Origin of the sequence: Natronospira elongata, assembly GCF_034931365.1 — a bacterium.
GTDB classification, from domain to species: Bacteria; Pseudomonadota; Gammaproteobacteria; order Natronospirales; family Natronospiraceae; genus Natronospira; species Natronospira elongata.
The window spans coordinates 1-57,671 of the sequence record NZ_JAYGII010000016.1 but is presented as its reverse complement, the minus strand read 5'-3'; the positions used below and the strand labels follow the sequence as shown (position 1 = coordinate 57,671).

The 57,671-nt window shown below is 62.8% G+C and carries 51 protein-coding genes and 1 tRNA gene (1 of these 52 running past the window's edge); 24 read left to right on the top strand and 28 right to left on the bottom strand.

Going from position 1 to position 57,671, the window contains the following annotated elements; translation table 11 throughout:
- The 3 genes in view from VCB98_RS08665 to VCB98_RS08655 are tightly spaced (at most 33 nt apart) and all read right to left on the bottom strand, a layout consistent with a single transcriptional unit that may run on beyond the window.
- Positions 1-168 carry the 5' portion of an HD-GYP domain-containing protein gene (locus tag VCB98_RS08665; RefSeq protein ID WP_346051759.1) on the bottom strand. The gene continues 1,065 nt to the left of window position 1, outside the view, so the window shows 168 of its 1,233 coding nt (coding positions 1-168); its start codon is at positions 166-168; its stop codon lies off the left edge, out of view.
- A gap of 10 nt (positions 169-178) precedes the next feature.
- Complete coding sequence (locus tag VCB98_RS08660; protein WP_346051757.1) at positions 179-556, bottom strand: PilZ domain-containing protein; 378 nt, start codon at positions 554-556, stop codon at positions 179-181.
- Positions 557-589: 33 nt separating this feature from the next.
- A complete protein-coding gene (locus VCB98_RS08655) occupies positions 590-925 on the bottom strand; it encodes a DUF4168 domain-containing protein (RefSeq protein WP_346051755.1) in 336 nt (111 codons plus the stop codon).
- Positions 926-1,259: 334 nt separating this feature from the next.
- Here VCB98_RS08655 and VCB98_RS08650 point away from each other — a divergent pair, with 334 nt between their 5' ends.
- The gene (locus VCB98_RS08650; RefSeq protein ID WP_346051753.1) at positions 1,260-1,955 is read left to right on the top strand and encodes a hypothetical protein; all 696 of its coding nucleotides are present in this window, start codon (positions 1,260-1,262) and stop codon (positions 1,953-1,955) included.
- 52 nt (positions 1,956-2,007) lie between these two features.
- Here the strand turns inward: VCB98_RS08650 and VCB98_RS08645 are convergent, their stop codons facing one another.
- The 6 genes from VCB98_RS08645 to VCB98_RS08620 form a co-directional block, all read right to left on the bottom strand.
- Positions 2,008-3,213, bottom strand: a complete 1,206-nt coding sequence (locus VCB98_RS08645) for a DUF4785 domain-containing protein (RefSeq protein ID WP_346051751.1) — start codon at positions 3,211-3,213, stop codon at positions 2,008-2,010.
- A 47-nt stretch (positions 3,214-3,260) separates the two neighbouring features.
- The gene (locus tag VCB98_RS08640) at positions 3,261-4,115 is read right to left on the bottom strand and encodes a hypothetical protein (protein ID WP_346051749.1); all 855 of its coding nucleotides are present in this window, start codon (positions 4,113-4,115) and stop codon (positions 3,261-3,263) included.
- 209 nt (positions 4,116-4,324) lie between these two features.
- Positions 4,325-5,299, bottom strand: coding sequence for a YbgA family protein (locus VCB98_RS08635; RefSeq protein ID WP_346051748.1), 975 nt, complete (start codon positions 5,297-5,299; stop codon positions 4,325-4,327).
- Between the two features lie 3 nt (positions 5,300-5,302).
- The gene (locus tag VCB98_RS08630; RefSeq protein WP_346051746.1) at positions 5,303-6,514 is read right to left on the bottom strand and encodes an NHL repeat-containing protein; all 1,212 of its coding nucleotides are present in this window, start codon (positions 6,512-6,514) and stop codon (positions 5,303-5,305) included.
- A gap of 101 nt (positions 6,515-6,615) precedes the next feature.
- Positions 6,616-7,902: an amidohydrolase family protein gene (locus tag VCB98_RS08625; protein WP_346051744.1), complete on the bottom strand. Its 1,287-nt coding sequence runs from the start codon at positions 7,900-7,902 to the stop codon at positions 6,616-6,618.
- Positions 7,902-9,326 (bottom strand): amidohydrolase, encoded by a 1,425-nt coding sequence (locus tag VCB98_RS08620; RefSeq protein ID WP_346051742.1) that lies wholly within the window; start codon positions 9,324-9,326, stop codon positions 7,902-7,904. Before VCB98_RS08620 ends, VCB98_RS08625 begins: the two co-directional genes overlap by 1 nt.
- Positions 9,327-9,686: 360 nt before the next feature.
- Here VCB98_RS08620 and VCB98_RS08615 point away from each other — a divergent pair, with 360 nt between their 5' ends.
- Positions 9,687-11,327, top strand: coding sequence for a cation:proton antiporter (locus tag VCB98_RS08615; RefSeq protein ID WP_346051740.1), 1,641 nt, complete (start codon positions 9,687-9,689; stop codon positions 11,325-11,327).
- On the opposite strand, the gene VCB98_RS08610 is transcribed toward VCB98_RS08615, so the two are convergent.
- Positions 11,324-12,958, bottom strand: a complete 1,635-nt coding sequence (locus VCB98_RS08610; RefSeq protein WP_346051738.1) for a Na/Pi cotransporter family protein — start codon at positions 12,956-12,958, stop codon at positions 11,324-11,326. The two genes, VCB98_RS08615 and VCB98_RS08610, sit on opposite strands and share 4 nt — an antisense overlap.
- Before the next feature lie 4 nt (positions 12,959-12,962).
- Here VCB98_RS08610 and VCB98_RS08605 point away from each other — a divergent pair, with 4 nt between their 5' ends.
- Positions 12,963-13,403: a hypothetical protein gene (locus tag VCB98_RS08605; RefSeq protein ID WP_346051736.1), complete on the top strand. Its 441-nt coding sequence runs from the start codon at positions 12,963-12,965 to the stop codon at positions 13,401-13,403.
- 79 nt (positions 13,404-13,482) lie between these two features.
- Here the strand turns inward: VCB98_RS08605 and VCB98_RS08600 are convergent, their stop codons facing one another.
- Genes VCB98_RS08600 through VCB98_RS08585 form a run of 4 tightly spaced genes read right to left on the bottom strand, consistent with a single transcriptional unit; the run spans position 13,483 to position 16,008 of the window.
- A complete protein-coding gene (locus VCB98_RS08600) occupies positions 13,483-14,391 on the bottom strand; it encodes a hypothetical protein (protein WP_346051734.1) in 909 nt (302 codons plus the stop codon).
- Positions 14,388-15,266 (bottom strand): ABC transporter ATP-binding protein, encoded by an 879-nt coding sequence (locus VCB98_RS08595; protein ID WP_346051732.1) that lies wholly within the window; start codon positions 15,264-15,266, stop codon positions 14,388-14,390. Before VCB98_RS08595 ends, VCB98_RS08600 begins: the two co-directional genes overlap by 4 nt.
- The gene (locus tag VCB98_RS08590) at positions 15,263-15,631 is read right to left on the bottom strand and encodes a GntR family transcriptional regulator (RefSeq protein WP_346051730.1); all 369 of its coding nucleotides are present in this window, start codon (positions 15,629-15,631) and stop codon (positions 15,263-15,265) included. Before VCB98_RS08590 ends, VCB98_RS08595 begins: the two co-directional genes overlap by 4 nt.
- Before the next feature lie 47 nt (positions 15,632-15,678).
- Positions 15,679-16,008: a hypothetical protein gene (locus VCB98_RS08585; RefSeq protein ID WP_346051728.1), complete on the bottom strand. Its 330-nt coding sequence runs from the start codon at positions 16,006-16,008 to the stop codon at positions 15,679-15,681.
- 275 nt (positions 16,009-16,283) lie between these two features.
- On the opposite strand from VCB98_RS08585, the gene VCB98_RS08580 reads away from it, so the two are divergent.
- The gene (locus VCB98_RS08580; RefSeq protein WP_346051726.1) at positions 16,284-17,258 is read left to right on the top strand and encodes a malate dehydrogenase; all 975 of its coding nucleotides are present in this window, start codon (positions 16,284-16,286) and stop codon (positions 17,256-17,258) included.
- A 71-nt stretch (positions 17,259-17,329) separates the two neighbouring features.
- Here the strand turns inward: VCB98_RS08580 and VCB98_RS08575 are convergent, their stop codons facing one another.
- Positions 17,330-18,406, bottom strand: a complete 1,077-nt coding sequence (locus tag VCB98_RS08575) for a GGDEF domain-containing protein (RefSeq protein ID WP_346051724.1) — start codon at positions 18,404-18,406, stop codon at positions 17,330-17,332.
- Between the two features lie 244 nt (positions 18,407-18,650).
- Here VCB98_RS08575 and VCB98_RS08570 point away from each other — a divergent pair, with 244 nt between their 5' ends.
- A complete protein-coding gene (locus VCB98_RS08570) occupies positions 18,651-21,128 on the top strand; it encodes an acyl-CoA dehydrogenase (protein WP_346051723.1) in 2,478 nt (825 codons plus the stop codon).
- An 8-nt stretch (positions 21,129-21,136) separates the two neighbouring features.
- Entirely contained in the window at positions 21,137-21,583 is a 447-nt protein-coding gene (locus VCB98_RS08565) for a DUF4286 family protein (RefSeq protein ID WP_346051720.1), read from the top strand.
- A 74-nt stretch (positions 21,584-21,657) separates the two neighbouring features.
- Here the strand turns inward: VCB98_RS08565 and VCB98_RS08560 are convergent, their stop codons facing one another.
- The 5 genes from VCB98_RS08560 to tsaD all read right to left on the bottom strand — a co-directional run bounded on the left by VCB98_RS08560 (position 21,658) and on the right by tsaD (position 26,350).
- Positions 21,658-22,908 carry an MFS transporter gene (locus VCB98_RS08560; RefSeq protein ID WP_346051718.1) on the bottom strand — a complete coding sequence of 417 codons (1,251 nt, stop codon included), beginning with the start codon at positions 22,906-22,908 and terminating at the stop codon, positions 21,658-21,660.
- Positions 22,909-23,023: 115 nt separating this feature from the next.
- Positions 23,024-24,385 (bottom strand): S41 family peptidase, encoded by a 1,362-nt coding sequence (locus tag VCB98_RS08555; protein ID WP_346051716.1) that lies wholly within the window; start codon positions 24,383-24,385, stop codon positions 23,024-23,026.
- 7 nt (positions 24,386-24,392) lie between these two features.
- The gene (gene folK, locus VCB98_RS08550; protein ID WP_346051714.1) at positions 24,393-24,914 is read right to left on the bottom strand and encodes a 2-amino-4-hydroxy-6-hydroxymethyldihydropteridine diphosphokinase; all 522 of its coding nucleotides are present in this window, start codon (positions 24,912-24,914) and stop codon (positions 24,393-24,395) included.
- Positions 24,911-25,294 carry a dihydroneopterin aldolase gene (folB, locus tag VCB98_RS08545; protein WP_346051712.1) on the bottom strand — a complete coding sequence of 128 codons (384 nt, stop codon included), beginning with the start codon at positions 25,292-25,294 and terminating at the stop codon, positions 24,911-24,913. Before folB ends, folK begins: the two co-directional genes overlap by 4 nt.
- 12 nt (positions 25,295-25,306) lie before the next feature.
- Positions 25,307-26,350, bottom strand: coding sequence for a tRNA (adenosine(37)-N6)-threonylcarbamoyltransferase complex transferase subunit TsaD (gene tsaD / locus VCB98_RS08540; RefSeq protein ID WP_346051710.1), 1,044 nt, complete (start codon positions 26,348-26,350; stop codon positions 25,307-25,309).
- A 95-nt stretch (positions 26,351-26,445) separates the two neighbouring features.
- Here tsaD and rpsU point away from each other — a divergent pair, with 95 nt between their 5' ends.
- The 4 genes from rpsU (at position 26,446) to rpoD (ending at position 30,997) form a co-directional block, all read left to right on the top strand.
- Positions 26,446-26,661: a 30S ribosomal protein S21 gene (rpsU, locus tag VCB98_RS08535; protein WP_306729353.1), complete on the top strand. Its 216-nt coding sequence runs from the start codon at positions 26,446-26,448 to the stop codon at positions 26,659-26,661.
- A 27-nt stretch (positions 26,662-26,688) separates the two neighbouring features.
- Positions 26,689-27,132, top strand: a complete 444-nt coding sequence (locus VCB98_RS08530) for a GatB/YqeY domain-containing protein (protein WP_346051707.1) — start codon at positions 26,689-26,691, stop codon at positions 27,130-27,132.
- A gap of 122 nt (positions 27,133-27,254) precedes the next feature.
- A complete protein-coding gene (gene dnaG, locus VCB98_RS08525; protein ID WP_346051705.1) occupies positions 27,255-29,042 on the top strand; it encodes a DNA primase in 1,788 nt (595 codons plus the stop codon).
- 77 nt (positions 29,043-29,119) lie between these two features.
- Complete coding sequence (rpoD, locus tag VCB98_RS08520) at positions 29,120-30,997, top strand: RNA polymerase sigma factor RpoD (protein WP_346051703.1); 1,878 nt, start codon at positions 29,120-29,122, stop codon at positions 30,995-30,997.
- Between the two features lie 82 nt (positions 30,998-31,079).
- Here rpoD and VCB98_RS08515 read toward each other — a convergent pair whose 3' ends face one another.
- Both VCB98_RS08515 and VCB98_RS08510 read right to left on the bottom strand, forming a co-directional pair.
- Positions 31,080-32,669, bottom strand: a complete 1,590-nt coding sequence (locus VCB98_RS08515; RefSeq protein WP_346051701.1) for an FMN-binding glutamate synthase family protein — start codon at positions 32,667-32,669, stop codon at positions 31,080-31,082.
- Between the two features lie 180 nt (positions 32,670-32,849).
- Positions 32,850-33,536 carry an energy transducer TonB gene (locus tag VCB98_RS08510; protein WP_346051698.1) on the bottom strand — a complete coding sequence of 229 codons (687 nt, stop codon included), beginning with the start codon at positions 33,534-33,536 and terminating at the stop codon, positions 32,850-32,852.
- A gap of 205 nt (positions 33,537-33,741) precedes the next feature.
- On the opposite strand from VCB98_RS08510, the gene VCB98_RS08505 reads away from it, so the two are divergent.
- From VCB98_RS08505 to VCB98_RS08480, 6 genes are all read left to right on the top strand, one after another.
- A complete protein-coding gene (locus VCB98_RS08505) occupies positions 33,742-35,403 on the top strand; it encodes a M28 family metallopeptidase (protein ID WP_346051696.1) in 1,662 nt (553 codons plus the stop codon).
- 193 nt (positions 35,404-35,596) lie between these two features.
- Positions 35,597-36,904 carry a diguanylate cyclase gene (locus tag VCB98_RS08500; protein WP_346051693.1) on the top strand — a complete coding sequence of 436 codons (1,308 nt, stop codon included), beginning with the start codon at positions 35,597-35,599 and terminating at the stop codon, positions 36,902-36,904.
- 90 nt (positions 36,905-36,994) lie between these two features.
- Complete coding sequence (locus VCB98_RS08495) at positions 36,995-38,143, top strand: trans-sulfuration enzyme family protein (protein ID WP_346051691.1); 1,149 nt, start codon at positions 36,995-36,997, stop codon at positions 38,141-38,143.
- Positions 38,144-38,172: 29 nt separating this feature from the next.
- A complete protein-coding gene (locus tag VCB98_RS08490; RefSeq protein ID WP_346051690.1) occupies positions 38,173-40,605 on the top strand; it encodes a S9 family peptidase in 2,433 nt (810 codons plus the stop codon).
- Between the two features lie 211 nt (positions 40,606-40,816).
- The gene (locus VCB98_RS08485; protein ID WP_346051688.1) at positions 40,817-42,043 is read left to right on the top strand and encodes a multifunctional CCA addition/repair protein; all 1,227 of its coding nucleotides are present in this window, start codon (positions 40,817-40,819) and stop codon (positions 42,041-42,043) included.
- Entirely contained in the window at positions 42,043-43,230 is a 1,188-nt protein-coding gene (locus tag VCB98_RS08480) for a hypothetical protein (protein WP_346051686.1), read from the top strand. The genes VCB98_RS08485 and VCB98_RS08480 overlap by 1 nt, the downstream gene beginning before the upstream one ends.
- Positions 43,231-43,256: 26 nt before the next feature.
- Here VCB98_RS08480 and VCB98_RS08475 read toward each other — a convergent pair whose 3' ends face one another.
- Together VCB98_RS08475 and VCB98_RS08470 are read right to left on the bottom strand one after the other, a co-directional pair.
- A complete protein-coding gene (locus VCB98_RS08475; RefSeq protein WP_346051684.1) occupies positions 43,257-44,171 on the bottom strand; it encodes a hypothetical protein in 915 nt (304 codons plus the stop codon).
- Positions 44,168-45,367: a class I SAM-dependent methyltransferase gene (locus VCB98_RS08470; protein WP_346051682.1), complete on the bottom strand. Its 1,200-nt coding sequence runs from the start codon at positions 45,365-45,367 to the stop codon at positions 44,168-44,170. Before VCB98_RS08470 ends, VCB98_RS08475 begins: the two co-directional genes overlap by 4 nt.
- 45 nt (positions 45,368-45,412) lie before the next feature.
- Here VCB98_RS08470 and VCB98_RS08465 point away from each other — a divergent pair, with 45 nt between their 5' ends.
- From VCB98_RS08465 to VCB98_RS08430, 8 genes are all read left to right on the top strand, one after another.
- Positions 45,413-46,165 (top strand): pteridine reductase, encoded by a 753-nt coding sequence (locus VCB98_RS08465; RefSeq protein ID WP_346051680.1) that lies wholly within the window; start codon positions 45,413-45,415, stop codon positions 46,163-46,165.
- Positions 46,166-46,240: 75 nt separating this feature from the next.
- A complete protein-coding gene (locus VCB98_RS08460; RefSeq protein ID WP_346051678.1) occupies positions 46,241-46,846 on the top strand; it encodes a DUF4136 domain-containing protein in 606 nt (201 codons plus the stop codon).
- A gap of 13 nt (positions 46,847-46,859) precedes the next feature.
- Positions 46,860-47,435 carry a DUF4136 domain-containing protein gene (locus VCB98_RS08455; protein ID WP_346051676.1) on the top strand — a complete coding sequence of 192 codons (576 nt, stop codon included), beginning with the start codon at positions 46,860-46,862 and terminating at the stop codon, positions 47,433-47,435.
- Positions 47,435-47,701, top strand: coding sequence for a hypothetical protein (locus tag VCB98_RS08450; RefSeq protein ID WP_346051675.1), 267 nt, complete (start codon positions 47,435-47,437; stop codon positions 47,699-47,701). The genes VCB98_RS08455 and VCB98_RS08450 overlap by 1 nt, the downstream gene beginning before the upstream one ends.
- Positions 47,673-48,857, top strand: coding sequence for a DNA polymerase IV (gene dinB, locus VCB98_RS08445; RefSeq protein WP_346051674.1), 1,185 nt, complete (start codon positions 47,673-47,675; stop codon positions 48,855-48,857). The genes VCB98_RS08450 and dinB overlap by 29 nt, the downstream gene beginning before the upstream one ends.
- A gap of 67 nt (positions 48,858-48,924) precedes the next feature.
- Complete coding sequence (locus VCB98_RS08440; RefSeq protein ID WP_346051673.1) at positions 48,925-50,745, top strand: DAK2 domain-containing protein; 1,821 nt, start codon at positions 48,925-48,927, stop codon at positions 50,743-50,745.
- Positions 50,742-52,205: a hypothetical protein gene (locus VCB98_RS08435; RefSeq protein WP_346051672.1), complete on the top strand. Its 1,464-nt coding sequence runs from the start codon at positions 50,742-50,744 to the stop codon at positions 52,203-52,205. The genes VCB98_RS08440 and VCB98_RS08435 overlap by 4 nt, the downstream gene beginning before the upstream one ends.
- Positions 52,206-52,477: 272 nt before the next feature.
- A tRNA-Ile gene (locus VCB98_RS08430) sits at positions 52,478-52,554 on the top strand.
- Positions 52,555-52,614: 60 nt separating this feature from the next.
- On the opposite strand, the gene VCB98_RS08425 is transcribed toward VCB98_RS08430, so the two are convergent.
- The 4 genes from VCB98_RS08425 to VCB98_RS08410 all read right to left on the bottom strand — a co-directional run.
- Entirely contained in the window at positions 52,615-53,100 is a 486-nt protein-coding gene (locus VCB98_RS08425; RefSeq protein ID WP_346051671.1) for a PPC domain-containing protein, read from the bottom strand.
- A 161-nt stretch (positions 53,101-53,261) separates the two neighbouring features.
- On the bottom strand, positions 53,262-54,698 hold the full coding sequence (locus VCB98_RS08420) for an FGGY family carbohydrate kinase (RefSeq protein ID WP_346051670.1): 1,437 nt from the start codon (positions 54,696-54,698) through the stop codon (positions 53,262-53,264).
- The gene (locus VCB98_RS08415; RefSeq protein ID WP_346051668.1) at positions 54,695-55,471 is read right to left on the bottom strand and encodes a glycerophosphodiester phosphodiesterase family protein; all 777 of its coding nucleotides are present in this window, start codon (positions 55,469-55,471) and stop codon (positions 54,695-54,697) included. The genes VCB98_RS08420 and VCB98_RS08415 overlap by 4 nt, the downstream gene beginning before the upstream one ends.
- Positions 55,446-57,671: TonB-dependent receptor domain-containing protein (locus VCB98_RS08410; RefSeq protein WP_346051666.1), on the bottom strand; the 2,226-nt coding region annotated here is incomplete at its 5' end. The genes VCB98_RS08415 and VCB98_RS08410, both read right to left, overlap by 26 nt.

Here is a 57,671-nt window from a genome sequence, read left to right as displayed (position 1 = left end):
CCCGTCCACCCAGACGTACTCACAATGCTCCCGGAGTGCTCGGATATCGGCTTCGGTCTCAACCATGAAGCCCTGAAACAGGAAAGGTGTCTCCGTCCAGGGACGGTCAAGCTCACTGACGTAGAGCCCCGGAACCAGTTCGTCAACGGAGACGCGGAGTTGCTTCACCTGGAGACCTCTAGTCCTGTGAGTAAAGCTGGGTCAGCTCACGGGCGACCAATTCGGGATCGCCCAGCTGTTGCTCCAGCATGCGCCGCAGTTGGACGAATCCGGCCACGTCGAACATGTCCCAGTCACAGGCCACTTTCTCAGCCTCCACGCGGACCACATTGACTTCCATTTCCACGGGTGCCCCGCCCTCAAGCGCAATGCTCAACAGGCTGCGATCACCCTCATTCCCAGGCCATCCCTCGGGCCGGGTAAGAAGCGCCCCCTTAACGGAAACATTCAATAACTCGCAAGGCCATTGGCTGCCGTCAGTATTGAGACGAGCATCCGCCCGGAAGTCCACCCGCGTATGCCTGCGCCTCTCTTGCTTATCCGACTCTGTCGCCATCACGCCTCCCCGGCAGCCGCCCATTGTCAGCTGTTAGTCGTTATCAGCCCGGTGTTCCAGCTCCTGCTCTTCGATGTAATCCCTCAGGGCCTCATTGCGGGCCATGGCGGATCTAACGCGCTGGTAGCTCTCCGAATCAAGGCCGGCCTCACGGATCATTTCCAGTCGCTCACGGGTCATTTCCCGCTGCATCTCACCCGCGTCCTGCCCTTCGTCCCGATTACGCAGGCGCTGGACAAAATCCCGCTCCAGCTCAACCACCCGGTAATGAACGCTGGCAAAGGCATCCACTTCCTCCCGGTCCAGCTCACCGAAAATGGCGTCCTCTTCGGCTTCCTGCTCCTGCTGCTCCATTTGCTGCTCAGGCATGGGCTGGGCGATTGCCGCGCTCGCCAAAAAAGCGAAAATCAACACGCTGAGAGGCATTCTCCACATTGCTCTTCTCTCCAGACTCGATCAGGGCGGGCCTTGGGCCCGATGGAAACAAGCGCCTGCACCCGCGCCGGGCGGCAACGGTGCGGCAACCTGTATAGGCTACCACAGGCCGAGCAAAGCGCCCCCAGGGACGCGACCTGCGGCATCGGCCCGCCGGTCAGACGGGGATGCTGCATTTGACGGCGGCGCACGTATAATGGCGGCCGTTTACCCCGCCCCACGCCCGGGGCCGGTCATTATCAGCCGCTGCAAAGGATCGGGCACGCCAATGAGAAAACACAGTGTCTTTCTCGTCATTGCCATGGGCCTGCTGCCCTGGTCGCCAACCCCCGTGTCTGCCGAAGGCCTCGGCGGCGCCCAGGACTTCGCCGCCCGCGACTGGCAGGGGGACCGACAACGCCCCAATGAACGACAGCCCAGTCCTCGCCGCGGTGGACTGGACTTTGACTATTCCCACATCAGCGTCTGGGCCGGTACCGAGGAACTGGACGAGAGTGGCCTTGAGGGCGATAGCTGGCGAGTCGAAGGGGCCTACGAAACCGGCGAGAGCAGCTATGTCTTCCTCAACTGGCAGGAGGGGGATTACGAGGAACTTGGCAGCCGGGTCAGCCGCGAACTTGGCCTGGGCCTGCATGAACACTATGCCGACCGCAGTTCCTTCTTCGTCACCCTGAGCTATTTGCAGGATCGCTGGAGTGACGATGAGCTGTCCCGTTCGGACTGGAATCTCCTGCGGGGTCGCTACGGTGTCCGGGCCCGGCCCACCGACCGCCTGGAATTAGACGCGGCCGTGGTCTACAGCCGGGCAACGGGGTCCACCGATCTGGACAGCCGCTGGAGTTTCGACCTGGGCCTGTCGGTCTACCTGGGCGACAATATCGCCTTGCGCGCGGCGGGTATTGACCTGGATGGCCTGCAGCCGAGCACCCAGCTGGGGCTGAGAGTGGAGTTTGCGGGCTTCTAGTCCGAATGCCGCGGGGGCCAGCCAAAGCGGCCCCCGCGGATGGACGCAGGTATCAGCGCAGAGGCATGCCCGGCAGGATCGGTGTCCAGCCGCCGATCTGAATGCCCTGGTCCTGAACATGGAGCATGGCCATCCGGCTTTGATCCACCAGACGCAGATCCCGCAGCACCGCATCCCGCGGTGGCTCGCCCGGGAAGCTCAGCACCAGCTCGTGGGCGCCGGGCTCAAGCCAGCGGGCGGCATGGGCCGTGCCCGCACCGGGCAGGCTGGCCCGCAATTCATAGCGACCGGCCGTGCCCACTTCCACGCCAAGACGCAGACGCCACTCGCCACGCTCGCGTTCAAGGGCGATCCGACCATCCAGGCGAGCGGTGGGCGGTACCCCCTCAAAGGCGACGCGCACATCCCGTCGCACGGGACCGTCGGGACCGCGGGCCTGGATTCTGCCTTCCAGCTCCCAGAGACCGGGCTCAACCGCACTCAGCCGGGGCAGAGTGACCGTGGACAGATCATCCACCCGCATGCGCTCACCGGAGGGGCTGTGCAGCCAGGCTTCCACCGATTCCACTTTCAGATTCCGCAGGCCAGCCACGCCGGCTTCCGCCGACAGGCTCTCGCCCAGACTCACCAATGGCTGGGAAGCGGAGATCACGCCCACGGCCGGGCTCTCCGGTTCGAACACATGGACCTGATAGCGACCGCCGCGCATCAAGGCTTCCCGCCGAACCTGCAAGGTCGCCTCCCCGGCCGCAATGCGCCGGTCCAGGCGGAAAGCGAGGGTATCGGGACCAAACACCTCCCTTGCCGCCTGCTGATGTTCCGCCCCCGCCAATTCCCGGGCCGCCGCACGGCCCTGCAGGGCCCAGGGCCCCTGACGGATCTCCACATCACGGCCCTGGAGCTGACGCGCACCTGAGGATCCCACCGGCGACAGCCTGACGACGGCGCCCGCTGCGCTCAAGGGCAGAGACACCCCATCGGCCAGTCTGGCCGCACTCACCTCGAGTCGGTAGCTGCGGCTCTCACCCTCGGGGGCCTGCAGCCCGCCGCTGTGAATCTTTCCATCCGAGGCGGGCATGAAAATGCTCGCCGCCTCACCACGAGGACCCTCCGGCCTTTCAGAAACCTGGGCCATCTGGGTGGTCCGGACGCTGCCCTGAAAATCGTCACTTGCCGGCGGCAGCAGACGGACTTGCTCGGCCGCTGCCGCCACGGGCAGGCTGGCCACCACCATCACGGTCAGAATTCGCTGAAACATGATTTCCCCTTGAATAAAGCAGTTTCTCACTGAAACCAATCTCGGACTCAGAGATCGTCTCGCAGAATATTGTCCAGCCCGAAGCAGGGCCGGCGGCTCTGGTTGTGGCTGAGGACATAACCGTTATCCATCATCCAGGTGTCCTCAAACCAGACATGACCGGCACCGGACTGGCTGTCACATTCGAGGAAGCCGTCGGCGCAACTGTCGAGCCAGGCCTGGGTGACGGCCAGTCCCACGTTGTAGTGGTAGCCACCGCAGTAGCTATTGCCGCTCCAGACGGCGACCCGAACGTTACTGCCCACCACGGACCAGAAGCCGCGGGGCAGAGAGGGGCGGCCGTCGGTGCCCAGCAACCAATTCTGGTTGTAGTGCGCCATCCAGTGAGTCTGCTGCATGCGAACGGCATCATTCTGGTAGCCCAGCAGCCAGCCCAGAGAGGACTCGAAGACATTACCTTCCATGACCGCGTTGGCCAGCGGTGTGCCCAGGCTGGAGGGGGCCAGGGCATTGACCCAGCGGGTGGCTTCAATGATGTCCGGGTAGCGACCATCCCAGGTGGGGTTGGAGAGGATCCAGCGCATGACGTTGCCGCCATTGGAATGGGTAATCACCACCAGATCATCGATGTCGTGGGCATGGATGAAATCATACAGTTGCCCGGCCAGGCAGCCGGCGGCCGCCTCATCCCACATGTACTGCTCGAAATCGCAATTCACCACCACATGCCTGGCGGTGTCGTCCAGGCCGGATGCGACCGAGTCGACCATCGCGGCTGTCCAGTAGTCATTGCGGGCATCGGTCTGACTGCCTGTGCCATGCACGAAGGCAACGCCGGTATTGGCGAACAAGGCCGGCGCCAGTAACAGACAGGCAATCCCCATACAGAGTCGTGCCACCATAAAGGCCCTCCCGTTTCGTTGATTCTGGAAAACAGGAGCGACCCGCGGGCCGCTCCTTGTGTAGCCGAAACGCAACAGACTGCCGACAGGCTAAGCAGGCCGGACGGCAATCCGTTGCGCAGAGGCATATAAAAAACATAGCTGGGGAGGGCTCGTTGTCAAACAAACGTTTGATTTTGGCGGCAGATCAAGGACTTGGCGAGGCGCCCTCAGCGTTCGCCGCTGCCGAGCTCACGGGGGAAGGGGTCGAGATAGTGCTGGCCGGCCACGTAGGCCTCGGGGTGACGGCGCAAATGATGGCGAAGCAGGGTCAGCGGCACCAGCAGGGGTTGCTCACCCCGGCGATAAGCCTGGATGCTGTCCTCCAGTTCCTGACGGTCACCGCCATCCAGTTGCTTTTTGAAAAAGCCTGCCAGGTGCATCAGCACATTGGCGTGATCCCGTCTTGAGGCATGCTTCGAAAGCGCCTGCATCAATTGACTCAGGTACTGTTCGGCCAGCGCCTGGATATCGCCCTTGCCGGCGCCGGCCACCAGCCGTCCAAGCTCGCGATAGGCCTGCTGGTCGTGGGCCAGAATCAGAAATTTATGCTGGGTATGGAACTGGACCAGGCTGCCGGCATCCAGGCCTTCGGCCTGCAGGCGGCGCCAGCGGTCATAAACGAAAACCCGCTCGATGAAATTGTCACGCAGATTGGGATCGTTGAGCCGCCCTTCCTCCTCCACCGGCAGGCAGGGATGGCGTGCCATCAGCGCTTCAGCGTAGAGCCCCCGGCCCTGACCGGTGGGCATGCCCTTGACGTCATAGACCTTGACCCGCTCCATGCCGCAGCTCGGCGACTTGGCCTTGAGGATGTAGCCGCTGATCTGCCCGTCCAGGTTCGCCGCCTGCTCACGCCCGTAAGCTCTCAGGGCATCGCTGAAATCCCTGGACGGATCATTCACCTGGCGGGCCTGCGGTGCGTCCGGGTCCCCCACCAGGCGGATCGGTGGGCGCGGCACCCCCATGCCGATGGCTACCTCCGGGCAGAAAGGCAGATAGCGAAAGTAACGGCCGAGAACCTGCTCAACGTAACGATGACGCTTGTGGCCACCGTTGTAGCGGACTTCCTCTCCCAGCAGGCAGGAACTGATGCCTACCGGAATACGACCGTCCTGCTCGGCACTGGCATCCAGGGTCTGCATGGCCTAGTCGGAGATGTCGAAGGACAGTACGCGGTCATTATCACTATCCACCACCAGCAGCTCTTCTCCATCGGAATAAACCGCTTCCGGTCGGGATAGACTGCGGGCATTCACCGGGCTGTTGTCGCCGGTGTTGTTGCGCTGATTGGAGCGCCGATCAGGCTGACCGAGCACCGCATCGGCCTGGACATGGTTGCGGCTGGGCCAGCGGTCGTAGATCAGGACCCGGTGATTGCCCCGGTCGGCCACGAAAAGACGGCTGCCATCCCACCAGACAGCGGTGGGAGCATTGAGACCGCGTTCCAGACCACCGGCGTTGGTGGTATTGCTATCCATGTCTTCCTGGCCAATGACACGATCGGCCGGCTCACCCTCCTCCGGGAAACTGTCCCAGAGCAATACCCGGTTGTTGAAACGATCGGCCACGGCCAGTCGATCCCCGTCGGTCCAGATACCGGCCGGTCCGGAAAGGCTGTCCGCCGAGGCTTGACCCTGACCCCGATTGGCGACGCAAGTGGATAGGTCCGGCTGACCGATCACGCCCCGGGCATCGGCACCGCTGGCATCACCGCGCTCGAACAGCAGCAGGCGGTTGTTCTCATAATCCGAAACCAGCAGACGGCTGCCGGGGGCGGCCACCCCCCAGGGAGAATCCATGGCATCCGCGTCGCATCCCGGCAGCAGGACCTCATCCCGAGTCGGTTGACCGAATACCCGGTCGGCATCCTGGGGCCCGCTGGTCGGTCGCTCGTTCCAGAGCAGCACCCGATGATTGGCCAGATCGGCAACCGCCAGGCCCCAGCTACCGGCGATCAGACCCACCGGCTCATGCAGGCCGGCCCGATCCCGGCCGCGGCCATCGTCACTCATGCCCGGCTGGCCAAGGACAAAATCCGCTGCTTCGTTATTGCGGTCCGGTGGACTGCCCCAGCCCAGCACCCGGTTGGCCCCGCTGTCGGCAATATAAAGGCGGCCACCGGAAACAATGACCCCGCCGGGATCAAGCAGAGTGTTGGCATCGGTGCTGCGATCCGACTCGACCACGGTCATGGAGCTTTGCCCAATGACATGCTGGGCCCGCTTCCAGGTCAGTGAGGCGCTCTCACCGTCACTGCCACCGCGGAGAATTTCATCCACATCGAAGGGACAGCCATTGGAGCCGGCCACCATGAAGGAGGCAAGCACGAGAATGAGGATTTTGAGTAGACGATTCATACCGAAATCATATCAAAGCCGGGGAGGGCCTGTCGGACAAAAAAAGGCCCTTCCCCTGCGGGAAGGGCCTGTCTCGGTCCTGATTTCTCAAGGCCCCGTGCCTAGCGACGATAGGCGCGGGGCAATTCATCGTCTTCCAGATTCATATAACGATCCCGCAGGCGGGTATGCCGGGTTTCCATGGACATCTCCCGACCCTTGATGATCACATGGTCCGGATAGCTGGTGACTTCCAGCGGATCCCCATCCCAGACCACCAAGTCGGCATCCAGGCCGGCCTCAATCCGCCCGACCCGGTCGTCGATCCCCCAGATCCGTGCCGGCTGCGACATGACCGCAGCCAAGGCGACCTCATGGGGCAGGCCGTGGGCCACAGCATTGCCGGCCGCCTGGGTGATGTTGCGGGCATTGTGGCTATCACCGGTGGCAAAGGCGAAGTCGACACCGGCTTCGTGCAGGCGTGCTGCATTCTCCAGCGTGGCCCCGAGAGATTCGAAACGACCGGGGAGGTTCTGCAGCGGATCAATCAGCACGGGCACATTGAGTGCCGCCAACTCATCGGCCACTTTCCAGGCCTCAGCACCGCCGCTGATCACCAGGCGGAGATCAAAATCCGTGGCCAGACGCAGGGCGGCGCGAATATCACTGGCCCGATGAACCTGGACGATGAAGGGCATGTCACCCTCAATCACCGGCTGCAGGGCCTCCAGGTCCAGCCGCCCCAGGGCGTAGTCGCGCCGTTCCCGCCGCTCGAAGGCACTCCGGTTGTCGGCGAAGTCACGGGCATCCTGCAGGGCTTCCCGTAGATGCAGCATGGCCGCGCCACGGGAACCGCCCGACAGCTGGGCACCGGTCTCGCCGAGACTGGCATACATGGCCGCCGGGCTGCGGGTGACATAATCACCCTCACCTCCCAGGTCAATGATCGCGCCACGCCCGGCGATCAGGGTGCCGCCGCTGCCATGACCGGGTGCCACCACGGCACGGGTGATCCCTTCCACCCGATTCACGGGAATCAGCATGGATGCCGGGTTAATGGCATCGGTGACATCAAAAGCGGCGGTGAAATGACGACCCGACACCGAGCTGTCATTACTGCCACTGACCGCACCGACTTCGACAATGCCGATCTGGCCATGGGCATCGATAATGCCGGGTGTGACGATCCGACCCTCGGCATCGATTCGGGTCACACCCGACGGTGCACTCAGGTCGCTTCCAACCGCCTCGATACGACCATCACGGACCAGGATGGTGGCCTCTTCGATGACCCCATCCTCACCCAGGGTGTGGACGGTGGCATTGGTGATGGCGAGACGCTCGGCCATGACGGGGCCAGCAGCCAGCCCCCATGCCGTCAGCAAAACTAGGGCAATGGATCTGAGCATCACTGATCTCCTTCAAACATGCCGAGGGTGAAATCCAGTTCCGGAAGGCGCAGGGGATCGTCCCGGTCATAGATCCGGGCCCCGTCGATGAACACCAAGCGGGTGCGGCTGTAGACACTGAAGGGATCACCATCCCAGAGCACCACATCGGCGTTCTTGCCCGGCTCCAGGGAGCCGGTGACCTCGTCGATGCCGAGAATGCGGGCGGCATTGAGGGTGATCCAGCGGATGGCCTGTTCACGGCTGACCGCCATGCCGGCCCGGTTGGCGGCCGCCATGGTCTTGGCCGCTTCCTGATTCAGGCGCTGAATGTCCTGGGCGGAGTCGGAATGCAGCACGGCACAGGCGCCCGCCGCTTCCACCAGGGGGATGTTCTCCCGGATGCCATCCCAGGCCTCCAGCTTGAAGCCCCACCAGTCGGACCACATGGCCGAACAGACGTCGGCCTCGGCAAGCCGGTCAGCGATCTTGTAGGACTCCACCGCATGATGAAAGGCAGTGATATGAAAACCGAATTCCTCGGCGATATCCATCCGATGGGTCATCTCATCGGCACGATAACAATGGTTATGCAGCAGGATTTCGTCGTTGAGGACACCGGCAATGGTCTCCATCGCCAGGTCACGCTTGGGCGCGTCCACATCCTCGCCATTGGCCTTCTTGCGCTTGTAGTCTTCCCAGCGGTCCAGATAATCCTGGGCGTCGATGAAGGCGCTGCGCACGAAAGCCTTGTTGCCCATGCGGGTATAGGGCTGGGAGTTTCTGCCCTGGCCGTAGACCCGCTTGGGGTTCTCGCCACAAGCCATCTTCAGCGCATGGGGGGCGCCCGGAAACTTCATGTCCTGGGCAGTGCGTCCCGGCACGTTCTTGATGGTCACCCCGCGCCCGCCAAAGATGTTGGCCGAACCGGGCAGGATCAGGGCGGTGGTCACCCCGCCTTCCAGGGCGCGGATGAATCCCGGGTCCTGGGGCCAGAGGCCGTGCTCGGCCCAGACATGGGCGGTGTTGGCGGAAACGATTTCGTTGCCATCGGCATGGGCCCAGTCACCCGGAGAGGGATAGACCCCAAGATGGGAGTGGCTATCGATGATCCCTGGGGTCAGCCAACCCCCATCGGCATCCACCACCCGGGCATCCTCGGGGGCCTCAATTTCGCTGCCGACCGCCTCGATACGGCCATCGCGCATCAGCAGGCTGCCATCGTCGATTCGCTCACCGGCGCCGGTAAGAATGGTGGCGTTGGTGATCAAGACCGTTTCCGATGGCAGCGGTCGGTAGGTGGATTCAAAACCGCCGGACAACACCGAAAACTCAAAATCATCCTCCGGTGCCGCCGGGGGCTCGGACTCGCCACAGGCTGCCAGACCGAGGGTCAATGCCCCCGTGGCCGCCAGCCATGTGATCTTGGACAGGATTCTGGCCATGCTTCCTCCTCGTCTATTGAAATGATCCGCAGCGCGCCATTGTGCTGCTGGACTGGTATCGGAAGCCTCTTGCGCGAGACTTCCGCCGTCCCCTTTGTGAATTCCCTTTCGGGCCGCCTTACGGCAAACCATTCAAGCTCTCAATAACCAAGGAACATCTGACTAATTCATTTGCACCCGCAGTTGGCGCTGAGAGCGTCTGATTCAAGGCGCATTGCGCAGCACAGTAGCCTCTGCGCTACGGGCAAGCAATGAATTAATCAGTGGTTCCCCAGCAGGAATGGATTCATCACAGGCCCCCGATATGGTTCAATCCCGTCTGGTGCTGCCGCAACACAATAACCGAAAACCGGGTGTCTGATGGAAACCGAATTCTTCGATATCGCCATTCTGCTCGCTCTCGCCGTCGGGATCGGGGGCCTGGCCATGCTCTTGCGCCAGCCCCTCATCGTAGCCTTTATCGCCGCGGGCATCATCGCCGGGCCGGCGGTAACCGGCCTGGTGCCTCATCCCGGTGATATCGAACTGCTGGCCGAACTCGGCATCGCCCTGTTGCTGTTCGTGGTGGGCCTGAAGCTGGACTTGTCCCTGATTCGCACCATGGGTCCGGTCGCTCTGGCCACCGGCATGGGCCAGGTCATCTTCACATCGGTGGTGGGCTATTTCATCGCCATCGCCCTTGGCATGTCACCGGTTACCGCGCTGTACGTTGCCGTGGCGCTGACCTTCTCCAGCACCATCATCATCGTCAAGCTGCTGTCCGATAAACGCGAGATCGACGCCCTACACGGCCGGATCGCCATCGGCTTTCTGATCGTTCAGGACATTGTGGTGGTGATGGTGATGATCGGGCTGTCGGCCTTTGGCGCCGGCACCGACACCGAAGGCCCCTGGATGGAAGCCCTCAGGGTTCTGGGCGCCGGCATCGTCATGCTGCTGGGGGTCGCCATCGCAATGCGCTATATCCTGCCGCGACTGATGGAGATGATCGCCCGCAATCGGGAATTGTTGGTCCTGTTTGGGATTGCCTGGGCGGTCACCCTGGCCGCGGTCGGCGATGCCATGGGTTTCAGCATGGAGGTCGGCGCCTTCCTGGCGGGCATCTCCCTGGCCTCCACCCGCTTCCGTGATGCGCTGGGTGCCCGTCTGACCACCGTGCGCGACTTCCTGCTCCTGTTCTTCTTCCTGCATCTGGGCTCGCAGCTCGAGCTGGACCTGCTGGGTGCACAGGTGGGACCAGCGCTGATCCTGTCGGCCTTCGTTCTGATCGGCAACCCCATCATCGTCATGATCATCATGGGTTTCATGGGCTATCGCAGCCGAACCGGCTTCCTGGCCGGCCTGACGGTGGCCCAGATCAGCGAGTTCTCCCTGATCCTGGCCGCCCTGGGCTACAGTCTCGGCCACATTACTGCCGAAACCGTGGGCCTGGTGACCCTGGTCGGCCTGATCACCATCGGTCTGTCCACCTATCTGATCATTTACTCTCATCCCATATACGACCGCATTGCCCCGTGGCTGCGGATTTTCGAGCGTGAGCGGATGCCGCAGCAGGACCAGGATAGCCAGAAGGAGGCGGCGGTCGATGTGATCGTTTGCGGCCTCGGCCGTTTTGGTTATGACCTGGCCATGAAACTGAGCGACCGGGACATCCAGGTACTGGGCGTGGATTTCGACCCGTCGGCAGTAGACGGACTGCTCGCAGAGGAAGTTCGGGCCTGCTACGGCGATGCCGAAGACCCGGAACTGGCCGAACGCCTGCCGCTGAGCCATGCCCGGATGGTCATCAGTACCATTCCGGATCCGGTCGCCAACCGGGCGCTGCTCGACAGCCTTCGCCATGGCGGCTTCCAGGGCCGGATCATGCTCACCGCCCATCACCCGGCGGATATCCGGGCGCTGGCTGATCTTCCGGAACATGAATTGCTGCTGCCCTTCCGGGATGCGGCCAGCAGGACAGCGGAACGGGTTGCCGAAGGCCTGCGATCGAAAGGCGGCTAGGCGTTTTCGCCTGCCGAGGCCGTGGTTTCGGCAGGCGCGGCCTCGTCGTCCAGCGCCTGACTGAAGGCACGGGCGTGCAGACGGGCGCGCCCGGCGGTTTTCACTGCCCGCCGGAGAATGCTGAAGTAATCCAGCCACTCACTCATCTGGCGACTGCTCATGCGCTTGGCGGCCCCGGCCGAGAGCAGCTCGGACTTGACCACCTGGTAACGCTCGTCAAAGACAGGGTCCAGTCCCGTTTCAGTGAGCCGCTCCGGCTTGAGGTCCCGAGCCAGGGCGGTCAACAAGGGGGCGGTGTCCGGGTCTTCCACCGGGCACCGGGAAGGCAGGCGGCGGGCCAGCTCATCCAGTTCCAGGGCGCGTTCGGACAATTCCTCCAGATAGCGCGTGGCCCTCAGCACCTGAGGCAGTGCCTCTTTTTGCCGCGACTTCATATCGTCGGCGCTCAAGCCCTGCAGGGCGTCGTTGATGCTGTCCAGCAGGGTTCGCAGATCCCCCTGAGTGCGGGTCAGTCGAGCCGGATCCGGCCGCTTGGCGGCAATGGCATCGTGAAAAAGGTGACTGGCGGCCACCAGGCTGCGGTTGAGCTCCCGATCCACCGCACGCAGGCCCAGGCTGGGTGTGCTCAACACGGCCTCGTCAAGGAACTGCGGCCGCGCCAGGCTACCGGCAACGGGGCGAAAGTAACGCCCCAGGGCGTCGACCATGAGACCGGTCAGAGGCCAGATGGCGGCCAGACCGATCAGCTTGCCAATGCTGTGGAAGAAGGCCAGCGACACGGCCATGGAGTGCCCCATGCCCACCGCAGCAGCCAGCCACTGGACCAAGCCTAGCAGGAACCCGAAGGCCAGGAACAGAATGGTCGCTTCCAGCAGGTTGAAGATCACATGGGAGGCGGCCACGCGACGGGCATTGGGGGTCGCGGCCAGGGATGCGAACACGGCGGTGGAAGTGGTGCCCAGGTTGGCGCCGATCATCATGGCCGCCGCCCCGGGCAGTCCCAGCAGGCCGCCGGAGGCCGCGGTAAGAATGACCGCCAGGGCGGCGCTGGAAGACTGCATGATAACGGTCATCACGAAACCGGCCAGCAAATGCAATAGCAGCAGGAGCACACCCTCGCTCTCCACCGCCGGAGTCAGCATGGGACCGGTCTCCCGGAACATGTCCGTCAGAACGTCCAGGCCAAGGAAGAAAATGCCGAAGCCGGCAATGGCATCCCCCATTGCCCGCCACTGGCCATAGCGGGCCAGGATGCGCAGGAACACGCCGACGCCAATGAAGGGCAGAGCGAAGGCCTTGAGGCTGAACTCCAAACCGACCACGCTCACCAGCCATGTGGTGGCGGTAGTACCCAGGTTGGCACCGTAGATCACCCCCACCGCCTGGCTCAGCCCGATGATCCCGGCGTTGACGAATCCAATGGTGGCAAAGATCACCGCGCTTGAGGACTGCACCAGGCTGGTGATCAGAGCGCCGGACGCCAGACCGCGAATCCGGCTGCGAGTGGCAAAACCGAGGATATGACGCAGGGCGTCGCCCGCCGCTACCTTCAGGCCCTCGGTCATCAGCCGCATGCCGAGCAGAAACAGCCCGATGCCGCCAATGAAATTGAGCACGAGGAAAAGATTCACATCCATGACTGCAATGATAGCCTGTGAGGAAGCCCTGTTTCAGAGTAGCCGAATGCCGAGAAGGCCCAGCCAGACTAGACATCGTCAGTGGATCCACCAGCTCATCGCCCTGGGCCGGCGCTGGGGCTGGCTTTTTGCCCTGCCGCTGCTGCTGATTGCAGCGCTGGCCCTGCAGCAGGAACAGCTCCATGTCTGGGCCCTGGCAGCCGGCCTCGTCTGCGGCGCGCTGAGTTTCAATCATGGCCGTCATTATTACCAGGGGGGAGAGGAAAGCCATTGGCTGCTGACCATCGCCTTCGCCTTTCTCGGCTGGCCCTTCCTGCAGCTTCTTGAGGCCAACGGTGCCGATCAGGCGCAACAGAGCTGGATCAGCCTGCAGTATTTTGCAGCGGTATTGGCAGTCTGGTTCAGTCGCGCCTGGATGGAGCAGCCTCCAGAGGGCTAAAGGGGAAAGCCGAATAAGAAAAACCCGCTTCCGGAGAAGCGGGTTTTTCTTATTCCTTAATGGCTTGTGAACGGCCGGCTCAGGCAGTCTCGCCGCGATAACGGCGGATGGCGACCGCTGCGGCAATGAATGCCACGCCCACCGCCAGACCAATCCAGAAAGCAGGCTCGGCAAACCCGGCCAGACCGGTGATCTCGGCGGCGGAGGCCTCCACATTCAGGTCGCCGGTGCGGAAACCAAAGTCCTGTTGCTGGGCGTTCTGGAAAGGCAGGGAGATATGATGCCCGATCATCTTCAGGAACTCCCTGGAACTGAGCGCCACCCACTCCACCAAGGCCACACCCAGGGGCGGGAGCACCGCCCACAGAAAGGCGGCCTTGCGGGCCCAGGCCGAGACCAGGAACAGCCAACCGAAGTAGGGCAGGAACCAGAGGCCAAGCAACCACATATCGCCCAGCATGCCGAACAATGCAGACAGGGCGGCCAGTGGCTGCAGATAATCGCCGAAACTCATGTCCGTACCCATGACGAGAATGGGCGCGAGTAACAAGCCAAGAACCTCCAGCGCCAGCCCCACCAGCAGCACAATTACCGGTGCCACCAGCAGGACCACCAACAACTTGGACAATACGGTCAGGGTGTCCGAGACCGGCAGCGACCGCCAAAACAGAATACTGCGGTCACGGCGTTCACTGTAGAGGCAGTCGAGGGCATAGAAGAACAACACGACCACCATGACGGCGTAAATCGTGAAGGCACTGGCCCGTGTCATGCCGTGGGCAACATCAAAGGCCCGGTCACCCGTCATCTGCGGCAAGACATGCTGATTGAATTGTTCCACCGCGGTGGGATTGCTCACCAGGCTGATGAAACCCCAGACCGAGGCCACCAGAAACAGTGCTGCGGTCACGGCAGGCGCAATCCACAGGGACTTGTGTTCCCACAGCTCGCGCCGGATGAGGCTGTACATGGCATGCAATTGATTCATGACTGCACCTCCCCGGCGGTTGCCGGACCCTTGCCCATCTTGGCAACGAAAATGTCGGCGATACCCGGATTATGGATCTCCCCCAGCTCCGCGAGCCGCTCCCGCGGCTGCTCCTCAAACAGGAACAGGTGACGACCCAGCAATTCCCGTTCATGCAGGGGATTCATCTCACGGGCCCTGTCGGCATCAGCCGGCTTGACCAGAACCTCGCTGAATCGTTTGGGTAACGTTTCCATTTCCTCATCAAGCACCAGCTTCCCTGCCTTGATGAACATGACATGGGTCAGAATTTTCTCGATCTCTTCCACCTGGTGGGTGGTAACGAGAATGGTGCGATCACCATCAAAGTAATCATTCAGAAGATGGTCATAGAAGGCCTTGCGATAGAGAATATCCAGACCCAGCGTGGGCTCGTCCAGAACCAGCAGACGGGCATCAATGGCCATGATCAGGGCCAGGTGCAACTGGGTGATCATGCCTTTGGAGAGCTGGCCGACCTTGCGATCGCGCCGAATCTCGGTTCGGGCGAGAAAGGCCTCGGCTCGTTCACGGTCAAAGCGGGGATGCACACCCTCGACGAAATCCAGGGCCTGCCAGACCTTGAGCCAGCGGGGCAGAACAGCCACATCGGCGATGAAACAGACATCGCGCATCAACTGATGCCGGGCCTGGCGAGGATCCTGGCCCATGACCTCCAGCTCCCCGTCAAAGCGGGTCAGGCCGAGAATGGCCTTGAGCGCGGTGGTCTTGCCGGCGCCATTGGGCCCGATCAGGCCGACAATGGAACCGGGCTGGATTTCGAAGTCCAGGCCACTCAGGGCCTCGGTCCGCCCATAATGCTTGCTCAGATTGCTTGCCTTGATGACGGCGCTCATGATTGTCGCTCCCTATTCCCCGCGGACAGCAGTTTCTCCGGATCCAGGCCGAGTCGCTCGATGCGCTCGAGAATCTGCGGCCATTCCTGCTCGAGAAACTGCTGACGTTCGGATTCGCGCAGACGGGATACGGCCCCATCGCGCACGAACATGCCTCGCCCCCGGCGCTTGTCCACCAATGCCTCGTCCTGCAGGGCCTGGTAGGCCTTGAGCACGGTGAGCGGATTGATCTGGTACTCGGTCGCCACATTGCGGACCGAGGGGAGGGCGTCACCCTCGGCGAGGACGCCCTCCAGGATCATGTCCACCACTCTGTCTCGAAGCTGGCGGTAGATCGGCTGATTGTCATTCCACTCTTGGTCCATGGTGCTGCCTCGGTTGGGGCCAGCCTTGCGGGCTCTACTGCCTTACATTAACGGTTACCGATGTACATCACCAGTCCACCGACCAGTCCATCCTCGTCTTCGATGGCTTCGCAGGGCTCGGAGTCCCCGTCACGCGGGGCTTCGGCCAGCTGTTCGCGGACTTGCACCTGATCCAGACGCGAGCCGCTCTCACGCAGACTTTCCATCAATTCAGCCGCCAACTGCGCCCGATCGACGCTCAGATCGCTGGCGAAAAGCTCACTCGGCGAGCTGCGCTCAAATTCAATCCCGGTGCCGGCAGCAGCGGGGACGGTGACCAAAACGCCCGTGGCCATAGCCAGGGCAGCAAACAGCGTTGTTGCGTTACGGATCGTCATTTTCCACCTCCTGGGGCATCTGCCCAGTTTGCTGTTGTAGTTAACTATAACACTCAATCGAAGAATTGCAAGGGGGCGGAAGAAGATTTTTTTGGGAAACCCCGGGTGGACGCAGCCCAGGACGAGAGCACGGGGCCGGTTCAGCGCGCCATTGCCGCTCCTGTTAGAATGGCGCGCCATCGGCAGGCCGGCCGCCGCCCGGGCGGCGGCCGGAGCGCCTGCGCAAGCCGAATCCAGTCCCAATCCATCCCAATTCGAGATTCAGGGAGCCAACCATGAAAAAACCGCTTCGCGTCACCATTACCGGCGCTGCCGGCCAGATCGGCTACGCCCTGGCCTTCCGCATCGCGTCCGGGGACATGCTCGGCAAGGATCAGCCGGTCATTCTCCAGCTGCTGGAGATCCCGCCCGCCATGGACGCCCTCAAGGGGGTCGCCATGGAGCTGGAGGACTGTGCATTCCCCCTGCTCCACGACATCGTCACCACCGATGACGCCAACGTGGGCTTCAAGGACACGGATTTCGCCCTGCTGGTGGGGGCCAAGCCCCGCGGGCCGGGAATGGAGCGCAAGGACCTGCTGAAGGAAAATGGCAAGATCTTCGGACCTCAGGGCAAGGCACTGAACGATCATGCCAGCCGCGACGTGAAGGTGCTGGTGGTTGGCAACCCGGCCAACACCAATGCCCTCATTGCCCAGGCCAACGCCCCGGATCTGGACCCGCGCAACTTCACCGCCATGACCCGCCTGGACCACAACCGGGCGCTGGCACAACTGGCCGAGAAGACGGGCAAGCACCACACCCGGATCGATGGCATGATCATCTGGGGTAACCACTCCGCCACCCAATACCCGGACATCGCCCACTGCAGCGTGGACGGCAAAGCCGCCCCGGAACTGGTGGACCAGGGCTGGTACCGGGATGATTTCATCCCCACGGTGCAGCAGCGTGGTGCCGCCATCATCAAGGCCCGGGGTGCCTCGTCTGCCGCGTCCGCGGCGTCGGCGGCCATCGATCATATCCGCGACTGGCATCTTGGCAGTGACGGCAAATGGGTGAGCATGGCCGTGCCCAGTGATGGCAGCTACGGCATCAAGGAAGGCGTCATCTACTCATTCCCGGTGACCTGCAAGAACGGCGACTACGAGATCGTCCAGGGTCTGGAAATCGATGCATTCAGCCGTGAGCGCATGACCCTGACCGAAGAGGAGCTGCGCGAGGAGCGCGAAGGCGTCAAGGAACTGCTGTAAGCGCCATTGCCCACGACAGGCCCCGGCGAGCCAATAGGCTCCGCCGGGGCTTTTTTGTTTCAGGCTCGGTTTCAGGCGGAATCGCGGCTACCCCCGAAAGCCTCTTGCAGGCGCGCAATGACGCGATCCGCCGACTCACCCGGCAATCTGCTCAGCATCTTGTGCAGGCGATCATAAAGGGCGCCTTCCATTCTTGAGCGCGCCTGGTCCGGCTCGGCCTCTGCCGTCGGGGGATGCACCATCACTGTTCCAGGCCCACGCTGACCGGCCTCGGACAGAGCCGCCTGAACGGACTGGTAAATGGCCTCCAGCTTTTCATCGGCGCTGTCCGAGGCAAGGTAAACCCCGGCCACCGGCGCCACTGTGGCCTGATGTTCGGCCGCGAACTTTGTTCCACCCAGGGTCTCGACCAAACGCTCCGCCAGGGCCTTGGCACCGCTGCGGTCATTATCCGGGCAGATCACGGCAAAGCGTGCTCCACCCAGGCGGGCGACCACATCCTCCTCCCGAAGGCTGTCCTGCAAGACAGCACCGACCTCCCGCAGGACATCGGCAGCCACCCGTTTTCCACGCCGCTTGACCAGAGCCTCGAAATCCATCAAATCGACACGAAGCAGAGCCAGGGGATAGCCATGTCTTAAACAGTGGGCCCGGGCTTCACGCAAGCGCTTTTCGAAATAGCGGGCGTTACCCAGTCCGGTGACGGAATCCTCGACATTACTGGCTTCCAGTTCCCGTGCCCTGCGCCGCATTCGGTCATGACTGGCATGCGCACGGGCACGAGCCAACAGTTGGGTGCGGTCAAATGGCTTGGTGATGAAATCCGTCGCCCCCTTCTCAAGGGCCTTGTCGCGAGCTGACTCTTCATCATTGCCGGTCACGATAATCACCGGCAGTGCCTGGAGCAGGCTATCCTCGCTGGACCGAATTCGCTCCAGCAGTTGATAGCCATCCATGCCGGGCATGCCTACATCCGAGAACAGCGCAAGGATATCCCGCTCCTTGGACAAGCGTTCCCATGCGGCAACCCCATCCGGCTCCACCACCAGTTCAAACTCTGGCTCGAGAATCTTCTTGGCCGACAGGCGCATGACCTTGGAATCGTCTGCCACCAGCAATTTGGGTCTGGCCTCGGCGTTGTCGCTCATAATTCTCCCAGGGTAGGTTTCATGACCACTCGGGCCCATTGCGCCTGTAAAAGTATCGCCAGCAACATAGCGGCGGGCTTTCCTACATCTATCAGGACAACTATAGTGGACCGTATCGAAATCGTCACCGGCAACTGACCCTGGCCCCTCCACGCCGAGGGCCGCCAGGAAGCGATCATCAAGCGCACTACCACCGCCATTTCATTGGGACCAAGCACCCAATGACTGAATCGGGAGAAGAACCTTGCTCACCTTGATCACTGTCCTCGTCCTACTTTTATTCGTCGCCTTGATGCTTTATCGGGGGGCAAGCCTGGGCGCCACCACCCTGGGCATCGGCATCGTTCTGGCGGCCTCCACCGGGGTTAGGCTGCTGGACACCGAACCCGGCGTCGGCAGCGGCATTGTCTGGGGAATCTTTTTCCTGCTGGCGCTGGTACTGAATGTTCGCCCCCTGCGTCGCGGGCTGATCAGCAAACCGGCCCTCAAGGCCTTCCGCAAGGTCATGCCGGAAATGTCCGACACCGAACGCGAAGCGCTGGAGGCCGGGACGGTCTGGTGGGAAGGCGAATTGTTCTCCGGCCGCCCGGACTGGGACAAACTGGTGGGCGCTCCTGCCGGCAAGCTGAGCGAAGAGGAACAGGCCTTTCTTGATGGGCCGGTGAATGAGCTCTGCGCGATGCTGGATGAGTGGCGCATTACCCATGAATGGGCCGACCTGCCCCATGAGGCCTGGGATTTCATTAAACGCAATGGCTTTTTCGCCATGATCATTCCCAAGGCCTATGGTGGGCTGGAGTTTTCCGCCCTGGCCCAGTCGGAGGTACTGAGCCGGGTAGCGGGCCACAGCCCCACCGCAGCCTCCATCATCGCCGTGCCCAATTCCCTGGGCCCGGGCGAGTTGCTGGAAAAATACGGCACTCAGGAACAGAAGGATCATTATCTGCCGCGCCTGGCCAAGGGTGATGAAATCCCCTGTTTCGGTCTGACCGGTCCCCGCAATGGATCCGATGCGGCCTCCCTGACCGACAGCGGTATCGTCTGCAAGGGCCAGTGGCAAGGCGAGGAAATCGTCGGCATCCGTCTCAACTGGCAGAAGCGCTACATCACCCTGGCACCGGTGGCCACGGTCCTGGGCCTGGCCTTTCGGCTGTATGACCCGGAGCACTTGCTGGGCGAGACCGAAGACCATGGCATCACCGCCGCGCTGATCCCCACCGACTTGCCGGGGGTGAGCACCGGGCGCCGACATTTCCCCCTCAACATCCCCTTTCAGAACGGGCCCACCGAAGGCGAGGATGTGTTCATTCCCCTGGACTACATCATCGGCGGGCCGAAGATGGCCGGACAGGGTTGGCGCATGCTGATGGAATGCCTGTCGGCCGGCCGTGCCATTTCCCTGCCGTCCAACACCACCGGCGCCGCCCTGGCCGGGATCGCTTCAACCGGAGCCTACGCCCGCGTTCGGCGACAGTTCGGCATGCCCATCGGTCGCTTTGAAGGGATCGAGGAAGTGCTGGCCCGAATGGGCGGCCTGGGCTGGACCATGGACGCCGCCCGTCGGGTAACGGCAGCTGCCATCGACCAGGGTGAAGAGCCCCCGGTGGCCGGCGCCATCCTCAAATACCATGTCACCGAAATGGCCCGCATCGTCGGCAACGATGCCATGGATGTTCAGGCCGGCAAGGGGATCTGCATGGGTCCGCGCAACACCCTCGCCCGTGGCTATCAGAGCATCCCCATCGCGATCACCGTGGAAGGGGCCAACATCCTGACCCGCAACATGATCATCTTTGGACAGGGTGCGATCCGCTGTCACCCCTGGGTGTTGCCACAAATTCATGCCACCCGTGAGCAAGACCAGGCCAAGGCCGTCCGTGACTATGACCAGGCCCTGTTCGGCCACCTGGGCTTCACCATGGGTAACGCCGTACGGGCGCTGTGGCTCGGCATTACCCGTGGCCGGGGCACAGCGGCGCCCGAAGGCCCCACCCGTCGCTATTACCAGCATCTAAGTCGCTTCAGCGCGGCCTTCGGGCTGATGGCCGATTTCTCCATGCTGACCCTGGGCGGCTCCCTCAAGAAGCGGGAGCGGATTTCCGCCCGCCTCGGCGACATGCTCAGCTATATGTACCTGGCCTCCATGGTCCTCAAGCGTTATGAAGACCTGGGCCGCCCCAAGGAAGACCTGCCCTTCGTGGAATGGGCCTGCCGTGATCTGATCTACAAACTGCAGGAACAGCTCCACGGCCTGCTGCGCAATTTCCCGGGCAAGCTGACCCCGCGTCTGTTACGAGCCCTGGTCTTCCCGCGTGGCCGCAGTTTTTCCAGTCCCAGCGATGCCCTGGGTCATGCCATCGCCAAGCGTCTGATCAGTGACCACCCCAGTCGGGACCGGCTGACGGAAATCGTGTATCGCAGCGACAAGAACAGTGCCATCGCTGTGCTGGAACGTGCCCTGGGCATGGCCGAGCGTTTCGAGCCGCTGGACCGCCGGGTTCGAGAGGCAGTCCGCGAAGGCCGCATCACCCACGCCACGACCGCCGACCAGTATCGCCAGGCCGGGGAGCTGGACATCCTGGATCAGGAAGAGCTTGAATTCATGCTCCGCTACGATGAGATGGTCAGCGAGATCATCGCCGTGGATGACTTCGAGGGTGAAGAACTGGCCGTGAACCCCTTACCAGGGATACCGGCACATGGCACCGGGCGAGATGGCTGAGATCACCCATGCGCGAAGAATGGGGGGAGCTGGAATCAAAAGGCGGGGAGCTGATCTACGAAGTCAATCTGGAGATCAGCCCCCGTCAAAAGGCAGCCTTTGACGACTGGCTCAGTGGCCATGTCCAGGCCCTGCTGGAACAGCCCGGCTTTCTCTCCGCCCGTATTCTTCGCAACGACGAACAAGCCGAAGATCGCTGGGCCCGGCGGACGGTCAGCTATCGCCTGCGTGATCGTCAGGCGCTGGATGATTACATTGCCGGCCCGGCCGAGGCCATGCGCGCCGACGGCCTGTGCCGTTTCGGGGGAAGCATGCGCGCCAGCCGCCGCACACTGCGGCTTGTAGCCGAAATCAGCGCCCTGGGCAACTGCGAGAACTGCCATGGGGTGTTATTTGACCGCCACTGTCAGCGCTGCGGCCAGAAGATTGACGCCCCCCATCCGCCGCCCGCCTGAGCTCCCTCCACGCCCGAGCTGGCTTTTGGGATTACAGCGAGGGAGCTTACTGATCTAGCTGGCCCCGAAACACCCTAGCTCTCCCTTACTTGCTCCTCATCCGACTCCGTACGCGGATCCATCTCCGAGATAAGGGTTGAGCCGGTGCGGGGCATGGCCACGAAGGGTTCCTGATCCTCCACCGCGACGGCTGCCGGCTTGCGCCGCACGGCGATCAGGGTGGCAGCGACAGCGCAAACCACACTCATGAAGAAGAACAGACCTTCCGGGCCAAGGACGGCCATGAACAAGGCACCCAGTAGCGGTCCCAGCGTCGCCCCCACGCCATAGGTCTTGATCAGCGTGGCACTGGTGGAAACCAGTTGATGCTGACTGACGTAGTCGGTGACATGGGCCACCGAGACCGGATAAATGGTAGCCCCCACCCCACCGAACAAGCCAGCCAGCAGCAAGAGCGGCACCATCCCCGTCTGGCCAAGCAGGGCCAGTGCGAGGGTAAGCAAAGCCACCAATGCCAGCAGCAGGGTGAGCACGTTCAGGCGATCATAAAAGTCCGACAGGTGCCCCACAGGCCACTGCAAGACCAGGCCGGAAAGCACGGCCACGCCCATCAACAATGAAATACCCGCGGTATCCAAACCGATATTGGTGGCATACACAGCACCCAGCGCATAGAAGGCACCGAAGACAAGGCCGGCGACCAGACAGCCGCCCACACCAAAAGGTGCCAGGCGGGCCAGATGCCGGAGTCGGGTGCGACTGCCCTCCGGCGCCTGGGGATGGACCGTTCGACTCAAGGCAATGGGGACCAGGCAAAGCGCAAACAACAGCCCGGCGATGAGATAGAGCTCCAGGCCTTCCACATCGGCCAGGTTGAGCAGGAACTGGCCCAGCCCCAGACCAAGGAAGCTGATCACCATGTAGAAGGAGAAAACACGGCCCCGGATGCCCGGCTCGGCCCGTTCGTTGAGCCAGCTCTCAATGACGATGAACATCCCCATCATGGTGGCGCCATTGATCAGGCGCAGCAGAAACCATAACCAGGGATTGATGGTCAGCCCGTGAACCATGATGGCGGCACAACTAAGGGCGGCAAAGGCGGCAAAGGACCGGATGTGACCCACCTGGCGAATGATGCGGTAGGAGATCACCCCGCCCAGCATCATGCCCGCGTAGAAGCCCCCCATGATGATCCCAATAACGGGGTCGGGAAGCCCCTCCAGGCCCATTTTCAGACTGAGCAGCGTACCCAGCAGGCCACTGCCCAGAAGCAGGAGGAAGGTAGAGAACAGGAGGGCGGCCAATGACAACAGGGTGTGGCGCACAGCGAACTAGACTCCCTTGCCAGCGGATGGACGGGCAATGACTCGAGACTGACGGAAAAGCAGGTGTTGCTGCAAAGGCCATGCGCCCACAGGGGGTATCCCCCCCTGTGGGCGCCTAGTGGATACCCGTGTGGATCGGATCCCAGCCGTCCGGCCCGCCGACTTGCGGTCGGTGCAAGGGCTGGACTTCCCGGGCCAGACGGCCGGCCTCGGCGTCGCACTGGCCGGTCTCCAGGAAGTGCAGGGCTTCAGCCAGGCTGGACTCCTCTTCATCGCCCAACGGCAGCGCCAGATCATCCGCAGCCTCGCAGGTGGCCGGGAGGCCATCAAAGTAATCGCCTTCGTCGAGGGCATTCAGGGTGGCAAAGGCCGTCGGGAACATGATGAGGTCACAAATCTCGAAGCCATAAGAGCCAACCGGCTTGCCAAAGGTCCGTGACCCGATAATCTCAACGTCGATAAAGGGCCTCAGACCGTTGACCACCAGTTCACTGGCCGAGGCAGTCCGTTCGGTGGCAATGACCAGCAGGCGGTCCAGCCCCAACGCACCAATCTCTTCACCAAAACGTCGAATCCTGTTCTGGTCGGTTCGGGCTTCATTGTGGACCAACTGTACGAAGATCTCGTCCTGAACCGCGTCGCCGGCAATCTGAGACGCCAACTGCTCCGCCACCGCAATCCGCCCGCCGCCGTTGTAGCGCATATCGATGATCAGTTCATCGACAGCCTCTTCGGAGAGCTCGGCAAAGACATCGTCAAAGCGATCGGCTGCGGGCACGATGAAGTTGCGGAAATGAAAGTAGGCCACACGCCGGTCATCAGACAAATCGAAGAAATTCAGCCTTACCACCGGGTCGACGACGAACTCCACCTTCTCAAGGCTGACGCTGTATTGCTCTTCGCCATCAGCCCGTTCCATGTCCAGCTCGACAAGCACGCCTTCCTCTTCCGGCCCCATAGCGCTGCCCAACTGTCCGGTATTGAACAGCTCTTGCACACTGCGGCCATTTATCTGCAACACTCGATCCCCGCGGCGCACATCCGCCTGATCGGCGGGCGCATCGGCAAATACATCCACCACCCGATAGTCGTCGGGGGCATTCATCAGGGCCAACTGCACACCAATACCAATCCGTCGGCCCTCTTCGGTGAAATTGAGCGTGGTTTCCCGTTCACTGATAAAGGAAAAACGGTCCGGCGGATCGACCTGCAAGGCCGCCAGCATTTCCCGAGGGGAGGAAAAATCATTGGGGTCGCGATCGGGCATCTGGTCCACGTAGAGGTACCAGAATTCCATGATGCTCTTTACGGAGCGGTTCTGACCCTGAACCGAACAGGCCAACTGGGACTGGGCCTTGCTGAAGGCCTGGGACTGCTGCTCATTGATGTCATCCAGACAGGCGCTAATGAACAACCCGGACAGCAGAATCAGGCCAATAACGGCGCCTCGCTTCAGCCTGTGAATTGATTCGCTCATTACATTTCTACTCCGCAATTTGGACGCCTTCTGGCCATCTCAGATCAACCCGTCGCAGATCGCCCCCGTCAATCTCGGGCTGGCGCTGCCGCCAGATAGTCGCCATTGGCCTGCCTTCCACAGGATGGACCAGATCAGGGGCCAATTCTGCCAAGGGCCTCAATACAAAAGCGTAGCGCAGGATCTCGCCACGCGGCAGCTCCGGTCGCTCACCGCTGGCCGAGACGTGATTTCCCACCAGCAGTAAATCCAGATCGATCCGCCGCGGTGCAAAACGCTCACCACCACGCTCACGCCCACAGTCCCGCTCGATCTCGTCGATTATCCGGGCGAGATCCCCCGGCGAGGCCTCACTATCAAATGTCACCACCAGATTGAGGAAATCCTCACCATCAAAACCCACGGCCCGGGAGCGATAGACCGGCGAGGCGGTAACCCCCTCAAAACGGTCAGCCAGCGCCGCCACGGCAATGGGCACCTGCTGCTCGGGCGCGATATTGCTGCCCACACCCACGTAAACCGACCTCATTCCGCCACCTCCGTGGCTGCCGCATAATCCTCGGCCCGGCGGCGGATACACACGCCAACGTCAGCGGCATCGCTCAGCGCCCCCTTCTTGTTCAATACCAGACTGACTTCACTGACACCGAAATCGACTGTGATCAGGCGGCAAATCGAGTCCGCCAGGGCCTCCACCAACTGGAAACGGCTTGATTCCACATGCTCAACCACGGCCTTGGCAACGGTCTTGTAATCAAGGGCATCCTCGATGGCATCACTGCTGGCCGCGGGACGTATATCGGTGGCCATTTCAATATCCAGGACCACATCCTGCGGCAGGCGCCGTTCCCATTCGAAAATGCCCACCACCGTGCGGGCCTTGAGACCACGAATATAAACAGTATCCATTACATTCCTCTGTCAGCCGGCGGCACTGCAGCCGAGCGCATCGCCCGGCGGTTTGAGTTCATCCAGGCGCCAACGGGCCCGCACCGAAATCTCAGGCCCGACCGATTCACCGGCGGCCAACCTGCAGTAACCGGCATAGGCAATCATGGCACCATTATCCGTGCAGAAGGCCGGCCGGGGAAAGTGCAGGGAAACACCCTCCCCCTCCGCCAGCTCGGCCAGGGCGGCGCGCAAGCGGCGATTGGCGCCAACCCCACCCGCCACCACGAGACGCTTGAGACCGGTCTGACGCAGGGCCCGCCGGCATTTGAGGGCCAGCGTATCGACCATGGCCTGCTCAAAATCCCGGGCAATATCCGCCGCCAGCCCCGGCTCATCGGGCGCATCGCGCAAGGCATAGGCCACCGCCGTCTTCAGGCCGCTGAAGCTGAAATCCAGCCCCGGCTTGCGGGTCAGGGGCCGGGGGAAATCGAAGCGACCCGGGCGGCCGCCGGCGGCCAGCTCCGCCAGGGCCGGCCCGCCCGGATAAGGGAGACCGAGTAGCTTGGCCGTTTTGTCAAAGGCCTCGCCGGCGGCATCGTCGATGGACTGACCCAGGGTCCGGTAACGACCCAGCCCCTCCACCGCCACCAGCATGCTGTGACCGCCGGAGACCAACAGGGCGAGAAAAGGGAAATCCGGTGGGTCGGGCTCCAGGCGGGGGGCGAGGAGATGACCCTCCATGTGGTGCACGCCCAGGGCAGGCACACCCCATGCCCAGGCCAGGGAACGTCCCAGACTGGCGCCCACCAGCAAGGCCCCCACCAGGCCCGGACCGGCGGTGTAGGCGACGCCGTCGATGGCGCTGCCATCACAATCCGCCTCGGCCAGGGCCGCCTCCACCAGGGGAGCCAGCTTGCGGATATGGTCTCGGGAGGCAATCTCGGGCACCACGCCGCCATAAATGGCGTGGGAATCCACCTGGCTGTGAAGCTGATGCGCCAGCAAGCCGTCGGCACCGTCATAGACGGCCACCCCGGTTTCGTCGCAGGAAGTTTCGATCCCCAGCACCCGCATTGCAATGCCTCGCCAATGGTTATAGAATTGCGCGCCTTTCCCCGGCGCCGCCCTGTGGCCGCCTGGAGAACGATTCATCAGAGGTGAGAGTTTACATGCCCAGCGTACGCGTGAAAGAAAATGAACCCTTTGAGGTGGCCCTGCGCCGCTTCAAGCGCTCCTGCGAGAAGGCCGGCGTGCTGACCGAAGTCCGTCGCCGCGAACACTACGAAAAGCCCACCCAGGAGCGCAAGCGCAAGCGGGCCGCGGCCGTGAAGCGCCACATGAAGAAGCTGTCCCGCGAAAAGGCTCGCCGTCAGCGCCCCTACTGATCGACTGCATCGGGGCCGAGCACTGCCATGAGCCTTCGCGACCGCATCCTTGCCGATACCAAGACCGCCATGCGCGAGAAAGCGCGTGAGCGCCTGTCCGTGCTGCGCATGCTCTCCGCCGCCATCAAGCAGCGGGAAGTGGATGAGCGCGTCGAGCTGGACGAGGCGGCGATGACCGCGGTGGTGGAAAAAATGGTCAAGCAGCGGCGCGACTCCGAAAAGCAGTATCGGGAAGGCGGCCGGGACGACCTGGCCGACAAGGAAGCGGCCGAAATCGTCATCCTGGAAGAATACCTGCCCGAACAGCTGGATGATGCCGAGCTGGAATCCCTGATCGAGGGCGCCATCAGCGATGCCGGGGCCGGGTCCATGAAGGACATGGGCAAGGTCATGGGCCTGCTCAAGCCCAAGATTCAGGGCCGCGCCGACATGGGCGCGGTCAGTCAGAAGGTCAAGGCCCGCCTGGGCTGATCACTCCCGGGCATACTCCGCCCGCCACAATCGACTATGCTTTGCTATCGGGGCCAGTGCTCAGCCGCCGTCGGCGGCCCCGTGGTGGATCCCCAGACACACCAGCCCAGTGGCAAAGGTAGATGGCACGCATACCCCAGCATTTCATTGATGAGCTGCTTGAACGGGTGGACATTGTCGACCTGATCGACAGCCGTGTGCCGCTGAAGAAAAAGGGCAGCGAATATGCCGCCTGCTGCCCCTTCCATACCGAGAAAACCCCTTCCTTTTACGTGGTGCCGGACAAGCAGTTCTATCACTGCTTCGGCTGCGGCGCCCACGGCACCGCGCTGAGCTTCCTGATGGAGTTCGACCATCTGGATTTCCGCGATGCAGTACAGGATCTGGCCGACCGGGTCGGCCTGGAGATCCCCACCGAGGCCAGCGCCCCCAGCCCCGACCCGGACGGCCATCTGCGGGCCGCCCTGGCCCACGCCGATGACTATTTCCGCCGCCAGCTTCGCCAATCGGAGGCCGCCAAGGCCTATCTTCAGGGCCGCAGGGTCTCGGGCAAAACCGCGGCCCGGTTCGGACTGGGCTACGCCCCCGATCAATGGAGCGGCCTGCTGGACAGCGTCGACAGCGACGCCCGCCGTGAGGCCCTGCTGAGCACGGGCATGCTGGTCCGCAAGGATTCCGGGCGCTTCTATGACCGCTTTCGGGGCAGAGTCATGTTCCCCATCCGCGATAGTCGCGGCCGGACCATCGCCTTCGGCGGCCGGGTGATCGGGGAAGCCCAGGGGCCCAAGTATTACAACAGCCCCGAGCACCCCCTGTTTCACAAGGGCCGCGAGCTCTATGGCCTTTATGAGGCCCGTCAGGCCCTGCGCAGTATTCCGCGCTTGCTGGTGGTGGAAGGCTATATGGATGTCATCGCCCTGGCCGAGGCCGGCATCCACTGGGCGGTGGCCACCTTGGGTACCGCCACCACACCGGATCATCTGGACAAGGCCTTCCGGATCACCCGCGAGGTGGTCTGCTGCTTCGACGGTGACCGGGCTGGCCGACAGGCGGCCTGGCGGGCGCTGGAAAACGCCCTGCCGGCCCTCCGAGCCGGGCGGGAGGTCCGCTTTCTCTTCCTGCCGGAGGGCGAGGACCCGGACTCCATGGTTCGCCGCGAAGGGGCCGATGCCTTCCAGCAACGGGTTGCTGGCGCGGAATCCCTGTCTCGCTGGATGCGGCGCCATTTGAGTGAAGACCTGGACCTGGGCACGGCCGAAGGTCGGGCGGCGCTGGTGGAAAAGGCCCGACCGTTGCTGGCGCGAGTTCGCGACCGGGTCTATCGTGAGCTGCTCTCCGACGAACTGGCCGATGCCGCCGGCCTCGATCCGGCGCGCTGGGCCGCCATGCTGGCCGATGCCACCGAGACCGCCCCCAGCAGCAAGCCAGCCCCAGACACGGCCGCCCCCACCCGGCCCCGAATCCAGCGGCCGGCACCTCTGCAGATTCGGCTGACCCCGGTGCGGGAAGCCCTGGCAATCCTGCTGCAGTCGCCGCGGATCGCCACGCGGGTAGCGGAACAGCCCAAACTGGCAACGCTGGATCTGCCAGGCGCGGACACCCTGGCGAAGATGCTTGAAATCTGTCGGGCAGAGCCCGAGATCAGAACGGCGACCCTGTTGGAACGGTGGCGGGGTGAGCAGGCCCATCCCCACCTGGAAAAGCTTGCCACCACCCGCGTGCCAGGCGAGGACGAGGACCTGGCCCGGCACCTGGACGCCATACTGGCGCGATTGACCGGGCCGCGGGCGATTGCGGCGAGAATGACCGAACTTCTGGACAAGGCGGCCAGCGATGGCCTGGACCAGACGGAAAAAGAGGAATTACGGGCCCTGCAGCAGGCGCGGGCGGCCCAGGAAAAGGCCGGCTGAGCGGGAACTTGCGCGGGCCGGCGTTGCCAGAAAAAACGGCGCGACAGGAACCAGTGTGCCCTTAAAAACTGGAAAGTTTGGGCACTGGCAGATATACTGGCCTGTTTCACTGTCCGCGAAAATCGGACGCGCTTCCTTCAGCCCTCAAGAGTGAACAGTACCGGACTATGGCACAGGATCGCAAGAAGCAGCTGAAACGACTGATCGCGGTCGGCAAGGAGAAGGGTTTCCTCACCTACGCCGAGGTCAATGATGCCCTGCCGGACGACATCGTCGATCCGGAACAGGTCGAAGACATCATCAACATGATCAATGACATGGGTATCGCCGTCCATGAGGTGGCCCCGGACTCGGATCAGCTGCTGATGTCAGACGCGGCAGTCAGTCCCGATGAGGACGCAGCCGAGGAAGCCGCAGCGGCCCTGGCAGCGGTGGACAACGAATTTGGGCGCACGACCGACCCGGTCCGGATGTACATGCGGGAAATGGGCTCGGTGGAGCTGCTGACCCGTGAGGGCGAGATCAAGATCGCCAAGCGGATCGAAGAAGGTCTCAACCAGGCCCTGGAATCCCTGGCTCGCTTCCCTCGTGCCGGCGGTCTGCTACTGGCCGAATATGAAACCGTGCAGGCCGGTGAAACCCGCCTGCCCGACCTGCTCACCGGCTTCCGCGACCCGGAAACCCTGGAAGAAGAGGTCCAGGCCCAGGAAGACGAGGACAGCGACGAAGAACCCCAGGATAACGGCCCCGATCCGGAGGAAGTGGAGAAGCGCATGGCCGCCCTGCGGCGCGCCCACGACAAGATGATTCGGGCGCTGAAAAAGCACGGCTGGGAAGACAAGAAGTCCCAGGAGCTGGTGGCAAAGAATGCGGAACGCTTCCTGGCCTTCAAGCTCAATGTGCGCTTCGTCAATCGTGCCTCCGCGGAGCTGCGGGAAGTCATGACCGCCATCCGCAAGCTTGAACGGGAAATCATGCGGATTGCCGTCAAGGGCGCCGGCATGCCCCGCAAGGAGTTCATCAAGTGCTTCCCGGACAATGAGACCTCCGCCGAGTGGCTGGACCGTCAGATCCGCGCCAAGCGCAAGTGGTCTTCCGGCCTCAACCGTCACCGGGACGAGATCGTTCGGCTCAAGGAAATGCTGGTGGAGCTGGAGCAGGAGAACCACCTGCCCATCGCCCAGATCAAGGAAATCAATCGCCGCATGTCCATTGGCGAAGCCAAGGCGCGGCGGGCGAAGAAGGAAATGGTGGAAGCCAACCTGCGGCTGGTCATTTCCATTGCCAAGAAATACACCAACCGGGGCCTGCAGTTCCTGGATCTGATCCAGGAAGGCAATATCGGCCTGATGAAGGCGGTGGATAAATTCGAATACCGCCGCGGCTACAAATTCTCCACCTACGCCACCTGGTGGATTCGTCAGGCCATCACCCGCTCCATTGCGGACCAGGCCCGCACCATCCGTATTCCGGTGCACATGATTGAGACCATCAACAAGCTCAATCGCGTCTCCCGCCAGATGCTGCAGGAAATGGGCCGGGAGCCTCAGCCGGATGAGTTGGCCGAGCGCATGGAAATGCCGGAGGAGAAAGTCCGCAAGGTGATGAAGATCGCCAAGGAACCCATCTCCATGGAGACACCCATCGGCGATGACGAAGACTCTCACCTGGGTGACTTCATCGAGGACATCACCGTGATCAGCCCGGTTGACTCGGCCACGGCTTCCGGTCTGCGCTCAGCCACCGGCAATGTACTGGCGGGTCTGACCCCTCGCGAAGCGAAGGTGCTGCGGATGCGTTTCGGTATCGACATGAATACCGACCACACCCTGGAAGAAGTGGGCAAGCAATTCGACGTCACCCGGGAGCGGATCCGCCAGATCGAAGCCAAGGCTCTGCGCAAGCTGCGTCATCCCACGCGGTCCGAGCAGCTTCGCTCCTTTCTGGAAGACTGAGAAGTACCAGCGGCCTGAACGCCAAAAGCCCCACCTCGGATCGAGGTGGGGCTTTTTCATGGTTAAGGAACCTCTGATTAATTCAGCGAAAGCTATCCGGGCGTGCCCTTTCCCAGGGCTCGGCATACCAGGCCGGCAGGGTCGCCCCCGAATCCTTCAGATCCCCCGGGTTCAGCCAATGGTAAAACTCATGATAGCTGATCACTTTCCGTTCATTGAGACGATGGTGAAACAGCTCCGGCGAGAATTTCCCGGGATGATCAAGGCCGGTCACCGCGACCAATTCCAGCAAATGCCTGATGGTATTGCGATGGTAGCGATAGACACGCTCTGCCTTGTCCGCCACATCCAGACCGTTCACCCGCAATGGGTCCTGGGTTGCCACCCCGGTGGGACAGCGATTGGTCTCACATTTCCGGGCCTGGATGCAGCCCAGGGCAAACATCATTCCCCGTGCGGAATTACACAGATCAGCCCCGAGGGCGATGTTGCGGGCAATATCGAAGGCGGAAATGACCTTTCCGCTGGCTATCACCCGAATCTGGTCCCTTAAGCCCGCGCCCACCAGGGTATTGTGGGCAAACACTAGGGCATCCCTCAGGGCCATGCCAACATGATTGGATAGCTCCAGTGAGGCGGCCCCGGTACCGCCTTCGCTGCCGTCGATGGTAATGAAGTCCGGCTTGATCCCGGTCTCATGCATGGCCTTGACCACCGCCATGAACTCCACACGACGACCGAGGCACAGCTTCATACCCACCGGCAACCCACCCGACAACTCCCGCAGGCGCGCGATGAATTCCAGCAAGCCGGTGGGAGTGGAGAACTCGCTATGGCAGGAGGGAGAAATCACATCCTGCCCCATGGGCACGCCACGCGCGGCTGCCAATTCCGGGGTCAGCTTTGAGGCCGGCAACATACCACCACCACCAGGCTTTGCCCCCTGGGAGAGCTTCAACTCAATGGCACGAACCTGGGGATAACCCGCCTTGTCCGCGAACTGCGCCGGATCGAAGCCACCCTTGTCATCACGACAGCCGAAATAGCCGCTGGCAATCTCCCAGACCAGGTCGCCACCGTGTCGATGGTGTTCGCTGATTCCCCCTTCACCGGTGTTGTGAAAAAAACCGCCTTTGCGTGCCCCCTGATTCAGGGCGGCGATGGCCCGCCCCGAGAGAGAACCAAAACTCATCGCCGAGATATTGAAATGGGAGGCATCAAACGACTTGCTGCAGTCCTCACCGCCGATTCGAACGCGAGGCTCTTCCTCCAGCTTTCTGCTCGGCGACATGGAATGGTTGAGCCAATCGTAGTCGGAGCCATAAACATTCTGAATGGTGCCGAATGGCACCACATCGTTGACCCCCTTGGCACGGCGATAGACCAGTGCCCGCTGCTCATGGCTAAAGGGATTGCCATCCCGGTCTGACTCAATCAGATACTGACGAAAGTGGTGGCGAAAATCCTCGATGATGTAACGGCCATGACCAATCAGCGGAAAATTGCGTAACAGGGTACGGCGGCTCTGAATCAGATCCCGGATGGCAACAGCAGTCAATAACAGCACAAGGCCGAGTGCCACCCACCAGCCTCCGCCGACCAATGCGACCATGGCGACGGATAATGCGATCAACAGAGCAAGGGTGATCAGAACCAGCATTTTGGCGGACATGGATTCAACTCCGAGCCTGAATCAATTGCAAGCGAAGGCCCTACAACAATAGGCCTCCGTTCCGGCAAGGGCAAATCGCCACATTTCACTCGAGAACTGCAAAGGCAAGCAGCCAGGGCCGTGACAAAAAAAACGGCCCCCAATCGGGGGCCGTCATCAAACCGGATTTTTGTCCCGGGATCAGTCGATGGTGAAATCAATGGTCTGTTGAATTTCGGTGCCCACCGGGCGGCCATCCACCACCCTGGGCTCAAAACGCCAGCGTTCCACGGCGCGTCGAGCGGCCCGATCGAAAACCTCGCCGGGGCTGGATTCCATCACCCGGACATTTTCGGTCTCGCCGTTCTCATTCACCACAAAGCGAACAATCACAAAACCCTCAATACCATTACGGTGAGCATTGGAGGGGTAACGAGGCGCCTCCACACGCAGTGGACGCAACTCGCGATCATCCAGGTCACCCGATTCAAGCTCGTCTTCGCTGACCTGGCGATCCTGCTCCAGTACCTGACGATCCCCGCGTTCATCGCGGCTGGGCCGAATATCCACGCCCAGTTCAACGCCACCGCTGCCGAACTCCGGCTCGAGGGCAAAGTCGCTGCGATCCATGCGCATACTCTCCCTGTCAAAACCCGGCCTTTCGATCTCCATGTCGCGACTGTCCGAAGAACCCAGCCTGGAAGACCCGGGACGACCGACCCGATAACTGCCCAAATCCGTGGAACTTCCACTGCGGGATTCACTGCGCTGGGAAGACTCCTCTTCCTCGTCCGGCTCTTCAGCCAGCAGAGGCATGGATAGACTGACGCAAGCCGCGGCTGCAATCAGAAGAGTGAGCGGACTCAGGGAAACTGTCTTATAGCTCATGGCGACCCCCTATGGAGCTTTCGAGCCAGAAGGGACTGGCCCACCCTCACTATGTGGGATGGAAGCCCGCGGGTCAAACCGTCAGCGCCCTTCTTCCCGACCAACGGCCTCAGTCTTGGGAGAGGCGGCATGGCTGCGTTCGTCTCGGCGCCGGGTTAAACTGCAGATCGCCGTTTTCCTCTTGTGTTCTAGGGAGCTTTTTCTCATGCGCACGCACCAGCTGCCATTCGTCCTGACCGGGCTGACCCTGGTCCTGACCACACTGACTGCCTGTGACGCCAGGGAGGGGGATCAGGCCGCCGCCGATTGGATCGAGAAGGAACGGATTCGGGAACACATCCGCATCCTGGCCTCGGATGAATTTCAGGGCCGGGCACCCGCCACTGCCGGTGGGGAACGAACCGTGGAGTATCTCAGCCGCGAGTTCCAGGGAATGGAGCTGGCACCGGGCAACGAGGGCACATACACCCAGACGGTGCCGCTGCTGGAAACCACCCTGGACCCGACCACTGATCTGATTCTCCACCATGGCGGAGAACGGTGGGAATTGAGCTACGGCGAGGAGGTAATGCTCTGGAGCGGCCGACAGGAAGAAACCGTCCGCCTGGAGGGCAGCGAGCTGGTCTTCGTGGGCTTTGGCACGGTCGCACCGGAGTACGACTGGGACGACTACGCCGATGTGGACGTGCGCGGCAAGACGGTAGTGATGCTGGTCAATGATCCCGGCGTCTTCACGGAAGATCCGGATCTGTTCAACGGGCGGGCCATGACCTACTACGGCCGCTGGACCTACAAGTTTGAAGAGGCCGCCCGCCAGGGGGCCGCCGGCGCCATCCTCATTCATGAAGACGACGCGGCCGGCTACGGCTGGGATGTGGTGGCCGGTAGCTGGTCCGGGCCGCAAATGAGCCTGGCCGGGGAAGACGGGGATCAGGCGCTGGACATGGAAGCCTGGATCAGTCGGGATGTCGCCGACCGCCTGCTGGAAACGGTGGACAGCTCCCTGGAAGACATGACGGAGCAGGCGCTGGCCGCGGACTTCCGCCCCCAGACCCTGCCATTGTCGGCAGAAGCGACCATGGAAAACCGTTTCCGGGAGTCGGAATCCGATAACGTCATCGCCTACCTGCCCGGCCGCGAACGGCCGGATGAGACCATCCTGTTCATGGCCCATTGGGATCACCTGGGGACGGACCCGGACGATGACAGCATTATCTTCAACGGGGCGGTGGACAATGCCAGTGGCACGGCGGCGGTGCTTGAGATCGCCCGCGCCTTTTCCAAACTGGAGCAGGCTCCACGCCGCAGTGTGGCTTTCCTGCTGGTAACCGCGGAAGAGCAGGGCCTGCTGGGCTCTGCCCATTACGCGCGTGAGCCGATATTTGAACCCCATCTGACCGTAGCGGGGATCAACCTGGACAGCATGAACGACTTTGGCCCCACGCGGGATATCACCATCGTCGGTTACGGCAGTTCGGAACTGGAAGAGTGGCTGGCAGAACTGGCGGAACAAGAGAATCGTGAATTGCGCCCTGAACCTCATCCGGAGCGGGGCTATTTCTTCCGCTCCGACCATTTCAGCCTCGCCAAGGTGGGCGTCCCCGTGCTCTACCCCAACCCGGGAATTGACCATGTTGAGCATGGCGAGTCATATGGACAGGCTCAGCTGGATGACTACCAGCAGAATCGCTACCACCGACCGGCCGATGAATTTGACCCGGAGGCAGACTACCGCGGCCTGCTTGCCGATGCCCGCCTCATGTTTCAGCTCGCCCTGGCACTGGCCGAGAGCGATACCTTTCCCAACTGGTACGAAGACAGTGAATTTCGACAGATTCGGGACGAAGACCGACAAGCGGGCCACTGACGCGGACAGACGGCATGGCCCCATTGCAATGCGGGCCAGTTATGGCGTTATATGTCATTAAAGGGGAAACTTCGGGAGCGTGAGCCTGGGACAGAGCAATTTTGTCCCTACTCACTCCGGGGATGGAATTGACGCCTATTCTGATCAACCGGACCGACGGCCTGGGGACGGGCCTGAACTTTGGGGAGTGTAGATGAATATTCTGGTGGTGGACCATTCCAAGGTCTTCCGGGCGATGTGGCACCAACTGGTCCTCAAGGCCGGCCACGAGCCCATCATGGTCGCCTCGGGCCAGGAAGGCCTGGAAATGCTCGGCAAACGCCGGGTGGATCTGGTTTGCGTATCGCTCACTCTGCCGGACACCGATGGCATCGAGTTTTGCCGCCGAGCCCGCAAGACGCGCCGGGGTCGCCACGTGCCGCTCATTCTTCTAACCTCCACCGAAGACAAGAAGGCCCGCCTCAAGGCCTTCGAGGCGGGCGCCACCGACATCCATCCCAAGACTGACATCGAAGAACTGTTCAATCAGGCCGCCCGCTTTGTCGAGGAGGATGATCAACGCATCTCCGGGCGCGTCCTTTATGTCGAGGACTCTACCGTCGTGGCCCATGTCATGCTAAGGATCCTCGAGCGACTGGGCCTGGAAGTCGACCACTACACATCAGCGTCAGACGCCTTTGAGGCTTTCGACAAACACGCCTATGACCTGGTGGTCAGTGACATCCTGGTGGAAGGTGAAATGAGCGGCATGGGCCTGGTCAGCCGTATCCGCGAGAAGTTCCCCGACAAGGCCCGGGTTCCCATCCTTGCCGTATCGGGCATGGATGACATCAATCGACGGATGGAATTATTCCGCCTCGGAGTCAATGATTTCATTTCCAAACCGGTGGTGGAAGAGGAAGTCGTGGCCCGCGTCAGCAACCTGATCTCCAACAAGCAGCTGTTCGACCAGGTCCGCGCCCAGCGCCGGCATCTCTACGAACTGGCCATGATTGATCAGCTCACCGGCCTCTACAATCGCAACTCCCTGTCCGAGTTTGCCAACAAGTCATTCAGTGAAGCCAATCGTCATGATTTCCCCTTGAGTCTGATACTGATCGACATTGACCATTTCAAGCAGATCAACGACACCCATGGGCATCTGACCGGCGACGAGGTGCTTGCCGCCATTGGCGAGATGCTGAAGGAGAAATGCCGGAACGAGGACTTCGCAGTGCGCTTCGGCGGCGAGGAACTGATGCTCATCCTGCCCCATTGCGACAGTGAAGGGGCCGTGCAGCGGGGCGAGGAACTGCGCGAGGCAGTCGAATCCCTGGAGCCCGCAGGCATCCACGTCACGGCCAGTCTCGGGGTCACCTCCCGGCCCCTGGGCCGGGAAGTGTCCATGGAAGATCTGTTCCGAGTGGCTGACGCGGCGGTCTACAAGGCCAAGGAAGGGGGGCGCAATCAGGTGATTACCCTGAGCGCGGAGGAATTCGAATCCCAGGCCGCCAACGGCTGAAGCGACTGTGTTCTGACCTTCCCGGCTTAGCTGGACGGGCGCGCTTCGTGGTAAGTTCTCTCGTTGGAATGGCGCCAGCGAGAGACTGTCATGCCCCCGAAATCCCTGCATCCCGACACCCTGGCCATTCACCGGGGCCGTGCCGTGGACAAAAGCACCGGGGCCGTTACCGCCCCAATCCACATGAGCAGTACCTTCGAAAGGGACGCGGATGGGGATTACCCCCGCGGCTTCAGCTACAGCCGCCAGGCCAACCCCACCCGACACAGCCTGGAACAGTGCCTCGCCGCCCTGGAGAAGGGCAGCGAGGCGGTCTGCTTCGCCTCGGGTAGCGCCGCCACCATGGCCGTCCTGCAGTTGCTGCAACCGGGCCAGCATGTGCTGATCACCCGGGATGCCTATCACGGCACCCGTCACCAGCTGAAAACCCTGTTCGCCCACTGGGGCATCAGTCACGACCTCGTGGATACCACCCAAGTGGCGGCGGTGGAAAAGGCGATCCGCCCAGAGACCCGCCTGCTATGGATCGAGACCCCTTCCAATCCCCTCTTGGGCATCAGCGATCTGGCCGCACTGGCCCGCCTGGGTCAGCGGCACGGGCTGATCACGGTCTGCGACAACACCCTGGCCACGCCGGTCTTTCAGAATCCACTGGATGCCGGCATTGATCTGGTGGTCCACAGCACCACCAAGTATCTGGGTGGCCACAGCGACCTGCTGGGTGGTGTGGTCATCCATGGCCCCGACTTTTCCCAAGCCGAGCAACTGCGGGAGATTCAGGCCAGCGGCGGCGCCGTCCCCGCCCCATTTGATTGCTGGCTGCTTTTGCGCAGTCTGTCCAGCCTGGGGGTTCGGGTTCGGGCCCAGGCGGCCAGCGCCGCCGATCTGGCCCGTCGCCTTGCCGCACACCCGGCCGTGTCGGCGGTATTTCACCCGGCCCTGCCGGAACATCCCGGTCATGAACTGGCCAAACAGCAGTCGGTCCCTGATTGCGGGCTGCTTTCCTTTACCGTCCATGGCGACCGACAGGCCGCATTGGATGTGGTGGCCGGCACAAGATTGTTTACACGAGCCACCAGCCTCGGCGGCGTGGAGAGTCTGATCGAACACCGCGCCTCCATTGAAGGCAAGGATAGCCCGACACCGGGCAATCTGATTCGGCTGTCCATTGGCCTGGAACATATCGACGACCTCTGGCAGGACCTGACAGAGGCGCTTGAAGTGATCAGCCAACCCTAATTTTCAATCACCAAGACAGAGGTAAGCGCATGTTGAAACGGCGACACACACCACCCGGCCCGAGCCTGCTGACCGCGGGACTGCTACTGGCCCTGTTTTGCAGCAATAGCCTTGCCGAAAGCGGCGAGGGCATTACCCTGGAACGCATCATGGACCACCCGGACTGGTTGGGTCAGGCGCCGGAATCCCCCTACTGGCGGGAAGATGGCCGCCATGTGGTGTTTCAGCAAAAGCAGGAAGGCGAGGAAATTCGCGACTATTTTCAACTCGACATGGAGAGTGGCGAGATTGAAAAGCTTGCCGCTGATCAGCTCAGTCGAATCGGTACCGCCAACGGCTCCCTCGACCGTACCCAGCGGCGCCTGGCCTATGCCCATGACGGCAATGTCTTCGTCAAACATCTGGACGATGGCCGAATCCGCCAACTAACCCGCAGCGCCCGGCCGGCCACCGAGGTCCGCTTCCTCGCCGATGATTTTCGGGTGGCCTGGCGCAGCGGTCAGAGCTGGCATGCCTATGACCTGGAAACCGGTCTGGTGGAAGAACTGGCGGACTTGCGGCTGGAGAAAGACCCACTCGAGGACGAGGCCTCTTTCGATTTCCTGCGCATGCAGCAGGAGCGACTGTTCAAGACCCTGAACCGCGAGCGCGACACCGAACAGGCCCTGACCCGGCATGAACGGGAAATCGCCCGGGCTGACGAAAAGCGCCATCATCGCATTCACTTCCTTGGCGATGATATCCGCACACCGGTGCAAAGCCTGGCTCCCAGTGGCGACCAGATGCTGCTGGTGGTGGAGCCTGCCCAGGTGGATGGGGGCCGCACTGGCACCATGCCGGCCTATGTCACCGAGAGCGGTTATGTGGAAACCCAGGATGTGCGCACCCGCGTCGGTCAGAACCCGCCCGTTGGCCAGCAGTTGTGGCTGCTGGAACTGGACGGTGGCGAGCCGGTGGCTCTGGACCTGGGCGAATTGCCGGGTATCAATGACGATCCCCTGGCCGATCTGCGGCCCGAGGCCATCGAATGGCATGTGGAGCACGGCGCCCCCCGGGAAGAAGTGGAGCAGGCCCTGGAAGCCCCCGAACAGCGGGATGTGCGCTTCATGGGTGTGGAATGGGACCGGGAAAACAACCGGGCCGCCGTCATGCTGCGGGCAGTGGACAACAAGGATCGCTGGATCGTGGTGGTGGATGCGGACAGCGGCGAAATGGAAAGCTGGCACCGGCTCACCGACCCGGCCTGGATCAACTGGAACTTCAATGAGTTCGGCTGGCTGCGGGACGGCTCCGGCCTTTGGTACCTGTCCGAGGAAAGTGGCTACGGCCACCTCTATCTGGCCACCGGCCCCAACCGCCACCGGGCACTGACCGAGGGGCGCTACAAGGTCAACAACATCACCCTCGACCGGGATCAGGAATACTTCTACTACCGGGCCAACCAGCCCCATCCGGGGGTCTACGAGATCTTCAGGGTCCCGGTGGCGGGTGGAGAGGCAGAGCAACTCACCGAACTGGGCGGGCAAAACGACTTTGCCCTCTCACCCAAGGCAGATCGCCTGGTGGTGCGCCATGACAATGCCATGACGCCACCGGAGCTCTACTCGGTCAAGATCGGTGAGCCGGGCTCCGCCGAGCGCCTGACCCACACCGTGTCCGAAGAATTCAAGGCCCTGGACTGGATTGCCCCCGAGTTTGTGGAAGTACCGTCCTCACATGTGGACGATCCCATTCATACCCGCCTTTACCTTCCGCCGGACTTCGATCCGGAGAAGGAATATCCGGCGGTGTTCTTCGTCCATGGCGCCGGCTACCTCCAGAACGCTCACCAGGGCTGGTCCCAATATTTCCGCGAGTTCATGTTCCACAGCAAGCTGGCCCATGAAGGCTATGTGGTCATGGACATGGACTACCGGGCCTCGGCCGGTTACGGCCGCGACTGGCGAACCGCCATCTATCGGCAGATGGGGCATCCGGAACTGGAAGACCATGTGGACGGGGTCAACTGGGTCGTGGAGAACTACAGCGTGGACCCGGACCGTATTGGCATCTACGGCGGTTCCTACGGCGGCTTCATGACCTTCATGGCCCTGTTCCGGGAACCCGAAATGTTCGCCGCCGGCGCCGCCCTGCGGCCCGTCAGTGACTGGGCCGCCTATAACCATCCCTACACTTCCAACATCCTCAACACCCCGGAAGTGGACCCCATGGCCTTCGAGCGCAGCTCGCCCATCGAGTACGCCGAAGGCCTGGAGCGGCCACTGCTGATCACCAGTGGCATGCTGGACGACAATGTCTTCTACCAGGACGTGGTGCGCCTGACCCAGCGCCTGCTGGAGCTGGGCAAGGAAGATTTTGAAAACGCCATGTATCCCCTGGAACCCCACGGCTTCGAACATCCCGAAGCCTGGCTGGACCAGTACCGCCGCATCTACAAGCTGTTTGATCGCTATGTGAAGTAGTTGGCCTTGGCCGCTTTTGCGGTAAGGGAACGGGGCGGCAGTGTTTGCCGCCCCGTTTTTTTTGGGGCGGCGAGCTTCGAGCGGCGAGCCCGTAGCCGCCGGCTTGGTGCTACTTTCACCCCCTGACTCCTCACCCCTAACGCCTCACCCCTGCCCCCTCACCCTCCAACACTCGTAGCTCGCGCTTCGCCGCTCCCCTACAATACCGCTCATGGATATCTACCTCGTAGGCGGCGCGGTTCGCGACAAGCTCCTGGGGCGTCCGGTCACCGACCGGGACTGGGTGGTGGTGGGTGCGACACCGGAGGCCATGACCGAGCGGGGTTTCCGCCCGGTGGGTCGGGATTTTCCTGTCTTCCTGCATCCCGAGAGCGGCGAGGAATATGCCCTGGCCCGCACCGAGCGCAAGGCCGGGCGTGGTTATCATGGCTTCGACTTTCATGCCGCCCCCGACGTCAGCCTGGAAGACGATCTGGCTCGCCGGGATCTAACCATCAACGCCATGGCCGAGACCCGAGAGGGCGAACTGGTGGACCCCTTCGGTGGCCGCGCCGACCTGGAGGCCGGCCTGCTTCGCCATGTCTCCCCCGCCTTCCGTGAAGACCCCCTGCGAATACTGAGAGTGGCCCGCTTTGCCGCCCGCTTCCACCACCTGGGCTTTCGTATCGCCGAGGAAACCCTGACGCTGATGCAGACCATGGCCACGCCGGAGGAGCTCCAGGCCCTGAGCCCGGAACGCATCTGGCAGGAAACCGAGCGGGCATTGGGCGAAGCGGCACCGCAGGTATTCATCCGGGTGCTCCGCGAGACCGGCGCCCTGGCGATTCTGTTTCCGGAAGTGGACCGCCTGTTCGGAGTCCCCCAACCCGAGGCCCACCATCCGGAGATCGATACCGGCGACCATGTGCTGCGGGTCCTGGAACAGGCCGCCAGACTCAGTGACGATACTCGAATTCGCTTCGCCGCCCTGGTCCATGACCTGGGCAAGGGGCTGACCCCGACCCAGGCCTGGCCCGCGCATCATGGGCATGAGAAGAGCGGGGAGAAACTGGTGGTGGCCATGGTCAAACGACTCAGGATTCCCAAGGCCCATGAACGCCTTGGCCGATTGGCGGCCCGCTGGCACACCCATGTGCACCGCGCGCAGGAACTGCGCGCCGCCACTATCATGAAGGTCCTGGAGGCTTGTGACGCCCTCCGGCGGCCTGAAGACTTTGAACGGCTACTGTTAGTCTGCGAGGCAGACGCCAGGGGCCGCAAAGGGCTTGAAGGGCGAGCCTACCCCCAGGCCAACCATCTGCGAGCCTGCCTGGCCGCGGCCGCCGCGGTGGGCAGTGAACAGGTGGACGCCAGCCGCTACCAGGGCAAGGCCTTCGGAGATGCCCTGCGACGACTGCGCGTCCGCGCGATTGCCAACACATTGAGCGGAGCAGAATGATGCTGAAAAAGATGGCTTGCCTGTATTGCCTGGCCCTGATGTTGCTGCTCAGCGCCTGTTTCGACGGTGAGGAGAGCAGTTTCGTCGGACCGGACGACGATGAAGATGAGATGCTGGACAGCGATACCAGTGAATTCAGCGGTGAGCTGGCCTGGCATTTTTCCGGTAGCGGCAGCAGCGGCATCGCCTTGTGGCGACTGGAAGACAGTGAACTGCGGCTGACCGAGCGCGCCAGCCAGAACCAGGAGGCGCTGCGCCTGCCCTCCCTGGCCCGGAATCAGGCCGGTCTGACGTTCACGGTTGACCAGACCACCGAGACCGACACGCTGCCCCGTGTCATCCATGTGGACAGCAGCGGCAACGATCGACAGTCCCTGCCTCGGGATGCCGGGGCCGACACCCGGCTGAGCTGGGGCGCCTCGGTGGACGCGGACGCCAGCACCATCGCCTTTGCCGAAGATATCCGCAGCGTTGCCTCTGACCCGGAGAGCAGTGTCAGCCGTGGCGTGGGCATCTGGGATCCGATTGCAGATCAGGTGGAAACACTGGTCACCGTGGAAGGCGACATCAGCTGCACGGATATCAATGCGGCCGGCACCTTTGTCATCTTTAACGACGATGGCCAGCTCTTTCGCAGCCCCAGCAGTGGGGCCAATCCGGTACCCGTACCCAGCAATCACGCGGATCTGCGTGCCGTCATCGTGGATCAACCCGCCGCCGGCCCCTGCCCCTTCCAGCTCAGTGACGATGGCAATCGGGTGGCCTTCATGGGCGAATTGGAGAACCAGGATGGGGTGGGCGCCTTCTTCGCCCAGATGGATGCCGGCGCCGCCCAACGGGTCGCCCCGGACCTGGCCGGCGACCTCGTCGCCTGGCGGCTTGCCGGCAATGGCGAGCGGGGTGTGCTGCTAAGCCGCGATGAAAGCGGCGACAACACGATCTGGAGGATGTTCTCCATTTTGATGATCAATCCCGGCCAGACGACGCAGGTAACAAGCATCACGCAGGTGGACGGCGCCCCGGACCCCGGGGTGGATATCAGTGCCGATGGCCAAACCCTGGTGCTGAGCGGGCGCGACCAGGATGGCCCCTTCCTGGAACTGAGCGATTTCAGTGGCGAGAACAGCGTGCGCATCGATGGAAACAGCGAGACCATGGGTGAAGGGCGACTGATCCCCTTGTTCTGAACGAGTGCCAATCAGGCAGTACAGAATCAGGGATACCAGGTCAGACCGACGCCGACAAAGTGGGTGGGATCGAAATCCTCGGTCCGGGTCCGCCCCACCTCCAGCCGAACGTCCCAGGCATCCGCCATGGGCTGAATCCAGCTCAGGGCCAGGGTATCGGCGCGACGCCCATCCACCGCTGAACGATCCCGGGCCAGGTAGACAGACAATTCCCGAAACTCACCGAAGTCATGGCGAACTTCGAAAAACAGACCGCGATCGCGGAAGCTCTGGGCCAGGGTAACCGCGGAACTGCTGAGCTGCTCAATGGCCTCCCGGGCGGCCAGGTCACCCGGATTTCGGTCGTAACTGTCCCAATTGAGGCCGGCCACCAGGGTCCACTGATCGTCCAGGAACCAGCGGCCACGAATTCCCAATTGACGCGCCTTGAGATCAAAATCCTCGGCCACCCGATCGCCGTTTTCCTCGTCGTCATCACCAGGATCCACCGGGATTCCGAACGGCGGCCCATTATCGCCATTGCCTGGCGAGCGGGCCGGTGCACCGGCCGACAGGGTGATCCAGCGCATGCCCGCAATCAGCGAGAGACCGAACTGTTCGCCATTGCCAGACAAGGTGCTGCTGAGACGGTCGGCCCGGATATCCCCCCGCCGCCCCCAGCGCTCGGCATGGGCGCTCAGCCGCCAGGTCTCGTTCAGACGGTACATGCCCCCCAGAACACGACTGCCCGTGTCCAGATCGGCTCCCTCGGCATCCACCTGGGACTCGCGCACTGTGACGTAGATCAGACCGCGCTCCCCGAGACTGCGGTCCACTGACAGCAACCAGCTGTATGAATCGGCATCGCTGGCGCGCAGCTCCGATTCCGCGGTCCACAAGGCCTCAGCGGTCGCCGCCTGGGCAAGCAGCAGTGCACAAACGATAAAAACAGAACGATTCATAGCCGCATTCGCAGATCACGAAAACCAAAGGCGCTCATGCCGATGCCCTCGCCACGGGCAAAGCCAATCACCTTGAAGCGTTCGCCCATCTCGCCCGGCAGGGTGAGAAGCTTCACCTCCTGGGCCAGCTTGAGCTGACTCAGGGTGTCCTCGGGGTTCACATGGGCAACATGACGATCGATGCCCGCCCCGAGAAGGAAATGGGCCTGGGTGGTGAAACCCAGCAGATCGCAGCCTGAAGCCACGGCCGCCTCGGCCACGGTGGTGAAATCCACCCAGGCGGTGATGTCCTGAATCCCCGGATAGACAAAGGGATCGTCATGGGCCCGATGGCGGTAGTGGCACATGAGGGTGCCACGATTGCGTTCCGGGAGATAATATTCCCGGCGCGGCAGGCCGTAATCGACAAACAGGGCCGCGCCGCGACTCAGGCACTCACCCACCCGCCGAACCAGCGCGGGCATGCTGACCGCCAGCTCGGATTCATAGCCTTCCGGGAGCTTGCGGCCGAGATCCTTTTCCACTGCCCTGACCCGCTCGGACAGCTCGCGGTCATGGGCCATCTCCCGCCAGGCGAATCCACGCTGACCACGGGCCACACCCAGACGCCGGACCGCACCACCGCGGATACGGAAACGCTCCACCGCCAGGGCATCCAGCACCTCATTGGCCAGCACCACGCCGCGCAGGCGCTCGGGCAGATCATCAACCCAATGGACGCGTTCCAGCAGATCCGGCGCCCGGGCCTCAATGGTCTCGGCCTGGCGCTCACGCAAATCCGCGCTCACCTCGAGAATGAGATAACGATCCGGCAGGCAACCCCGCGCGGCCAGATGGTCGAGGATGGCCGCGGCCATGGCGCCGGAGCCGGCCCCCATCTCGAGAATCTGGCCCCCGCCCAGACGATCCAGCACCTCCTCAGCCTGATCCGCGAGACAGACACTGAACAGGGAAGACATCTCCGGTGCGGTGATGAAATCGCCCGCTTCCCCGAATTTTCGCGCCCCGGCGCTGTAATAGCCCAGCCCAGGCTCGTACAAGGCCATATCCATGTAGCGGGAAAAGGGAATCACGCCCCCCTCGGCATCGATGGCCTCGCCAATGCGGGCAGCCACGCGCTGGCTATGGGCCAGGGCTTCCGGTGGCGGCTCCGGCAGGCGACCGGCTTCTTCCTCTGGATTGCGGGGTGCGTTCATGGCGCTGTAATCTGCCTCTTCCGGTCAGCGTTGGGATAAAAGATCATGCAGGATAATACAGGCCCCCTGGCGGGCAAAACGGCTCTGGTCACGGGCGCCGCCCGGCGCATCGGTGCAGTCATTGCCGAGCAGCTCCACCAGGCGGGCATGAATGTGGTCATCCACTACCGCCACTCGGGCCAGGAAGCCGAGGCACTGGCCCAGAGCCTCAATGACCGGCGAGCCGAGTCGGCGGTCACCGCCCAGGCCGATCTGCTGGCCCCGGATGCCTTCCCCTCCCTGATCAAGGCCGCGGAACAATGGGGCGGGCTGGATTTGCTGGTCAACAATGCCTCCAGCTTCTATCCCACCCCCCTGGGCGAGACCGATGAAGCCCAATGGGAGGATCTCATGGGCAGCAACCTCAAGGCACCCTACTTCCTGGCACAGGCCGCCTGTGAAGCCCTGGCCCGACGGCAGGGGCAGATCATCAACATCATCGACATTCATGCCTTCCGGCCCCTGGCCGGGCACCCGGTCTATACCGCCGCCAAGGCCGGACTGGCCATGCTGACCCGGAGCCTGGCCGGTGAAATGGCCCCCTCGGTGCGGGTCAACGGGGTCGCGCCCGGCGCCATTCTTTGGCCGGAGCAGCCAATGAATGCCGACACCCAGCAACAACTCCTGGCCCGCGTCCCCTTGGGCCGCAAGGGCGAGCCTCGCGACATTGCTGCGGCGGTGCTGTTCATGGTGCGCGACGCGCCCTATGTTACCGGCCAGATCCTGCCGGTGGACGGGGGACGCAGTGCGGTGGACTGAGGGCACCGGAACCCCCAATCCCGTGCAACGGTCTGATTTGAGGTAGAGGCGAACAGCCTGGAGAGGATGACGCTCATGATCAAGAAAGGCACACCGGTTCTGGTGCTGGTTCTGTTGCTGGCCTGGCTGCTTGCCGCCTGCGCCACGCCCACTCGGAGCGAGCATGACCCGGGGGTGGATTTCGACCGCTACCAAAGCTTTGCCTGGACCGCACCGAGGCGCGAGACCGTGCGGGATCCTGTTCTGGACAGCGAATTGCTGGACCGCCGGGTCGCCCATGCCGTCCGGGCCATCCTCAAGGACAGGGGCTATCAGGAAGTGGATGCCGAATCCGCGGACTTTCTCATCACTTACCACACGGTGACCCGTGAGCGCCTTGTCTCCCCTAATGTCCGGGTGCATCTGCACCACGGGCCGAGCTACCGCTGGCACCCTTACTGGCACCCCAACTATCATCCTCATCCATTTTTCGGCCCGCCGGTCCATCATCATGTGCATTACGTCGGCGATACCCGGGTCTACCGAGAAGGAAGCCTGATCGTGGACGTGATCGATCGTGAACGGGGTGAGCTGATCTGGCGGGGCTGGCGGGCCAGCGAGGTCCGCCAGGAACGCTTCCGGGACGAGCGGCTGAAACAACTTCTGCAACGTATTCTGGCTGATTTCCCTCCAGGATTCTAAGGGAGGCCATGCCATGTCCATTGCCATCCAAAAGTACAATCACCGCCGTGCCGTTATCGGCCTGCTGGCCTTGCTGTTGCTCGCAGGCTGCGCCACGCCGGTCAAGACCGAGTACGACCGGGAAATCAGCTATGAGCCCTACCGAAGCTTTGCCTGGATGGCACCGCTGCGGGTCGAGGTCGAAGACCCCGCGCTCGACAGTGAGCTCCTTGACCGCCGGGTGCAACGACTGGTCACCGAGGCACTGACCGAGGCCGGCTTCCAGCAAACCGACCCGGAGACGGCGGACTTTCTGGTCACCTATCGAAGCAGCAGCCGCGAGGCGGTCAGCGGCGGCACGGGACTGAGCATCGGCGTCGGCACTGCCCGCCGTGGAGGCGGCACTGCCGTGGGCGGCGGCCTGGCCGTGGGCGGGTCACGCCCACAGACCGTGACCACGCTGATGATCGATATCATCGACCGGGAACAGAACATGCTGGTCTGGCGCGGCTGGCGGGAGAGCGATCGCCGTCAGGACCGCTATGATGACAGTCGCCTCAAGCGACTGATCGAGGCCATCGTGGCCGAATTTCCGCCGGAAAGAGAGTAATGCCGGAAGACAATCCACAATGGCTCAGCTTCCGGGAGCTCGACGAGGCCGAACACTGCCCCAAGGGGACCGCCTTTCGGGCCTTCAAGCGCCTTGGCGAGGCACTCACCGAGGATCGGGATTTTCTGCTGCTCAGAGCCCAGTCCCATGGCCCGGACATCGAGTCCCTGCGCGCCCAGGGGCGTATCTATCCTGCCAGCATGAATGTAGTGCTCTTGAGCCGGGAGGCTGCCGAACGTGTCCGAGCCGACATGCACGACAGCTGAACGCCTGATCCTCCACGTTGACCTGGATGCCTTCTACGCCTCGGTGGAGCAGCTCGATTTTCCCGAGCTGCGCGGACAGCCGGTCATCGTCGGCGGCCTGGGGGGCCGAGGCGTGGTTTCGGCTGCCAGCTACGAAGCCAGGGCATTTGCTATCCATTCCGCCATGCCCATCAGCCGCGCTCGCCAGCGCTGCCCACAGGCCCACTTCCGCGCCGTGCGCATGGACCGCTATCGTGAGCTGTCACGACAGGTCTTTGGCTGTTTTCGTGCGCTGACCCCGGAGGTGGAAGGGCTCTCGCTGGACGAGGCCTTTCTCGACCTCTCCGCCGACCCGGCCGCCCGAACCGACCCCGAAGCGCTGGCCGAGGGCCTGCGACGCCGCATCCGCGACGAGATCGGCCTGATTGCCTCGGTGGGCATCGCCCCCAACAAGTTCGTGGCCAAGCTGGCCTCCGATGTGGGCAAGCCCGACGGCCTGGTGCATGTCCCTGCCCATGGCGTGCAAGCCTTTCTGGACCCACTGCCGGTGGAGCGTCTCTGGGGCGTGGGGGAAGGCACCACGCTGCGACTGCGGCGGGCCGGCCTGAGCACCTTCGGCAGCCTGCGACGGGTGCCGGAACCACGCCTTCGTGGCCTGGTGGGCCGCCAGGCCAGTCGCCTCAAGGCCCTTGCCGCGGGCCGCGACCGGCGCCCGGTCAAGAGCGAACGCCCGACCCACTCCCTGAGTACCGAACGAACCTTTGACCGCGACCTGAGCGAGTCGATGCGAATGCGCCAACTGCTGACCGAGATGGCCGAACAACTGGCGGCCCGCTTGCGGGAGCAATCACTGGAAACCACCAGCCTGACCGTCAAACTGCGCAGCCGGGATTTCCGTACCCACACCCGTCAGCAGCGCCTGAACCGGCCCAGCGCCAGCGGCGAGGAATTGCGCCAGGTCGCCATTGCGCTGGCCGAGCAGTGGTGGCAGCAGCAACCCCGGCCACCGAGGCTGCGCTTGCTGGGCATCGGGGCAAGGGAACTGGTCAAGTCCACCGGCCAGATGGGGCTTTTCCAGGACGCAAGCCGGCTGGCTGAAACCGATCGCCTGCTGGACGCCGCCCGTGAACGTTTCGGCGCCGGGGTGCTACGCCGTGGTCTGCGCCGGCGTGGCTGAGGCCAACGGTCGCCGCGCTCCGCCGGCTGGTGTAAATTCAGGAAATCCACAGCGACGAGGACGATCCATGCGCGGTCAGAGCGCCATCAACTACATCGACGGCCACCGACTCAGCCGGGCCCTGCAGGCAGGTGTCGCCCGCCTCAGTCGGCGACAGAATCATCTCAACAAGATCAATGTCTTCCCGGTGGCCGATGGCGATACCGGCACCAACCTGGGGCTAACCCTGCATGCCATGCTGCTGGGCCTGCGCCAGCGCCCCGAGCGCCATGCCGGACGCGCCCTGACCACATTGGCCGATGCCGGCCTGGACGGTGCCCGTGGCAACTCAGGGGCAATCATGGCCCAGTTTTTTCAGGGCTTCTCCGATGCCTGCGCCCAGCAGGCCGTACTGGAGGCCAATCACTTTGCCGTGGGGGCCAGCCAGGGCGCCGAATACGCCCGGGAGGCGATGACCGAGCCCCGGGACGGCACCCTGCTCACCGTGCTGCATGAATTCGCCGAGAGTCTCCAGGCCCAGATAAGACAGACCAACGCCGATATCCGGCAGATGCTGGAGCATTCGCTGGAAGCCGCCGAACAGGCCCTGGCAAGAACACCCCAGCAACTTGCCGTGCTGCGCAGGGCCGGGGTGGTGGACGCCGGCGCCGAAGGCTTCGTGGAGCTGTTGCGCGGGATCAGCGAGTTCCTCCACGCCGGCCATATCCGCCAATTGCCGGAGCCGGCCTTCGACGAGGCGGTCGAGGCCCAGGCCCGGGCGGGGGTCAGCGATGACCCGAGCGAGTTTCGCTACTGCACGGAATGCGTCATTCGAGGCGAGGACCTGGACCCGCGAAAGATCCGGGAAGCACTGGCCGGCGAGGGCAACAGCCTGGTCATCGCCGGGGCCCGGCACAAGATCAAGGTGCACATCCATAGCAACGACCCCAGGCGCCTGTTCCGCCTGGCCGGGGAATTCGGCGAGGTCAGCGGCCACAAGGCGGATGACATGTGGCAGCAGCAGAAGGACGCCGCCGGCGGTGCTCGCCGTGTGGCCATCGTCACCGACTCGGCCGCAGACCTGCCCGAAGCCTTGCTCGATGAACTGGATATCCATGTGGTGCCGGTCCATGTCCGCTTTGGCGAGAAGACCTATCTGGACAAGCTCTCTCTGAGTGCCGAGGATTTCTACCAGCGCCTGAACGAAGACGGCGAGCATCCGGCCACTTCCCAGCCCGCACCCGGGGAGTTCCGGCGGGTGTTTCAGGTATTGGCTTCTCATTTCGACAGCGTTGTCGCCATTCATGTGACATCGCGAGGCTCGGGTACCTGGCAGTCGGCGGTCAGCGGTGCCCGTCGGGTGGAAGGAGCCGACATCCGGGTGTTTGACAGTCGCACGCTGTCGGCCGGACTCGGACTTCTGGTCCGGGAGGCGGCTGAAATGGCCCAGTCCGGGGCCAGTGCCGATGAGATCATGGCGCGGCTGGAAGACAGTCGACGCCGCACCCGTGTCTGGGGGGGGGTGCGCGATTTGAGTTTCGGGGTCCGCGGCGGCCGGGTGTCGCCGCTGAAACAGAAACTGGTGGATCGCCTGGGGCTGACCCCAATTCTCACCGCCTGGGGCAGTGGCAAGGTGGATGCCGGCGGCATCCTGTTCGGACAGGATCGGGTGGTGGAACGCTTGGCCCGCTTTGTCCGCCGCCGCGCACGCTCAAGCCGCCGCTATCGTCTGCTGGTGGGCCACTGCAACTGCCGCGAGGATGGCCAGGCCCTGCTCGCGCAATTGCGGGACGCCCTGCCCCTGGACGAAGAACCGACCCTGGTCTCGGTGGGGCCCGCCCTCGGCGCCCACGCCGGACCCGGGACCCTGGTGGTGGCCCTGCAGGAACAGGACAACGCCAGCCCATGATGGTACTGGGCGGGCTCACGGCCGCACTGCTGGCCGCTGCCGGGACCGCCTCGGGCAGTCTCTCCCAGCTGCACGACTACCATGTGCATATCGACGAGCGGCTATCGCAACTGTCGGTGGAAGCCTGCTTTGATGGCCGCGTTCCCGATCTCCTCTATGCCTCTCACAACTGGGCCGGCAATGTCCTTGAGCAGGCGGAGATGGTGGTGGACGGCAAGACCCGGCGACTGCGCCCGGATGAAAGACAGCGCCTGCGTATCCGCCAGCAACCCGATGATGGCTGCATTCGCTATCAGGTCGATCTGGGCCGGGCCGCACGCAGTCGCAACCTGGGCATTGCCGCCCGCGCCGGCGAGGCCCTGGTGATCTCACCCCGCATCTGGCTGTGGCAACCCCGCCGCTTGAGCCCCTATCAGGATATTGAGCTGCATTTCGAATTGGATGGGGAACTGCAGCTTTCCGGTCCCTGGCGTGGGCTATCGGAGGCGGGTGATGACAACCCGGCCCGGTTCGCACTCGGCTATCCGCCCCTGGGCTGGGATGCCAGCATGGTGGTGGGTGAATTCGATCAGCTCCAAATTGAGAGAGCCGGTACCCGACTGGGCGTGGCCATTACCAGTGGCCCCGGTGAAGCTGCCGACCCGACCCTGAGCCATGACTGGCTTGAGGCCGGCCTTGAGGCGGCAACAACCATCTACGGCCGATTGCCGACCGACCGTGTTCAGGCCGTGATCATTCCCCTGGACAGTGGCGATCGCCCGCTGTCCAGCGGCCGGGTCAGCCGGGCCGGTGGCCCCGGTCTGCTGCTGGGCATGAAGGCGGGTTTTCCCGACTCGGCCTATCGTCCCGATCCCCTGATGGCCCATGAGTTCATGCACCTGCTGCATCCGCCGGTGCAGCGGGAACATGCCTGGCTGTCCGAAGGCATTGCCACCTACTACCAGTACATCGGCCTGGCCCGGGCCGGACACCTGTCAGCGGAAAGCGCCTGGCAACGATTCCTTGATGACATGGATGATGGTATCTGGGCCCGGATTCCGGGCACCATCCTGGACATCACCCGGGCCATGGGCCAGGAAGGGGGCGCGGAATTCGTCTATTGGAGCGGGGCCGCCCTGATGCTGAAGGCGGATGTGGCCCTGCGCAGCGATCCGGACACGGCCGAAAGCCTGGACCATGTGCTGGCCGAATGGGCCGCCTGCTGCTTCGATGCCCGCCGCTCCGCCGATGGCCGCGAGGCCCTCAAGGAGCTGGACCGGATTGCCGGAACGGACGATCTCTTCACCGCCTTTTATGATGACTACATCCTGGCGGTGGGTTTTCCCGACATCGCCGAAATCTTGGAACAGCTCGGCCTGCCGCAGCCGGGGAAAAGTTTTGAACTGGACGATGAAGCCCCACTGGCGCCCCTTCGTCGAGCCATCATGACGCCCCATGAAGCGCCCCTGATCGACCATTGAAGCAATCAGGCAATGACCCCGGCACCGCTCACAGGCTATAATCCCGCGTTCAACTTTTGGGCCTGTAGCTCAGTTGGTTAGAGCAGGGGGTGAGCCGGAATCGAAATGCCGGTGGCATTTCGCAGTTCGGCGAACGACCGGCCAGGATGGCCGGGCTGGACCGCGCGCGGAGCAGGACAGCGCAGCGCGAAGCATAATCCCGGAGCCTTCGAGCGGGGCTCGATGCCCCCGAGAAGGCTTTGGTAAAAGATGCCACACACGTGATTTTCAAAGGGCCTGTAGCTCAGTTGGTTAGAGCAGGGGACTCATAATCCCTTGGTCCCAGGTTCGAGTCCTGGCGGGCCCACCAGAAAAGAAAAAGGCCGGCGTTTTCTCAACGCCGGCCTTTTTTGTTTTCAACCCATGCGTCTTAGCGACGATTAACAAGGGGCAGGCCGCCCCAACTGCCATCGTCGACAAACTCCAGAGTCGCTTCCTTGTCGGATGGCTGCAGGGTCACGGTGAGGGTGTAGCTGGTGGTACCAGGATCCCACCCTTCCACTTCGATGCCCCAGTCACCCGCGCCCGGACTGTCAAACTCACAGACATCATCGTTGGTGCCGGGATTGCTGGACCAGCAGGAATTGGCAGTGGAATATTCCCAAACGTAAAGGTCGGCATCGGCGCTAAGATTGTGCAGGCGCACATGCAGGCTGGTGGTACCGTCCGGTACGACGGTGACGTATTCACGCCAATGATCTTCGGCAACACTGCCGGTCACCTGGGCGACATTGATTGCGGACGCGTCCGTACTGTCACTGCTACTGCTGCTGTTACAGGCGGTCAGCAGACTGGCAGCGGCAAGACTTGAAACGAGCAGGGCTACACCCCGCTGACGGGTCATTGATACAGGCATCGGATTCCCTCCTCCCGGGTAATGGCCTGGCGGCCCTTTTGTTGTTGTTGCTTGGTGGCCGGCCAGTCCCCAGGGTTTGGAGTCAGAGCCTGCCGATGGTAGATATTAACCCATTCCCGGGGGGGTGCCATCCCCCGAACAGGGCAACCCCGAAAAAATCCTCAATCCGCGGCTACGTCCGGCATACAGCGCCGCCAGACTCGCCAGCGCCGCTCCATGGCCTGCAAATCCCAGGGGCCGGGATCTGCCGCTACCCTCGCCACCTCGGGGCCAGGCCCGTCCGCACCCCGCAGCCGCCACCAAAGCCCGGTGGCCGTGGCCTCCCCACCCACCAGCCGAGAGACCGGACGGTTCAGAAAGGCGGCAATCAGGGCACAGAATTCATCGCTTCGGCTCAAGCCGCCGGACAGCAACAGTCTTTCTGACTGGCCGGCGAGTTCGTCCATGTCATCCAGGTTCTCGCGAATGAGAAAGCAGATACTTTCGAGCACGCCAGCCAGCGCCGCCTGGGGCTCCGGATCCGGGATCACGGACACCCCGTCAGGGGAGAGAAAGTCCGGTGATGGCCCGGCCTGCCACCAGGGGGAACCGAGCCCGCCCACACTATTGATGAACAGCGGCGCGTTGCCCGGCTCCCGCAGGGACTGACGGATCTGCGCCGGGCCAATGGCTTTATCAAGGCGACGACTCAACCAGTCGAGGGCGGCACCGACACCGTGGAGGCTGGCCTCGAGCGCATAGGGTGTCGGTAATGTGGGTTCCAGCAGGGTGAACTGGAAGGGACCGGGATCCTGGTCCGCGGCGACGGGGCGGAGCATGAATCCGCCCGTGCCCAGGTTGAGATAGCTGGTATCCGCCCGCGGTGAGCCGGCCAGCCAGGGCACGGCGTTCTGATCCCCCATCAGCAGCCCCAGGGGGACGGCGCCCGCCAGATCCCGCAACTGCCCGTAGTCATGATGGCTGGGACAGACCCGTGGCAGCCACCGCCGGTCCAGGCCAAAGGCTTCCAGCAGCACGGGGTCCCAATCCCCCACCTGACGGGACCACAGCAGACTGCGCTGGGCGAGCCCCGGATCAATCAGATGGGTATCCGGCTCAAGCAAGGCACGCAAGAGGAAACTGGCAAGGGGACCCATGGCCAGACGTCCGGCCGCCGCCGCCCTGGCCACCTGAGGCTCGGACTCCAGGCACCAGCGGAGTTTGGGCGCGCCACCGTAGGGCGAGTATCGCAGCCCTGTTCGTTCACGCACCTGACCCGGGGCCGGGCCCTGCCGCTCGGGCCGGCGACGATCGCGCCAGGACAGCACCGCTGTCAGCGGCTTACCGCTGTCACGATCCCAGCACAGCACACTGCCCCGCTGAACGGCCAGTCCGGCCGCTGTTATGGATTTCCCCGGGTATTGGGCACGAATACCGGCAATGCAGCGCCGCAGGCTGGCAACGATTTCGGCCCCGTCCTGCTCGACCCGATCACCGTTGTCTTCCCGGGTGGCGACCGCTGCATCCGCCTCGGCCAACTGGCGGCCCGCCTCATCCATGAGCAGTGCCCGAGAACCGTGGCCACCCTGGTCCAATAGTAGATAGGCCGCAGGAGTCATGAGCCCTTATCCTCCCCACTGATGGCCGTCGCCAGCTCGGGCAGGTAATCGGTCTCAATCACATCCGTCCCCCGCTGACGGAATTCCCTTGCCGTGGCAGCCGTCTCAACGCCGTAGACCACCCACTGCCAGTCACCCGGCCAGAACGGTGCCGGCCCTGCCGGGACCCGGTCCTGACGCACGAAAAGATACTCCGGTTGCAGGCGCCCTGCCTCCACCTGGGCCGACTCGTTCCAGGGCTTGAAGACCCAGCCAATGGGCAGACCGGATCGACTGCGGACCATTTCCAGAACGCGGCGGTCGAAGGATATGACCACCACCGGGTTCGGGACCCGGGAAAGAGCACCCAGCAGCGGTTCCACCATGGCCTCACGGCCAAAGCGCCGCAGACTGGCGCGCTTGAGCTCCACGAAAAGCTGCACCTTCGGCGTGCGACTTGTCAGCTCGAGCATGCTTTCCAGGGACGGCAGGCATTCCCCGGCGAATCGATCGCCGAAGCGTTCCGGCTCGCCAATGCTCGTCTTCTCCAGCTCGGCAAGCGACAGACTGCCCACCCGACCGCGACGACCGCTGACCCGACCCAGATGATCATCATGGATCACCACCGGCTGGCGATCGGCACTGAGCTGCACATCGAACTCCACCCGCCGGGCCCCGGCCTCGATCACCGCTGCCACACCGGCACGGGAATTTTCCGGGTAACGACCCGGCCAGCCCCGATGGGCAAGCAGCCAATCCACTGGCCTGTCAGAATCGCTGTCGATACTGGACATGAAGACGACGACCCGGAATCTCGTGGATGGTGGCATCAAAACTGTGTGCCGCGGTGGCTGCGGAGAACTGGGCGGCCTTGTCAAAGAGATTGCTCACGCCACCGGCCAGTTCCCCGCCGTGCCCGAAACGATAGGCCAGTTGCACATCATGATAGGTAAGACTGCCGATTCGATTGCGGTGATCGCCACCGGGGACGATGGCGCCGTCTTCATCTCGTTCTATGTCATTACAAAGGCCCAGATCGATCAGCAAAACCGAGGTGGCACCCGTCAGTTCCTGGCAGGGCTCGCGCATGGAGTCGATGAAGCGCATGCTCCACCGGAAACGCCAGGCGTCGCGCCGCCAGTCCAGAGTCAGATCGGCGCGCCACTCGGGCACGGCCTGGTTGACGCGGTTGGTGCCGGAAAGATTGGGCTGGCTCAAGGCCCGTGCATCTTCATCGTAAGTTGGCAGGCGGACGCTGCTCAGGCGGCTGGCATCCAGGTGCAGGTCCAGCTCGCCCCAGGGAAAGGGTATCCCAGAGTAGGCCAACCCCAGATCCATACCGCGAAAGCTGGCACCACGACTGTCATTGATCGGCACCAGATCAACACTGGTGTCAAACCCGTTCCGGGTCACCCGATCACAGAGTGTTTCCACACCCTCCCAGTAGCAACCGACAAGTGCCTCCTGAAAAAAAGGCGCACGAATGAAATCCTCGATTTCCTGCGACCATACATCGAGGCTGGCATGAAAACCGGGAAGTGCCTCCGGCGCCCAGCTCACTCCGATGCGTTCCAGGGTCGACTTTTCTGGATTCAATGTACGCCCACCGCTGACCGCCCCGCCCATGAGGACATCCGCCCGAACTGGTGGCAGGAAGATTCCGTCGGGAGGGATCCCATCTCTTTGACATCGCTCTATAATTCCGGGATCAGAGACCCCCGATTCCACCCCACTGCAGGGATCAAAGGAAACCATAAGGCTAGAGCTGGTCGACTCGAAGGCTTGGAGGGCACTGGGGACTCGCAAAGCCTGATCCCGACGGTAATGGATCTGCAGTTCAGACACGGGCTGCCAGGCCAAACCGGTGGAGAGCGTGGTACCTCCGTTGAAGACGTCAAAATCCCTATGACGCACACCCACGTCCAACTCGAGCATGTCCATCATCCAGCGATGGCGCAGCAAGGGCATTCGAGCATTTAGGTAAACCCCATCGCTGCGGTAAGTGCCCGCGAGCTCGCGGACATCGGGCAGGTCGCTGTTGGGACTGCCTTGCATCGATTGCGTGTAGCGGGTGTCACGGCCGAGAAGTCCGGCCGTTAGTGCCACCTCCCCGGCAGGCAGGGAAAAGGCATGGCCTTCGATATCGAAACGCCATTCATTCAGGGTGGTTCGGTTCATCGCCGCACCAGAGGTCAAAAGAAAGTCGAGCTGCTCTTGATCAATCGTCCCGCTGCCATCTTCACCCTGGCCACCAAAGAGGTTGATCGGCACGCAGTCAAGAAGCAATTCGGACGGATCACCGCAGCGCGCCTGATCATCCTGATCAATAAACGAAGGCCCAAGACCCTGGCGGAGCCGGTCGCTATCCACATAGCCCCGGAAACGATCATTTCCCTCACGATCAGCATGCATCACCGACAACTGCCAGTGCCATGGCCGATCATTCAGGCTCACATCACCACTCAAGACCGCCTGCAGACGCAGACTGTTCTCGCTGCTGTGATGGCGACGATTGCCCGCCTCTGTCAATCGCCGAGCAAGGGAAACCAGATTCTCAGAAGGATCGAAATCAAATCCGAAGGGGTTGAAATGATTATCCTCGGAGATGGTAATCGTATCGAAACCAGGCTGACCAAAGGCGCCAAGGAAGAGGTCATTGGGCGTATGTTCGCGCGTCGCGCGCTTGCGGGCATGGAAGGCATTGATCGTCAGGGTGATGCCTTCACTCAGGGCCTGATCCAGCCCGGCATGGATGCTGAAACGTGATTCCGGTGACAGCAGTTGCTGTTCAGCGGCAAAATTGTAGCGGTCGCTGTCACGAAAATCGCGAAAGTCATTGGCCACTTCGGAGAAGGCCGGGCTGCCTTCAATCAAATGCCAGTCGCGAAAGGCATTGTCTTCATCCAGGAACCAGAAGCGCCCCTGGGGCGTGGCCGCACTGCCCCGGGCTAAACCGGTGCCGAACACCGGCTCGGCGGAGATCCGCCGGTCACG

Coding starts and splice junctions, on each gene's coding strand:
- VCB98_RS08660 (WP_346051757.1), bottom strand. CDS start 556: ATGGCGACAGAGTCGGATAAGCAAGAGAGGCGCAGGCATACGCGGGTG.
- VCB98_RS08655 (WP_346051755.1), bottom strand. CDS start 925: ATGCCTGAGCAGCAAATGGAGCAGCAGGAGCAGGAAGCCGAAGAGGAC.
- VCB98_RS08650 (WP_346051753.1), top strand. CDS start 1,260: ATGAGAAAACACAGTGTCTTTCTCGTCATTGCCATGGGCCTGCTGCCC.
- VCB98_RS08645 (WP_346051751.1), bottom strand. CDS start 3,213: ATGTTTCAGCGAATTCTGACCGTGATGGTGGTGGCCAGCCTGCCCGTG.
- VCB98_RS08640 (WP_346051749.1), bottom strand. CDS start 4,115: ATGGTGGCACGACTCTGTATGGGGATTGCCTGTCTGTTACTGGCGCCG.
- VCB98_RS08635 (WP_346051748.1), bottom strand. CDS start 5,299: ATGCAGACCCTGGATGCCAGTGCCGAGCAGGACGGTCGTATTCCGGTA.
- VCB98_RS08630 (WP_346051746.1), bottom strand. CDS start 6,514: ATGAATCGTCTACTCAAAATCCTCATTCTCGTGCTTGCCTCCTTCATG.
- VCB98_RS08625 (WP_346051744.1), bottom strand. CDS start 7,902: ATGCTCAGATCCATTGCCCTAGTTTTGCTGACGGCATGGGGGCTGGCT.
- VCB98_RS08620 (WP_346051742.1), bottom strand. CDS start 9,326: ATGGCCAGAATCCTGTCCAAGATCACATGGCTGGCGGCCACGGGGGCA.
- VCB98_RS08615 (WP_346051740.1), top strand. CDS start 9,687: ATGGAAACCGAATTCTTCGATATCGCCATTCTGCTCGCTCTCGCCGTC.
- VCB98_RS08605 (WP_346051736.1), top strand. CDS start 12,963: ATGACTGCAATGATAGCCTGTGAGGAAGCCCTGTTTCAGAGTAGCCGA.
- VCB98_RS08600 (WP_346051734.1), bottom strand. CDS start 14,391: ATGAATCAATTGCATGCCATGTACAGCCTCATCCGGCGCGAGCTGTGG.
- VCB98_RS08595 (WP_346051732.1), bottom strand. CDS start 15,266: ATGAGCGCCGTCATCAAGGCAAGCAATCTGAGCAAGCATTATGGGCGG.
- VCB98_RS08590 (WP_346051730.1), bottom strand. CDS start 15,631: ATGGACCAAGAGTGGAATGACAATCAGCCGATCTACCGCCAGCTTCGA.
- VCB98_RS08585 (WP_346051728.1), bottom strand. CDS start 16,008: ATGACGATCCGTAACGCAACAACGCTGTTTGCTGCCCTGGCTATGGCC.
- VCB98_RS08580 (WP_346051726.1), top strand. CDS start 16,284: ATGAAAAAACCGCTTCGCGTCACCATTACCGGCGCTGCCGGCCAGATC.
- VCB98_RS08575 (WP_346051724.1), bottom strand. CDS start 18,406: ATGAGCGACAACGCCGAGGCCAGACCCAAATTGCTGGTGGCAGACGAT.
- VCB98_RS08565 (WP_346051720.1), top strand. CDS start 21,137: ATGCGCGAAGAATGGGGGGAGCTGGAATCAAAAGGCGGGGAGCTGATC.
- VCB98_RS08555 (WP_346051716.1), bottom strand. CDS start 24,385: ATGAGCGAATCAATTCACAGGCTGAAGCGAGGCGCCGTTATTGGCCTG.
- folK (WP_346051714.1), bottom strand. CDS start 24,914: ATGAGGTCGGTTTACGTGGGTGTGGGCAGCAATATCGCGCCCGAGCAG.
- folB (WP_346051712.1), bottom strand. CDS start 25,294: ATGGATACTGTTTATATTCGTGGTCTCAAGGCCCGCACGGTGGTGGGC.
- tsaD (WP_346051710.1), bottom strand. CDS start 26,350: ATGCGGGTGCTGGGGATCGAAACTTCCTGCGACGAAACCGGGGTGGCC.
- rpsU (WP_306729353.1), top strand. CDS start 26,446: ATGCCCAGCGTACGCGTGAAAGAAAATGAACCCTTTGAGGTGGCCCTG.
- VCB98_RS08530 (WP_346051707.1), top strand. CDS start 26,689: ATGAGCCTTCGCGACCGCATCCTTGCCGATACCAAGACCGCCATGCGC.
- dnaG (WP_346051705.1), top strand. CDS start 27,255: ATGGCACGCATACCCCAGCATTTCATTGATGAGCTGCTTGAACGGGTG.
- VCB98_RS08515 (WP_346051701.1), bottom strand. CDS start 32,669: ATGTCCGCCAAAATGCTGGTTCTGATCACCCTTGCTCTGTTGATCGCA.
- VCB98_RS08510 (WP_346051698.1), bottom strand. CDS start 33,536: ATGAGCTATAAGACAGTTTCCCTGAGTCCGCTCACTCTTCTGATTGCA.
- VCB98_RS08505 (WP_346051696.1), top strand. CDS start 33,742: ATGCGCACGCACCAGCTGCCATTCGTCCTGACCGGGCTGACCCTGGTC.
- VCB98_RS08500 (WP_346051693.1), top strand. CDS start 35,597: ATGAATATTCTGGTGGTGGACCATTCCAAGGTCTTCCGGGCGATGTGG.
- VCB98_RS08495 (WP_346051691.1), top strand. CDS start 36,995: ATGCCCCCGAAATCCCTGCATCCCGACACCCTGGCCATTCACCGGGGC.
- VCB98_RS08490 (WP_346051690.1), top strand. CDS start 38,173: ATGTTGAAACGGCGACACACACCACCCGGCCCGAGCCTGCTGACCGCG.
- VCB98_RS08485 (WP_346051688.1), top strand. CDS start 40,817: ATGGATATCTACCTCGTAGGCGGCGCGGTTCGCGACAAGCTCCTGGGG.
- VCB98_RS08480 (WP_346051686.1), top strand. CDS start 42,043: ATGCTGAAAAAGATGGCTTGCCTGTATTGCCTGGCCCTGATGTTGCTG.
- VCB98_RS08475 (WP_346051684.1), bottom strand. CDS start 44,171: ATGAATCGTTCTGTTTTTATCGTTTGTGCACTGCTGCTTGCCCAGGCG.
- VCB98_RS08470 (WP_346051682.1), bottom strand. CDS start 45,367: ATGAACGCACCCCGCAATCCAGAGGAAGAAGCCGGTCGCCTGCCGGAG.
- VCB98_RS08465 (WP_346051680.1), top strand. CDS start 45,413: ATGCAGGATAATACAGGCCCCCTGGCGGGCAAAACGGCTCTGGTCACG.
- VCB98_RS08460 (WP_346051678.1), top strand. CDS start 46,241: ATGATCAAGAAAGGCACACCGGTTCTGGTGCTGGTTCTGTTGCTGGCC.
- VCB98_RS08455 (WP_346051676.1), top strand. CDS start 46,860: ATGTCCATTGCCATCCAAAAGTACAATCACCGCCGTGCCGTTATCGGC.
- VCB98_RS08450 (WP_346051675.1), top strand. CDS start 47,435: ATGCCGGAAGACAATCCACAATGGCTCAGCTTCCGGGAGCTCGACGAG.
- VCB98_RS08440 (WP_346051673.1), top strand. CDS start 48,925: ATGCGCGGTCAGAGCGCCATCAACTACATCGACGGCCACCGACTCAGC.
- VCB98_RS08435 (WP_346051672.1), top strand. CDS start 50,742: ATGATGGTACTGGGCGGGCTCACGGCCGCACTGCTGGCCGCTGCCGGG.
- VCB98_RS08425 (WP_346051671.1), bottom strand. CDS start 53,100: ATGCCTGTATCAATGACCCGTCAGCGGGGTGTAGCCCTGCTCGTTTCA.
- VCB98_RS08420 (WP_346051670.1), bottom strand. CDS start 54,698: ATGACTCCTGCGGCCTATCTACTATTGGACCAGGGTGGCCACGGTTCT.
- VCB98_RS08415 (WP_346051668.1), bottom strand. CDS start 55,471: ATGTCCAGTATCGACAGCGATTCTGACAGGCCAGTGGATTGGCTGCTT.